The 57,671-nt window shown below is 47.6% G+C and carries 41 protein-coding genes (2 of these 41 only partly in view); 18 read left to right on the top strand and 23 right to left on the bottom strand.

The window, feature by feature from the left end; translation table 11 throughout:
* The 11 genes from GK108_RS21775 to GK108_RS21725 form a co-directional block, all read right to left on the bottom strand.
* Window positions 1–2,865, bottom strand: the 5' portion of a protein-coding gene (locus GK108_RS21775; protein ID WP_246225060.1) for a SusC/RagA family TonB-linked outer membrane protein. 648 nt of this gene lie to the left of the window's left edge; the window shows 2,865 of its 3,513 coding nt (coding positions 1–2,865); its start codon is at window positions 2,863–2,865; the stop codon falls past the left edge of the window.
* 16 nt (window positions 2,866–2,881) lie between these two features.
* Window positions 2,882–3,877 carry a FecR domain-containing protein gene (locus GK108_RS21770; protein WP_163953060.1) on the bottom strand — a complete coding sequence of 332 codons (996 nt, stop codon included), beginning with the start codon at window positions 3,875–3,877 and terminating at the stop codon, window positions 2,882–2,884.
* Between the two features lie 60 nt (window positions 3,878–3,937).
* Complete coding sequence (locus GK108_RS21765; RefSeq protein WP_163953058.1) at window positions 3,938–4,573, bottom strand: RNA polymerase sigma factor; 636 nt, start codon at window positions 4,571–4,573, stop codon at window positions 3,938–3,940.
* Between the two features lie 266 nt (window positions 4,574–4,839).
* Entirely contained in the window at window positions 4,840–6,171 is a 1,332-nt protein-coding gene (gene xylA, locus GK108_RS21760; protein WP_163953056.1) for a xylose isomerase, read from the bottom strand.
* A 302-nt stretch (window positions 6,172–6,473) separates the two neighbouring features.
* On the bottom strand, window positions 6,474–7,175 hold the full coding sequence (locus GK108_RS21755; RefSeq protein WP_163953054.1) for an NUDIX hydrolase: 702 nt from the start codon (window positions 7,173–7,175) through the stop codon (window positions 6,474–6,476).
* 307 nt (window positions 7,176–7,482) lie between these two features.
* Window positions 7,483–8,562 carry a phytase gene (locus GK108_RS21750; RefSeq protein WP_163953052.1) on the bottom strand — a complete coding sequence of 360 codons (1,080 nt, stop codon included), beginning with the start codon at window positions 8,560–8,562 and terminating at the stop codon, window positions 7,483–7,485.
* A 62-nt stretch (window positions 8,563–8,624) separates the two neighbouring features.
* Window positions 8,625–9,893, bottom strand: a complete 1,269-nt coding sequence (locus GK108_RS21745; RefSeq protein ID WP_163953050.1) for a right-handed parallel beta-helix repeat-containing protein — start codon at window positions 9,891–9,893, stop codon at window positions 8,625–8,627.
* 74 nt (window positions 9,894–9,967) lie between these two features.
* The gene (locus GK108_RS21740) at window positions 9,968–12,754 is read right to left on the bottom strand and encodes a TonB-dependent receptor (protein WP_163953048.1); all 2,787 of its coding nucleotides are present in this window, start codon (window positions 12,752–12,754) and stop codon (window positions 9,968–9,970) included.
* A 267-nt stretch (window positions 12,755–13,021) separates the two neighbouring features.
* Window positions 13,022–14,731 (bottom strand): tetratricopeptide repeat protein, encoded by a 1,710-nt coding sequence (locus tag GK108_RS21735; RefSeq protein WP_246225059.1) that lies wholly within the window; start codon window positions 14,729–14,731, stop codon window positions 13,022–13,024.
* A 157-nt stretch (window positions 14,732–14,888) separates the two neighbouring features.
* Complete coding sequence (locus tag GK108_RS21730; protein ID WP_163953046.1) at window positions 14,889–15,152, bottom strand: hypothetical protein; 264 nt, start codon at window positions 15,150–15,152, stop codon at window positions 14,889–14,891.
* 49 nt (window positions 15,153–15,201) lie between these two features.
* Window positions 15,202–15,444: a hypothetical protein gene (locus tag GK108_RS21725; protein WP_163953044.1), complete on the bottom strand. Its 243-nt coding sequence runs from the start codon at window positions 15,442–15,444 to the stop codon at window positions 15,202–15,204.
* A 692-nt stretch (window positions 15,445–16,136) separates the two neighbouring features.
* Between GK108_RS21725 and GK108_RS21720 the strand changes: the two genes are divergently transcribed.
* The 5 genes from GK108_RS21720 to GK108_RS21700 all read left to right on the top strand — a co-directional run bounded on the left by GK108_RS21720 (window position 16,137) and on the right by GK108_RS21700 (window position 24,776).
* A complete protein-coding gene (locus tag GK108_RS21720; protein WP_163953041.1) occupies window positions 16,137–16,763 on the top strand; it encodes an RNA polymerase sigma factor in 627 nt (208 codons plus the stop codon).
* Between the two features lie 39 nt (window positions 16,764–16,802).
* Window positions 16,803–17,816, top strand: a complete 1,014-nt coding sequence (locus GK108_RS21715) for a FecR family protein (RefSeq protein ID WP_163953039.1) — start codon at window positions 16,803–16,805, stop codon at window positions 17,814–17,816.
* Window positions 17,817–17,851: 35 nt separating this feature from the next.
* On the top strand, window positions 17,852–21,220 hold the full coding sequence (locus GK108_RS21710; protein WP_163953037.1) for a TonB-dependent receptor: 3,369 nt from the start codon (window positions 17,852–17,854) through the stop codon (window positions 21,218–21,220).
* An 11-nt stretch (window positions 21,221–21,231) separates the two neighbouring features.
* Window positions 21,232–22,749, top strand: coding sequence for a RagB/SusD family nutrient uptake outer membrane protein (locus tag GK108_RS21705; RefSeq protein WP_163953035.1), 1,518 nt, complete (start codon window positions 21,232–21,234; stop codon window positions 22,747–22,749).
* 191 nt (window positions 22,750–22,940) lie between these two features.
* Complete coding sequence (locus GK108_RS21700; RefSeq protein ID WP_163953034.1) at window positions 22,941–24,776, top strand: alkaline phosphatase; 1,836 nt, start codon at window positions 22,941–22,943, stop codon at window positions 24,774–24,776.
* 301 nt (window positions 24,777–25,077) lie between these two features.
* On the opposite strand, the gene GK108_RS21695 is transcribed toward GK108_RS21700, so the two are convergent.
* On the bottom strand, window positions 25,078–25,650 hold the full coding sequence (locus GK108_RS21695) for a collagen-like triple helix repeat-containing protein (RefSeq protein WP_163953032.1): 573 nt from the start codon (window positions 25,648–25,650) through the stop codon (window positions 25,078–25,080).
* A gap of 208 nt (window positions 25,651–25,858) precedes the next feature.
* Window positions 25,859–26,539 carry a GNAT family N-acetyltransferase gene (locus tag GK108_RS21690; protein ID WP_163953030.1) on the bottom strand — a complete coding sequence of 227 codons (681 nt, stop codon included), beginning with the start codon at window positions 26,537–26,539 and terminating at the stop codon, window positions 25,859–25,861.
* Window positions 26,540–26,882: 343 nt separating this feature from the next.
* On the opposite strand from GK108_RS21690, the gene GK108_RS21685 reads away from it, so the two are divergent.
* From GK108_RS21685 to GK108_RS21675, 3 genes are all read left to right on the top strand, one after another.
* Entirely contained in the window at window positions 26,883–27,308 is a 426-nt protein-coding gene (locus GK108_RS21685; RefSeq protein WP_163953028.1) for a helix-turn-helix domain-containing protein, read from the top strand.
* Window positions 27,309–27,929: 621 nt separating this feature from the next.
* The gene (locus GK108_RS21680; RefSeq protein ID WP_163953026.1) at window positions 27,930–28,505 is read left to right on the top strand and encodes a Crp/Fnr family transcriptional regulator; all 576 of its coding nucleotides are present in this window, start codon (window positions 27,930–27,932) and stop codon (window positions 28,503–28,505) included.
* A 68-nt stretch (window positions 28,506–28,573) separates the two neighbouring features.
* Window positions 28,574–29,026 carry a carboxymuconolactone decarboxylase family protein gene (locus tag GK108_RS21675; RefSeq protein ID WP_163953024.1) on the top strand — a complete coding sequence of 151 codons (453 nt, stop codon included), beginning with the start codon at window positions 28,574–28,576 and terminating at the stop codon, window positions 29,024–29,026.
* 436 nt (window positions 29,027–29,462) lie between these two features.
* Here the strand turns inward: GK108_RS21675 and GK108_RS21670 are convergent, their stop codons facing one another.
* The 4 genes from GK108_RS21670 to GK108_RS21655 all read right to left on the bottom strand — a co-directional run bounded on the left by GK108_RS21670 (window position 29,463) and on the right by GK108_RS21655 (window position 37,693).
* Complete coding sequence (locus GK108_RS21670) at window positions 29,463–30,779, bottom strand: M64 family metallopeptidase (protein WP_163953023.1); 1,317 nt, start codon at window positions 30,777–30,779, stop codon at window positions 29,463–29,465.
* A gap of 513 nt (window positions 30,780–31,292) precedes the next feature.
* A complete protein-coding gene (locus tag GK108_RS21665) occupies window positions 31,293–32,342 on the bottom strand; it encodes a glutaminyl-peptide cyclotransferase (protein WP_163953021.1) in 1,050 nt (349 codons plus the stop codon).
* A 52-nt stretch (window positions 32,343–32,394) separates the two neighbouring features.
* Window positions 32,395–34,101: a sialate O-acetylesterase gene (locus tag GK108_RS21660; protein ID WP_163953019.1), complete on the bottom strand. Its 1,707-nt coding sequence runs from the start codon at window positions 34,099–34,101 to the stop codon at window positions 32,395–32,397.
* Window positions 34,102–34,330: 229 nt separating this feature from the next.
* Window positions 34,331–37,693, bottom strand: a complete 3,363-nt coding sequence (locus tag GK108_RS21655) for a methylmalonyl-CoA mutase family protein (RefSeq protein WP_163953017.1) — start codon at window positions 37,691–37,693, stop codon at window positions 34,331–34,333.
* 298 nt (window positions 37,694–37,991) lie between these two features.
* Here GK108_RS21655 and GK108_RS21650 point away from each other — a divergent pair, with 298 nt between their 5' ends.
* The 3 genes from GK108_RS21650 (at window position 37,992) to GK108_RS21640 (ending at window position 41,349) form a co-directional block, all read left to right on the top strand.
* Window positions 37,992–39,011 (top strand): bestrophin family protein, encoded by a 1,020-nt coding sequence (locus tag GK108_RS21650; RefSeq protein WP_163953015.1) that lies wholly within the window; start codon window positions 37,992–37,994, stop codon window positions 39,009–39,011.
* A gap of 28 nt (window positions 39,012–39,039) precedes the next feature.
* Window positions 39,040–40,623 (top strand): Na+/H+ antiporter, encoded by a 1,584-nt coding sequence (locus GK108_RS21645; protein WP_163953013.1) that lies wholly within the window; start codon window positions 39,040–39,042, stop codon window positions 40,621–40,623.
* A 201-nt stretch (window positions 40,624–40,824) separates the two neighbouring features.
* The gene (locus GK108_RS21640; RefSeq protein ID WP_163953011.1) at window positions 40,825–41,349 is read left to right on the top strand and encodes a DNA/RNA non-specific endonuclease; all 525 of its coding nucleotides are present in this window, start codon (window positions 40,825–40,827) and stop codon (window positions 41,347–41,349) included.
* A gap of 6 nt (window positions 41,350–41,355) precedes the next feature.
* Here GK108_RS21640 and GK108_RS21635 read toward each other — a convergent pair whose 3' ends face one another.
* Window positions 41,356–42,582, bottom strand: a complete 1,227-nt coding sequence (locus GK108_RS21635) for an ABC transporter permease (protein ID WP_163953118.1) — start codon at window positions 42,580–42,582, stop codon at window positions 41,356–41,358.
* A gap of 312 nt (window positions 42,583–42,894) precedes the next feature.
* On the opposite strand from GK108_RS21635, the gene GK108_RS21630 reads away from it, so the two are divergent.
* The 6 genes from GK108_RS21630 (at window position 42,895) to GK108_RS21605 (ending at window position 50,061) form a co-directional block, all read left to right on the top strand.
* On the top strand, window positions 42,895–44,064 hold the full coding sequence (locus GK108_RS21630; protein ID WP_163953009.1) for an exo-beta-N-acetylmuramidase NamZ family protein: 1,170 nt from the start codon (window positions 42,895–42,897) through the stop codon (window positions 44,062–44,064).
* Window positions 44,065–44,145: 81 nt separating this feature from the next.
* The gene (gene guaA, locus GK108_RS21625; protein ID WP_163953007.1) at window positions 44,146–45,678 is read left to right on the top strand and encodes a glutamine-hydrolyzing GMP synthase; all 1,533 of its coding nucleotides are present in this window, start codon (window positions 44,146–44,148) and stop codon (window positions 45,676–45,678) included.
* Between the two features lie 431 nt (window positions 45,679–46,109).
* Window positions 46,110–47,513, top strand: coding sequence for a DUF1593 domain-containing protein (locus GK108_RS21620; protein WP_163953005.1), 1,404 nt, complete (start codon window positions 46,110–46,112; stop codon window positions 47,511–47,513).
* A 199-nt stretch (window positions 47,514–47,712) separates the two neighbouring features.
* The gene (locus tag GK108_RS21615; protein ID WP_163953003.1) at window positions 47,713–48,267 is read left to right on the top strand and encodes a Crp/Fnr family transcriptional regulator; all 555 of its coding nucleotides are present in this window, start codon (window positions 47,713–47,715) and stop codon (window positions 48,265–48,267) included.
* Window positions 48,268–48,343: 76 nt separating this feature from the next.
* A complete protein-coding gene (locus GK108_RS21610) occupies window positions 48,344–48,778 on the top strand; it encodes an ester cyclase (RefSeq protein ID WP_163953001.1) in 435 nt (144 codons plus the stop codon).
* Between the two features lie 281 nt (window positions 48,779–49,059).
* Window positions 49,060–50,061 carry a peptidase associated/transthyretin-like domain-containing protein gene (locus GK108_RS21605; RefSeq protein ID WP_163952999.1) on the top strand — a complete coding sequence of 334 codons (1,002 nt, stop codon included), beginning with the start codon at window positions 49,060–49,062 and terminating at the stop codon, window positions 50,059–50,061.
* Window positions 50,062–50,517: 456 nt separating this feature from the next.
* Here the strand turns inward: GK108_RS21605 and GK108_RS21600 are convergent, their stop codons facing one another.
* Window positions 50,518–51,678, bottom strand: coding sequence for a serine hydrolase domain-containing protein (locus GK108_RS21600; RefSeq protein ID WP_163952997.1), 1,161 nt, complete (start codon window positions 51,676–51,678; stop codon window positions 50,518–50,520).
* A gap of 514 nt (window positions 51,679–52,192) precedes the next feature.
* On the opposite strand from GK108_RS21600, the gene GK108_RS21595 reads away from it, so the two are divergent.
* Window positions 52,193–53,365 carry a PepSY-associated TM helix domain-containing protein gene (locus GK108_RS21595; RefSeq protein WP_163952995.1) on the top strand — a complete coding sequence of 391 codons (1,173 nt, stop codon included), beginning with the start codon at window positions 52,193–52,195 and terminating at the stop codon, window positions 53,363–53,365.
* On the opposite strand, the gene GK108_RS21590 is transcribed toward GK108_RS21595, so the two are convergent.
* From GK108_RS21590 to GK108_RS21575, 4 genes are all read right to left on the bottom strand, one after another.
* Window positions 53,366–53,848 carry an MOSC domain-containing protein gene (locus GK108_RS21590; protein WP_163952993.1) on the bottom strand — a complete coding sequence of 161 codons (483 nt, stop codon included), beginning with the start codon at window positions 53,846–53,848 and terminating at the stop codon, window positions 53,366–53,368.
* 40 nt (window positions 53,849–53,888) lie between these two features.
* Window positions 53,889–54,893 (bottom strand): NAD(P)H-dependent glycerol-3-phosphate dehydrogenase, encoded by a 1,005-nt coding sequence (locus GK108_RS21585; protein ID WP_163952991.1) that lies wholly within the window; start codon window positions 54,891–54,893, stop codon window positions 53,889–53,891.
* Window positions 54,894–55,042: 149 nt separating this feature from the next.
* Window positions 55,043–56,464 carry an efflux RND transporter periplasmic adaptor subunit gene (locus tag GK108_RS21580; RefSeq protein WP_163952989.1) on the bottom strand — a complete coding sequence of 474 codons (1,422 nt, stop codon included), beginning with the start codon at window positions 56,462–56,464 and terminating at the stop codon, window positions 55,043–55,045.
* A gap of 92 nt (window positions 56,465–56,556) precedes the next feature.
* Window positions 56,557–57,671: the 3' portion of a TolC family protein gene (locus tag GK108_RS21575; RefSeq protein ID WP_163952987.1), read on the bottom strand. It continues 391 nt past the right edge of the window; the window shows 1,115 of its 1,506 coding nt (coding positions 392–1,506); the start codon falls outside the window, past its right edge; it ends in the stop codon at window positions 56,557–56,559.

Genomic DNA, 57,671 nt, shown 5'->3' with positions numbered 1-57,671 from the left:
CCGGTTCTGACGGGGTGAACTATAGACCTGATCAACCGACGAGAAAATGCCGTCCACTACGTATCCATAAAACGACTGGATAGGCTGGCCCGCTTCGGTCTTCGTTATGTCATAACCACCAAAATCCTGATTCAAACCAGAATAGATGGTAGCGCTAGGCGTAGCCAGGCTTACGATACGGTTGCGGGTAATATCGATATTTCCCGATACGTTCCAGCGGAAATCGCCCTGGCTCTGGTTATAACCCGCCTGGAACTCATAACCCCAGTTTTTCATGCTGCCGATGTTAGCCAACGGTGCCGATGCATACCCAATTGAGTTCGGAATCGGTACGTTCAGCAGAAGACCGTCGGTTAGTCGATTGTAGACTTCAGCGGTGAACGTAAACTTATTGCTGAACAAGCCCACATCAACCCCTACGTTCGACATTTTGGTGGTTTCCCACTTCAGTTCGGTATTACCCAGCGCATCGAAATACGAGCCCAGCGTTCTGGTCGCGCCAAAAATATAGTTGGTGTTATCGGCCTGCACTAAGGTCTGCCAGGCGTAATTACCAATACCGTTAAAACCGGTTTCGCCATAGCTGGCCCGCAGTTTCAGCTCAGAAACGGCAGGAACCGACTTCATAAACGACTCTTCGCTGATACGCCAGCCCACCGAAGCCGATGGGAACGTACCCCACTTGTTGCCGGGCGCAAAGCGCGAGGAACCATCCCGACGCACCGACGCGCTCAGCAGATATCGTCCATTGTAGTCGTAATTAACCCGACCCACGTACGAAATCAGGCTGCTTTCCTGTAAGTCACTGGTTGTTCCGGGGTTCGATACGCCCTGTAATACATCAATATCGTTGTTAGGCCGGTAGCCTGTCGAACTCAGGTTGCTGCTCCGAAACGTTTGTTTTTCAGCCACTGCCGTTACGTTGATCAGATGTTTGCCAAAGCTCTTTTCGAAGGTCAGCTGGTTCGTCAGAATCGGCGAGTAGTACATCGTCCGGCTATCGTTCAATTGCTGCTGGGTGCGTCCCTTATAGCCATCGTTATAAATCGGAAAAATATCGTTGTTGCGGCTCGACACAATATCGGCCCCAAAGCTGAAACGGTACTTCAGAAAGTCGGTGAATTTAATTTCTGTGTATAGCGACCCCAGAATTTTTACCCGCTGCGAATAGCTTTGATCCATGAGCGCAATCCGAACCGGGTTGTCGGGATCTGAACCATCAGCTGCCGTTGGAGAGCTATACCCGCCTACTTTGGTTGGATCGGTAACGGGCCAGTATGGTAAATTCCGAATGGTCTGCATGACGGCCGTACGGCCACCGCCAAAGCCCTGTTCGCCACGGGTTTTGTCATACGAAATCATCAGCGTTTGCCCGAACGAGATGGCTTTGGTAATCTGGTGATCCGAGTTCAGACGAACGTTTCCGCGTTTGTAATTGGTACCGATCAGCACGCCTTCCTGATCAAAATAACCGGCAGACGCAAAAAACCGTGATTTCTGGTTTCCTCCCGATATCGAAATCTGGTGCTGCTGAATGGGTGCGGTCCGGAACATAACATCCTGCCAGTTGGTGTTCGTCTGCGCAAAGGTCTGCGTAGCTCCCGTATAGATTGGCGTATTCAGATTGTTCAACCGATCGGGCAGCGCAATACCGGCATTGCCATTCAGGGCTTTAGCATATTGAACGTACTGATCTGTATTGAGCAAGTCCAGCTTTTTCCAGACACTCTGCGTACCAACGTAGCTATCGACATTCACATGAAGTTGTCCGTCTTTCGATCCACGTTTGGTAGTGATAATGACAACACCATTCGACGCTCTGGACCCATAAATAGCCGCCGAGCTGGCATCTTTCAATACCTCCAGCGACTCAATATCTTTAGGATCGAGGTTGTTCAGATCGCCCGATGGAATACCATCGATTACGTAGAGCGGCCCCGATGCAAAGTTGATGGAGCCTATCCCCCGAATCCGCACGATAGGCGACTGCCCTGGGCTACCATTATTCACAACCCGAACGCCCGGAACCCGTCCCTGTAACGCCGACTCAGCACTTATAACGGGTATAGCGGTCAAATCTTTAGGCGTTACCGACGAAACAGCTCCTGTTACGGAAGCTCGTTTCTGGGTTCCATAACCAACCACGACTACTTCTTCCAGAGCCCGTTCGTCTGGTTGTAGCGTTACGTTCAACAGCGTTTGATTGCTGACCGGCACCTCCCGCGATACGTAGCCTACGAAGCTAAAAACCAGAACAGCATCAGCAGGCGCACTAAGTGTGTAATCGCCGTCGCCATTGGTGGTTGTTCCGCGCGACGTTCCTTTGATAACCACGCTAACGCCGGGAATTCCCTGCCCATTGGCATCGGACACTTTTCCGCGAATATCGGCCAGCGGGCGCTCTGCCGAAAGAAGTGTAAAGCCAATCCGCTCTAGTCGGGCAATGTTGATTGCTGGCGTACTTCCCGATGCTTCCGGTTCACCTTCGTTAAAACCCTTCGTTTTAATCTGGTTGATTTTCCGCGAATTTGACTTCCCCGACTCTTTACTCGGCACAATCACATAAAAGTTAGTCTGCACTTTCTCAAACGACAAGCCAGTGTCGGTCAGAATAGAAGACAGCGCATCTTCAACAGAGCCGGCCCGATGAGCAGGCAGCAACACCCGGGTATCGATCTGGTTAGTCCGGTAAATAAAGGAGACATGGTATTGTTTTTCTAACTCCGCCAAAGCAGCTTTCAGCGTCAGCACCGTCTGGGCTTTTGTTTGCTGAACAGAGTGCCCCACATTCGACGCCAACAGCTGAGCCTGGGTCGGTATGGTGCTGACCAGCAGCATGTTTACTAAAAATAGTAGTCGTTTCATAAGATAGGACTCGGGTTTATTCTATTTGGACGTGGTTATTATGTTGTGTAATTTTTAAATCAAAAAGGGTAGATAATCCTTTTAGAATAGTGGCGGCATTTCGACTGGGAATGGTACCGGAGAATTTCTGTGCCCGTAACGTGGTGTCTTTAATGTCTACCTGCAGGCCATACGTATCGTGCAGTAGCGTAGCAATTTCGGCCAGCGTAGTACCACTAAAAATAAGCTTGTTCGTCCGCCAGGAAGAATGAACCTGGGCATCAACTGGTTTTTTGTAGAATACTTTAGCCTGGCTGTCGGCAAAAAACATTTCTCCGGGCTTCATCTCCAGTCGATTTTTGGCATTATTGGCCATACACAACTGAATGCGACCTTCATTCAAAACAACTTTCGTAGCCGATGCCCGTGTGTAAACGTTGAAGCGAGTGCCTAACACCTCCACCTTCATTTGTCCGGGAAGTTTTACCTGAAAAGGCTGATGGTTTTGGGTATGCACAACTTCCAGAAAAGCCTCTCCTTTCACCCAAATTTGCCGGGGCTTGTCGGATGGCCAGGCTTTGGCATACTGAATCGACGAATTACCATTCATCGTCACAATTGACTGGTCCGGCAAAGTCACACGCCGTATCTGACCATAATCCGTTGTAAGCGTGATTAACTCCGGCGTAAGATTCCGCTGGTAAAGCCACCAGAAACCGGTTGCTAACAACACAAAAGCAACACTGGCAGCCACCAGCCATCGCCAGGTCGAACCGAGCCGACGCTCACTCTTTTCGGACCAGGCAAGCTTGGGTCCTGCTTTTTTATTGGCCTTAATTCGCTCGAAGAGCCGCTGGGCATGCTGACGCTCGTAAACATCCAACGGAAGGGCCTCAAGAGTCGGCAACTCTTTTGTCAGTAAAGCCTGTAGCTGCCGCTGGCCTTCTTCGGTCGCCAGAAACTCCAGGATGATCCGGGCTTCTTCCGGTGAGCATTCATTCCGCAAATACCTCTGAAGATGCTCTGTATTCATGTATAATCAGTAATAGGTCAAGACGCTCTTTAATAGATACACAGAGCGCGACCAGAAGTATTACTGATTCAAGAAAAAAAATAAAAATCCGATGGATATTTTCGTAAGCGATAGCTGATCCAATTCGGCATGCTTACCCAGATAGTCTTTGATGGACTTGGTAGCCTGCGAAAACTGGCATTTTACGGTGTTTATCGAAATCGATAGATGGAGAGCGATTTCTTCGTTCGTTAAGCCCGAAAAAACCCGTAATCGAAAAATGGCCTCGCGTTGGGGAGGAAGTTGTTTCAGGCCATTTTCCAGAATGATATTGTATTCCTGATATTGATACGTATTGGTCGGAGAATCCTCACCACCGACTTGCTCGGTTTCGAGAGACAGATATTCCCAGATGGCTGCATGATTGTCACGTATGAGATTCATTACGTGGTTTTTCATGGAAATCGACAAAAAATTTTTGATGGCATAGGCTTCATTGAGCGTGTGCCGATGATCCCATAGCTTCAGAAAAATGTCCTGTACGGCATCTTCAGCCAAATCAGGATTTTTCAGGAATTTATAACCTATTGCATATAAATGTTTGTAATACCGGAAGTAGATTTCCTCGAAAGCCTGCTCATCACCCATTTTCAGACGTACCGCCAACGATGCATCTGATTCCAGGTTTTGCTTTCCAGAAAGGTTCCGAATAGGCATAAAGACTAAAGAAGGGATTGCAAAAACGATATACTGACTGTTGAGTTACGCCACTACCACTCGTTGCTTCTATAAGCGGGGCTTCAATACGATCTATTAAGTATATAGTTTAGTATCTTTATAGGAAAGATACTAGTAAAGCCCAAATACTTCCTATTTTTAAGTCAATATTTTTTTCTGATCGACAAGACACGTCCCATGAATCCATGCAAAACTTGCCTTGTCGATCAGAACCAAACGTTAGTCAACCCTTCCGGAAAACCAGACTAGATATACTGATTGATGATGCTCTCCAGCCACTCCTGCTTACCACTACGTAGCGCAGGCTCTCCATTGGCCAGCGTGTAAGCACGCAGGTCTTCCAGCGACAATGTTCCATTTTCAAAAGCCTTGCCCTGACCTTCATCGAACGATGCGTAGCGCTCCTGCCGGAATTTGAGGTAATCCGACTCTTTCAAAATAGCATCAGCCACGATAAATGCCCGCGCAAACGCGTCCATTCCACTGATATGAGCCAGGAAGATATCCTCAAAATCGGTAGAGTTACGACGTACTTTCGCGTCGAAATTGATACCGCCGGGCTTAATACCACCTGCCTGTTGAATAACCAGAGCCGCTTCTACCAGCTCGTATAAATTGATCGGGAACTGATCAGTATCCCAGCCATTCTGATAATCGCCACGGTTGGCGTCGATGCTACCCAGCATACCGGCATCGGCTGCTACCTGCAATTCATGATCGAACGTATGGCCCGCCAACGTAGCGTGGTTTACCTCAATATTTAACTGAAAATCTTTATCCAGCCCATACTGGCGCAGGAAACCGATAACCGTAGCCGCATCGTAATCGTACTGGTGTTTGGTTGGCTCCATTGGCTTCGGCTCGATGAAGAACGTTCCTTTAAAACCCTGTTTGCGGGCATAATCGCGGGCAATGGTCAGGAATTGGGCCAGGTGCTCAACTTCGCGCTTCATGTTCGTGTTCAGCAACGACATATACCCTTCGCGGCCACCCCAGAATACGTAGTTCTCTCCACCCAGAGCGATCGTAGCATCGATGGCATTTTTCACCTGGGTACCGGCATAGGCCAAAACGGCAAAATCGGGGTTGGTAGAGGCCCCATTCATGTAACGGGGATTCGAGAATACGTTGGCCGTTCCCCACAGAAGTTTCACGCCACTCGCTTTCTGCTTCTGCTGCCCGTAGTCAACAATTTTCTGTAAACGGCTTTCGTATTCGCTGGCCGATCCACCTTCATCAACCAGATCGATATCGTGAAAGCAATAGTAAGGAGCACCAATTTTGGTGAAAAACTCAAAAGCAGCATCCATCTTCTGTTGAGCCCGTACGTTCGCATCGCTATCCTGATCCCAGGGGAAAACGCGCGTACCCGGACCAAATGGATCACCACCCGTACCGCAGAACGTATGCCAGTAGCTGATCGCAAAGCGCAACTGGTCGCGGAGCGTTTTACCGTTAACCACCAAATCAGGGTTATACCACTTGAATGCTAATGGATTCTTTGATTTAGGCCCTTCATAGCCAATTGTACCAATTCCGGAGAAATATTCCCGATCGCCCAGCGTAACCGTCGACATAACTGTTAATTAATTGATTATTAGTTAATTTCCTATTCTTATATCGTTAAAATAGCTCGATAAAGCCTGCTCATATGTGTCATTTTCCGGCCAGATCCATCCTCATTGTAACGTAGCATTTTACGGTTTTGCTACGTTATAAGCCATCTTGCCCAGACCGCTCTCCTTTCTTGTGAGATTGACACTTATTTCTGGATGTAAAGCTGAGGTTTATTTAGTTAAATGTCAATATGACACTCATCATTTTACAAAAAAAATTATATGAAAAGTATAGTTATCCTGTAAAAAATCGCTTTGTGCGCTTACAGGGCTATTTCTGAGTTAGGAATAAAGTTGAGGAAGGAGTTCGTGATCTCACGATATTTTTCATTGTTGACCTGGTAGTAATAAGCGCCCCTTTTGGAAAAGCCCCTCTGTTTTTCATCCAGCTTAATCAACAAATTGGTCGACAGAATCTTGCGACTAAAATTCCGCTTGTCAAATTCTGTGTTGTAAATGGCGTCATATAGCTTCTGCAACTGAGGAATTGTGAACTTCTCGGGTAATAATTCGAAACCGATAGGGTGCTGAGCCGCTTTGTAGCGGAGTCGTTTAATTGCTAAGTCAACCATGTCGCCGTGGTCAAATAGCAAAGGAGGAAGATCGTAAATAGAAAACCAGCGCGCCTGGAACGCTTCAGAGATTTTAGCCTCATAATCGGCTATTTTTATCAATGAAAAATAGGCTACCGATATCGTGCGTACAATTGGATCTCGGTGGGGATTTCCGAAGGCATACAACTGTTCCAGGTATACATTCGTCAAGCCTGTCAGGTCAAACAGAATCCGGGCAGCGGCCTGTTCTAATCCTTCATCGGGCTGAAGCCACCCGCCCATCAGCGACCACGTCGTTTCTTCGACACCACGTCTGACCAGTAGTATTTTCAGGCTATCACCATCGAAGCCAAATATGATTGAATCTAAAGCTAGTAAATAGGGATGCTGCTGTCTGTATTGGTCTAACATGTAGGATTAGGCAAGCCTGCGTCATTTTATATCGAAGATAAGACGGAATATCCCAATTGTTAATGATACGTTACGTTGAGGTACGCCCCAAAATTGAAATAACTAACACATTATCAACGATTAATAAATTTCAAGAAAACCAAAACTACAGCTACTTATTCATGCCATTAATTCATATTCATTACTCCTCAACCCGGCTGTGAGCAAACGTCTCCTGCTTGTTTTCTTCACATTCATAAATAGCCAAAAAGGGAACTAACCTGTATACGATTAGCTCCCTCTTTGCTATAAATACGATTCGTTTTCCTTACTTAAGGTCGTTGCCAGCAATATCTTCCCAACGGTAAAAATGGAATGTTTTCCCTTCCGACATAGCCACAAATAAGCCATGCGGGAATTGATTACCAAGGGGCGTGCTCGTTACGTCGGAACCGTCGCTGATTTGAGCCGCCACCCGTACTACCTTCAACAATTTATGATCGTTGGGATGGCCAGCCTCCCCTTCCCGACGGAAAATATGAAACTGATTTGCGCCCTGGTCTGATACCAGAATATAGCCCGTTCCGGGACCAGTTTTATAAATCGAAATGCCTTCGTGGTCTTCCGAAAAACCAGTCTTCGCGAAAAGAGCCAACTCCTGGTTTCCCTTGTCAGGATCGGCATAATATTTTCGGACGCCCACTCCTTCATCGGAATAATAGACGTAACCCAGCTCGTTGTCGACAGCAATCGACTCGATTTCTTTTTTACCGCTATAGGCGCCGAACTTACGCACCAGCGTAGCACGGACCTGGCCAGCCCCATCGTCGTTGAGCCGATACTGACCAATATAGGACCCGTCGGTCGGGCCCGATTTACGGCCAACCATTGCATAGAGAATACCCTTCGGACTTTTGTACAGGGCAATGCCCATCAGATCGCGAAACCCATCGGTCGTGTCGCCGGTAAACATCGCCAGCCCGCCGTTGTCAATCGGCTTCATATCCGGCAGGGCAAAAATACGTAGCTTGTGCGTGAACCGTTCCGTCGTTACGGCAATATCGGTCGGTTTGCCATTCAGCATCAAGCCATACGCTACATCGACGTTGTTGGGGCGCTTCAGGTTATGTATCTCCTTAACAATCTTCCCTTTCAGGTCAAAGACATAAAGTCCGCCATCCTGATCTTTATCCGTACCAATTACCAGGCTCTTTGACGGATCGGCGGGGTTAATCCAGATAGCCGGATCGTCGGTATCGTGCCGAACCGTGTCGGTAACAAAAATGGGTTGAATCACAGCATCCTGCTTAGAAACAGGTCCGCTATGCTGAGCCTTGTTCTGTTGGCAGCTTGCCAGCAAAACAAAGCCTGCGAGTACACCAAAAGCTGTTTTATTAGACAATACCATTGATTCGCCACTTGTAAAGACCTGAACGACTCTATTACGTTCGTTCAGGTCTGGTATGCTGATTAGTTAGAGCCAAAGGCACCAATGATTGTCGATGGCGTTGGTGATTTATATGTTTTTCCGTTCGCCAGTGTTAAACCATTCGCAAACTGAGGAGTGAAGTTGGTAGTCCCTTTACCAATAGCTGGCGAACCAGGCTGTACCCGGAAATCCCAGGCTGTGTTAAATACTGCATTTTTCGAATCAGTAGACAACGGATAGTTCACGAATTTAGGGTCATTATCGCCAATCGTTTTGCTGATGATATCATTGGTACCGGACGCAATTTCAGTGGATGGCTGGAAGCCGGTTACGCCATCCTGGGTAGCGCCATAATACAGGTTATTGCTTATTTTAGACCGGTTATCTTCCGGATTTTTCGGATCACGCTTTACGCCAAAGCGGTCGTTAGCCAGCAGATTATTATAGAGTTCGGCCCGTACGCCCGCTTCAATCCAGATCGAACCACCTTTAATGGTTGGCCGACGCCAGCCAGCATTCACAACGGTGTTGTTATAGGCAACCACATACGCCTGCGGAGTCCGATCGCCCGTGTTCGACAATTTCAGCGCATTCGTATTGGGGCTATAGACCATATTGAACGCTATGTCGGCCTGCACGCCCGATTTCAGGTTGATCGCATCGCCACCCGATACGCCCTGTGTATAAATCTTGTTATTGGCAATGAGCACTTTACCACCTTCAATATAAAAACCATCTTCGTTCTGGTTGTTCAGGCGGCTATTGACAATGATCAGCTTACCGTTCACATTGGAATAATTGATAGCCGGTACGTGGTTGCCAGCAGCCGCTTTATATAAACCAGCTTTCACCGATGGTGAACTCTCCGTTGTTACGGCTCCACCGTATTCAATAATGGCGTTGTCGAGCAGGAGTTCGGCCGACGTTGGCGCGGCAATAATACCGCCCCAAAGATTTCCCCATTGATTGGCGGTGGTTTTCCAGGCGTCAGGAACCGTGAATTTTACCGGATTGGCCGACGTACCCATTACGTAGAGATTCCCCCGCACAATCAGCTCGGGCTTTACCGTTGAATCGCTGAACACGACCGTTACGCCTTCTTCAATGACCAGCGACTGGCTAGCCGGAATCTGTAAATGGCCCGTGATTTTATACGTACTACCTTTGGCCCAGGTACCCGATACGTCGCCCGATACAGCTTCTTTTACAACTGGCGTCGGGTTAACCGACGGATTACCGGTTTCGTCGCTCTTTGAACAACCGACCAATACAGCAGCCGACAAGGCGGCAAGCAGGATTACTTGTTTCATTTTATGGATTGATTACAAATTCGTTTGGCACGCTAAAAATTTTCGCAGGAAACAGTAGCTAACTTGCTCATTCATTACAGTTTATACCGAATACCCAGAACGTAGGACCGTTGGTAGAAATCGCGCCGGATCAGCGTTTTACCGGACAAATCCTGATTCGGCACATCTGAATTTTTGCTACTGACGTTGTTGATAAAAATCTCGGTGGGCGTATTCAGCAGGTTATTTGCCTTCACGAATACAAGAAAGCCTCTGCCTGAACTGGGTTTCCCGATACGCTTTTCGGCCGATGCATCCATCTGAACAAAGCCTCGCTGATACAGATCGTTGTCCACGAACTGCGATACCGTATTGATACGTCCGCCCGTATAGCTGGCCGCTATCTGCGCATCCCAGCCACGCCCGGCATCTTTATAGAGCAGAGATAGATTGGCTACGTGCGCCGACTGACCGTAGAGCGGACGTGTCTGATTGACCGTTATGGTTTCCAGGTCGCCCTGTTCATTCCGAATACGTTTCGACTTGGGCGTTGTGATGCTGGAATTGGTGTAGGTATAGTTTGCTTTCAGACCCCACTGCCGGAAGTATTTAATAGCGTCGACCTCCAGTCCGAAATTGGTGGCATTCCCGAAATTTCCCGGACCATAATACAAATCCTGTCCCCGGATTGCATCTTTCTGTAGCGTGTATTCAATGGGGTCCTGAATACGCTTGTAGAACAGACCAACCATAAACTGCTCCAGCGGGCGCGGAAAAAACTCATAGCGCAAATCCACATTATCGGCAATAACCCGTTTTAGCGTAGGATTGCCCCGCTCCTGGTATTCTTCATTAACGATACGGTAGGGCACGATTTCGAAAAAGCCTGGGCGGTTCAGCGACCGGAAATAGGATAGTCGCCAGTTGGTCTGTTCATTGGGACGGTAGCGAAAGTGCAGACTCGGCAGTACGTCCGTATAAATCTGGCTACCCGTAGGATACTCTTCACCAATCGGAAACTTCATGGCGTACCCCTGATCGGTATGCTCAACACGAACACCGCCCGTTATTTCCAGCGGTTGATCCATCGTGCGGAACTGGATATACCCTGCGGCAATCTTTTCACTGGCATCGTAGTTCAAAGCTGAAGCAACGGAGCCTAATGGATTCTGAATGACCCATCCGATCTGGTTGTACTCCGTAAAGTCAGTACCATACTGCGCAAACGGATTACTCGGACGAAGGGTGTAGTTATTGTAGAAATTGCTACGTTGCTTATCGCGATATAACCCACCAGCCATCCATTCCACATCAACGCCCGCCAGCGTAGTTTTAAGGGTCAGGTTCAGATAACCCGCCAGATCGGTATCAGAATTATGCTCCCAACGACGTTGGCCGTCTTGAACGGTGGTACGTTGTTCTACAAAATTTTTACGAATACCCAGCAGTGGTATATAGGTCTGATCAGGAACCTCATTGGTCGCCAGCGAATAAACTGCCGACCAGTTGGCACTTAAGTTGGTGGCCAGCTCGTGCGTCCCCTGCAACGTACTGGTATAAATTTTCTGCTTTGTCAGGCGGGAGCGGGTTTCGTAGCCAAGCGTAGCATTGCCAAGCACCGGATCAAATCCACCGATACCCAGCGACGTTGATTTCGTCTCCCGAATCTGTTCGTTTTCCAGACCGATCAGGGCGTTGAACCATTGCAGTTTGTTACGTTCCGACACGCCGTCGCGGTTGAGCCGGTAATCCATTTTCACATGAACACCATATCGTGTTTGGCGCTCCGAATACTCGCGTTCACTTTGTTTGGTCAGCGTCATTCCCCGTAACGTATCCACTACGTCGCCGTTAAAGAACAGGCTGTTGCTTCCCCGAAACGTATTCTGCAAACTCCCCGCCAACATGACGCCCAGGCGCTGACTGAAGAATCGGTTCCCAATAGCCAGACTACCAATCAGATTGGGTGGTGGGCTATGTCGTGTATACGTAGCCGATGCCTGATTAAAATCGGACGGCTTAGCGCTATACTGATTACCAAACTGCTCGTAGGGCGATTTAGGATTGATGTTTTTTGTATCGAAGCTGACGAAAGGGCGATTCAGGAATAGCTCACTGTAGCCCGTTGCTACGTTAGCCAGTACAGTCAGATGAGCGGGCGCATCTTTCATCACCATATTGATCGCTCCCCCAACGGCATCCCCTTCCATGCCAGGTGTCAGAGCTTTGTATACTTCAAGGCGGTCCAGCAACTCAGCGGGAAAAATATCGAGCGGTACGTACCGGTAGCGATTATCGGGACTTGGTATTTTCACACCATTGACCAGCGTATAGTTATAACGCTTGTCCATGCCCCGCAGGATGGCGTACTGACCGTCGCCATTGCTATTCCGTTCGATGGATATACCCGATACGCGCTGGATGACATTGGCAACCGTCAGGTCGGGCGATAGCTCAATAGATCGCCCCGATACAATGTTAGTAACCTGCAGGGCATTCCGTTCGATATCCCGCGCCGTCCGATCGCTGGTGCCATCGCGCTGGCCTTTCACCGTCACCTCCGTCAGCAGGCGATCATTCTCTGTTTCCAGTGGCAAATCGAGCGTACTGACCTGGTTGTCGTTGCCGATCACTACGTCACGCGTCATGGTGCGGTAGGATACGTAGCTGATACGAATCGTGTAGGTTCCGGCCGGAATATTCTTAATCGTGTACGAGCCATCCAGCCCCGACACGGCATGTAGTTTTGTATTATCCAGCAGCAGCGTTGCGCCAATAACGGGCTGCCCAGTGGTCGCATCCAGTGCTCTCCCTTTAAGGATTCCGGCCATTGCCTGCGCTCCCGAAACGAGAAGAAATATGCCTAGTAATACCTGCTTCATGCTGTTCAAAAACCTACATCAATCCTGACTTTTCAATTATTCCTGCCCTCAAATGGGCGTCGTAATTGACAGGACAAAGGTCTACGAAGCGTTAGGACAGGACAAATTTCAGCCGTGAACAAAAAGGCAACAAGCCGTTACGCAACGTAAGCAACCAGGCAGCAATACACCAAATACCATTTGGCTATCAACGCATTACCAAAATCAAAAACCGCCATTATCTTATTGTTAACAATAGAGCAGCCAACAATACAGAACTCGATTGTGCTAGACTTCGTGGGTTTCGGGCGTGGTTTGCGTTTGCGCCGGGAAGCGCTGTATAAACGCCGATAGCGACTCCCCTTCAGCCAGCCCAATCTTTTTTCGCAACCGGTACCGGGCCACCCGCAAACTATCCGACGAGATGCCCAGCAACGTAGCAATATCGGTCGACGTAATATTCATTTTGAGCAACGCAATAAGTCGTAAATCCGTAGCCGTCAAATCGGGAAACTGCTGCGTTAATCGGTTGAAGAAATACGGGTGAACCTGATCAAAAATATTCCGAAAGTCGTCCCAGTATTTATCCTGATTGAAACTCAGCACAATTTTCTGAGCGAGTTGGCGCAGTTGCTTTTTCTGGTCACGCTTGTCGTCTTTCAGAATGGCGTTCAGATCTTCCTTTAGCTCCTCCAGCACCTGATTTTTCTGGATAATTTGCAGCGTATGGGCGGTCAATTCCTTGCTTTTGAGTTCCAGCTGGCTTTTCAGGTTTTCCTCCTCCAGTTGTTTGTTTTTCAGCTCGGCCTGAATCAGTTCGTGCTGCGTCCGAAAAATCTCCTGATTCTGCTGATTAATAGCCCGCTCGTTCTGGATTTTTAGCCGCTGCCGACTGATAATTACTGCGCCCAGGACGCCGATCAGCACCAGCACCACAACCGTTCCACCAATAATTAAGGCATCGATCTGCTTTTGCGCATTGAGCTGTGTGATCTCACTATCTTTCCGTTCAACCTCATATAATGTCTGAAGCAGCGCAATCTGGCGGTTGTTTTCACGGGCGTAAATGTCGTTGGTCAGGTTACGGCTTCGCTCTATATATTCATAGGCGCTGTCGGGCCGATTCATCAACCGATACGTTTTGGCGATATCGCGCAGAGCGGCACTGAGCTGATAGAGTTCGCCTTTCTGCTCGGCCATCTGCCTGGCTTGCTGCGAAAATTCCAGTCCGCGCTGGTAATTATTGGTTTTCCGAAACACATCGCCCAGATTATTGACAATCTCAATCTGGCCAATTTCGTCGTGCGTTTTCCTGGCCAGGTCCAATGCATACTCATAGTAATAACGAGCCGAATCGTAGCGAGCCTCATCCTCAAAAATACTCCCCAGATTCTCGTAAATTTTCGTCAGGCTTATTGTATCAGTAGCCGTTCGGCTATACGTTAAAGCCAGTTTCTGGTATCGGTAAGCCAGCTTGGTCGCTTGCCGTTTTTCGTAGATATGGCCAATGTTGGCGTAGGTTTGCGCTAATCCATGTGCCATCCGATGCTGGCGATAAAAAGCCAGTGCTTCATTGAATTGAGCCAGTGCTTTATCGGCCTGTTCGTTATAATAATAGACCGTCCCTAACTCATTCCGATTGCGAGCCAGCCGATTTCCATCCTTCGCCTGCACAAAGATTTTCTGGGCCTGCAGCAGAAAATCGATGCTTTGGGCATAGCTTCCCTGATGAAAAAACAGTAACCCTATCTGCTGTAGATAATCGCCCTCCTGCAACTTACTATTAGCTGCAATAGCCTCGTCGAGCTTGATCTTGATGAGCCGATAAGCCGAATCGGGGTATTGACGGGCAAGTTGCTCGGTAGCACTTAAACGCTGGCTCAGGCAGTGAGTTTGTCCACTTAACAGCAACGCCAATAGCCAAAAACAACTACGTATCAGCGAAGCGAAAAAACGTGGACGCCCGGGCTGCCTTTCCGACATCAAAAGAAGACACATCCTTTATTGATTAGGTCAATCAACAAAGGTACGGCCTAACCTAGTGCGGCTTATGTGAAGTTTTTGTTACCGAATCTCCAGCACTTCAGTGGCAATAAAAAACCTCGGCCCGCAGGTCGAGGTTTTTTATTGCCATAAGACAAAATCAATGTAATGATCAGGCATACTCGTATGCTTCCTCCTCTATTGGTTTATACTGGCTTAATTCCTGCTGCACCGCTATCGCAAAGGCAACCATATCCGATTTGCGATACCGATCAACGGATACGGCCCCCGACGGAGGAGTAAATGTTACACTAACCTGTTGGCAAGCCTCCCACAACTCAGGATTCACCTTTATTTTGTATTGACGAATAGGCGTATCAACGCCAAACCAAAGACCAATGATATTGCCAATGGTCATTTTCATTTTGTGTGCCATAACGTATCGTTTTACGAGATAAGTACCTGGATTATAGGCCTGTTGACTCCTATCCATCACTAAGACGAATAAGATTGGCGAATGGTTTGAATGTGTTCAAATATTCTTTCGCAATGGTCCGTATGGCTTCCAGGCTTAACCCTCCAACGAATTGACCAGCGTGATCGTATACGGTTGCTTTGTCGGTAAACAGATCATAAACGCCCTGTGGCATCAGTTCATGATCTTCATATCCCCAGAACAAAAAATCCAGCGCATCGACCAGGCTATCAAAGCCGAGACTGCAGGCCATTTGGTGTTGTTTAAAAACAGCGATAAAGCGCATAACGAGGATGTTGAGTATGCCCGCAAAGGTAGCAGGTCGTTACGTAAGGCATGTTAAGTGGAGATTATCAAACAGGCTGTTATCAGACCATGTAGTTCAATCTGCTTTTAGGTAAAAGTTAGTAAGAATAGCCAGGGCGATACCATAACAATTTCATAACTCAATTATCAGTGACAGCCATTCGGCAAAATAGTCTTAGTGGTGTAATTAGCTACTCCCTATGATTTCCCACTGGATTAACGAATTGATGAATTTGGTTGCAGGCAATAGCCGCTACGTTCGCTACTCTCGCAGTAAAAAGCTGGTTTTCCTTGGCATACTATTCCTGTTTGTGGTAATATCCATCCTGCTCGTTCAGTTTATTTGATCAACGACTATGAACGTAGCGACAATACCGCCTGCGGTTCGCCAGGCAATCGCAACTGAGGTGCTACGTGTCGTTTCAGATCCTATTAGGCTCAGCAACAAACCAATTATTATAACACAGATGCCAAATCATTACTAGATAATTCGCAACTTGCCAGTAAGAAAGCCTGTTTTTGACTGATTAGTATCCACCCTGATAAACATTATCAATCTATTAAGAATAGGCTACTGCCTATTCTGCCCAAGCGATGCTCGCTACTTTTGAGCAGAATTAAGACCATCCATGTCGACACGTGTATACAGGACCATTTAGCAAACAGCAGGAAGCGGACTTAATACAATGTCTACAACAAGGCAATGCCGATGCTTTTGAGCAATTGTTCAACGGATACAAACGCCCTGTTCTTTTTTTCATTCAGAAATTCCTTAAGTCCGACACAGAATCCGAAGAGATTCTGCATGATGTCTTTTTAAAGGTCTGGCAGCATCGCGAACAGCTCGATCCAGCCATCGGCCTGGGCGGTTACGTACATACGGTAGCCCGCAATCTGGTGTTAAATCAAATCAGACAAAAGGCGACGATCAATACCTTAAATCAGGAATGGGGACGGCGCATAGATGTCCACAGTCATACGGTTGAAGATCAGTACATTTCGGCTGAGTATGAAAAAATGGCGCATAACGCCATTGCGCAGTTACCCCCTCGCCGTCAGGAAGTGTACCAGCTCTGCTCGGTTGAAGGTAAAAGCTACGATGAGGTGAGCAAACAGCTCGGCATTTCGCGCGATGCGGTCAAAGATCACATGGTACACGCCCGTCGTTTTCTAACTCATTTTCTCCGACGCTACGCCGATCTGACGCTCCTCGGCCTCCCGGTTGGCGCTAGTCTGATAAAATTTTTCCTGACCGAACTACCCTAATTTCTCCGGCAATTGTAATGTAGGCAAACAGCCCTACACTTGGCCTCAAAACAAGATAAAGATCTTCTCCGGCGATACATAGCCGATCAATGCTCAGACACAGAACGGGAGCAGGCCGAAGCGTTCCTGGCTACGCCCGAAGGCATCGCGCTGATGCAGGAATTGATCGACGACACTACGTTGCCAGAAACAACTGAACTACCGGCCGAAACCGAATCTGAACGGGCGTTGCAGCATCGAGTCTGGAGTCGTTTACAACAGACTGTCGATTACGATCAAAGTCAGTCGGCCAGGGTGATTCCGTTTCGTCGGTACTGGAGCTATGCGGCCGCTGCTGCGTTGGCTGGTCTGGGACTGTTTTGGTTCTGGCAACTAGCCAATCAAACAGAAAAACACGTAGCATTTCAGCAGGTCGTAGCGCCTGCGGGTCAGAGAGCACACGTAAAATTGCCCGACGGAACGCAGGTATGGCTGAATGCGCAGAGTCGACTACGATACGCCAGTACGTTCGGCCAGACGGCGCAACGGGTTGTCGAGCTGGAAGGAGAAGGTTATTTCGACGTAGCGCACGATAAACAACACCCGTTCATTGTCCGTAGCGGCACCATTTCTACCCGAGTTTTAGGTACACAATTCAACGTCCGCGCCTACGCCGAGGACCCCGATATAGAAGTTGCCGTGCTGACCGGAAAAGTTCGCGTAACGGACGCTCAACGCGATTCGGTCAGTTTATTGCCCAATCAAAAGAGCCATTATAACCGCCAAACCCATACACTTCACCAACAAACCATTACCAATGCTAATGATTATAGGGCCTGGACAAGTGACCAGCTTGTTCTGGACAACCTAACGATTGCCGAAACCGCCCGTTTACTGAATCGCCGGTTTGCCGTACAGATTCAGGTTCCTCAGGAAAAACTGAGACACTGCCAGATTACAACTCGTTTTAAAAAGCCGTCACTGCCAGACGTACTGACCGTACTCTGTTCTTACCTCAACGCTACGTATCAGCAGCGAGGGTCAACCATCATTATTACCGGAAAAGGTTGCTAGTCTACTCGATTCACTCACTCATGTAGTTCCTCTCTATGAACAAACTGTATCTTTCGCCCCGCCAGGTCGGGCAGCGTCTGCTATTGGCAGGCTTTCTGATGGCCCAGTGGCCCCATGCAGCCCAGGCCGGGCCAACCAAACCCGACCAGGTTGTTACGGTACAACTCGTTAACGTAACACTTCGGCAGGCACTCCAACAACTTGAAAAACAAACCAGCAAACAGTTTGTGTATGGCCCATCGCTACCGCTCAATCAGATCGTTACGGTCAGAGCCAGCAAACAAAAATTAAGCGCCGTTCTAACGGATCTGCTACGTCCCTACGGCATTAGCTACGAACTGGTGAACAACCATATCGTACTTCGCCAGGCCTCTGTTACGCCAACCAGTCCATCCGTTCAAAGCCAGATCACGGTTACGGGTACCGTTGCTGATCAGCAAACGGGCGAGGTGCTACCCGGCGCGAGTATCGTTGTGAAAGGGCAGAATGTAGGTAGCGTAACCAACGCCGAGGGTAAATTCACGATTAGCGTTCCCGACGAAAATGCTACGCTAGTGGTTTCCTACATCGGTTACGAATCGGTCGAGGTAAAAGTAGGTGGCCGTTCGCAGCTGTCGATTACGCTGACTCAGTCGGCCAAACAACTCAACGAAATGGTAGTAGTTGGGTATGGTTCTCAGCAAAAACGCGACGTACTGGGTGCCATAGCGACCGTACCAACCAAAGAAATCGGGAGCCGGAACTACAACACAGCCGCCGACGTCTTGCAGGGAACCTTGCCGGGCGTTACGGTTGTGAACGAAGGTGGCGACCCAACAGCCAACCCAACCATCAAAATTCGGGGTATTGGCTCGCTCAACGACGAAAGTCCACTGCTGGTTGTCGATGGGGTTATTTATCCGGGAACGCTGAGTTCGATTAATCCGAACGACATCCAGTCGATTAGCGTACTGAAAGATGCGTCGGCGGCCATTTACGGTGCCCGTGCTTCGGCGGGTGTTATTCTGGTTACGACCAAGAAAGGATCGAGTGGTCAGATGCGAGTGAATGTCAATTATCAGCAGGGCGTTCAGCAGGTGGCGAAAACGCTAAAATCGCTCGATGCAGCCGGTTTTGCCGACGCCATGAACACAGCGACCGATAACGCTGGTTTACCCCGCATTGCGGCTTTCGATCCGACCAGAAACCCCATCGCCCGCACGACCAAAACCGACTGGATGAACGAAATTTTCCAGACCGGCAGTATCTACAACATCGACGCGTCGGTGAGTGGCGGTACCGAAAAATCAACGTTCTTCCTGTCGGGTGGCTACCGTAAGAACGAAGGGATCATGCTCAATACGTTCTCGGATCGCTACACGCTACGTCTAAACTCGTCGCACCAGCTCACCAAACGGGTAAAAATCGGAGAGAATCTTGCCTACAACGTTAATAACGGTCAGACCGGCAACACGACCAGTGCCTACACCGGAGCCATTCTGACGGCTATTTTCTACCCACCCAACGCGACGATTTACCGGGAAGATGGCTCAGGCCGCTTCGGTGGTGTTCCGGCTGATTTTGCGGGTTCGTACGGTGATCTGATCAACCCCGTCGCGTATCTGAAACGGCTCGACAACCGCAATCCGGTCAGCAATCTGTTCGTCAATCCGTATCTGGAATGGCAGATTATTGATGGTCTTACATTCCGTAGCAACTGGGGTATTACGCAGATCAAGAACAATAAGAAGCAATTCAACGTCCGCATTACCGAGCCGGGCAAGATCTTCGATTTCAACGAATTATACCAAAGCAGCTACGAATCGAACGATCAGCTGAACGAGCAAACGCTTAACTACAAACGCTCATTTGGTAGCAAGCACAATGTCGATGCGCTGCTGGGTTATACGTTCCAGAAAACCAAAATCGAAACATTCGGTATCCGGGGCACGGGCTTCAGCAACGAAGATCCATCGCAGCGGTACCTGGCCAATGCGAAAGAGATTTTCTACGATGCGAACAACACGTATTTCATTGAGCGCGGACTGGAATCGTTCGTCGGACGAGTTAACTACAGCTACAACGACAAATACCTGCTGTCGGCCATTGTCCGGCGCGACGGTACGTCGAAACTGCTGAGCACTAATCGCTGGGAATGGTATCCATCAATATCGGCGGGCTGGCAGATCGGCGACGAAGCTTTCCTGAAAAATGTCAACTGGCTTACCAATCTGAAACTACGCGCCAGCTGGGGACGCATTGGCAACCTGGCCGGACTGGGCGACTACGCCTATAGTATCCCACTGGTTCAGACCCTCTCGCTGATTGGCTCCGATCCGACCATCAATTTTGGCTATGCCGAGCGCGCCCTATCGAACTCGAACCTGCGCTGGGAAACGTCGACGCAAACTAACATCGGTCTTGATTTCGGTTTGCTACGTAACCAACTGATTGGTACCATCGACGTATTCTCGAAACAGAATCGCAACATGCTGTTCCAGGAGCAGCTTCCGGGCGTGGCCGGTGCACCGGGTGGACGTACCATCAATGCTGGCTCGACAGAAAACCGGGGTATTGAATTGGGGCTGACCTATCAGCGGAATTTTGGCAGCGTTAAATTCGACGTAACGGCGAACGTATCATTCCTGAAAAACCAGGTAACGGCACTTCCTCCGGGTCAGGATCTTCAACCAACGGGCTCCACGGTACGTAGTCTGCCCAATTCCAACTTCCATATCGTAGGTCAGCCTTTCGGTGCTTTCTATGGCTACCGTACCAATGGTCTGTTCCAGAGCGATGAAGAAGCCGCTGCCTACGTAAACTCGACCGGAACGCGCTATCAGGCCAATGCCAAAGCGGGCGATTTCCGATTCGTTGACACCAACGGGGATGGTAAAATTGACGACAGCGACCGGGTTGTACTGGGCAGCATTCTGCCAACCAAAACCTTTAGTCTGAACAGTAATGTCGGCTACAAAGGCTTTGATCTGAACGTATTCTTCCAGGGTTCAGCCGGTAATAAGGTTTTCAACTCCGTTAAGAATCTGGCACTGAATCCGGACGCGTATCCGGGTTATAACATGCTCGAAGAAGTGAAAAATGCCTGGAGTCCAACCAATCCTGGCGGTACCATTCCTCGTCTGCGGGCTGGTTCTGACCCGAACAACAACTTCGGACGTATCTCGGATTTCTATCTGGAAGACGGCAGCTATCTGCGCCTGAAAAGCCTGACGATCGGCTACACACTTCCGCGCACCTTCACCAAAGTGGTAGGCGCCCGGATTTACCTGACCGGCCAGAATTTATTTACCGTCACCAAGTATTCGGGTATGGACCCCGAAGTGGGTATCAACAGCTTTGGGCTTGACGTAGCGAAATATCCGCTGGCCCGCGTGTATATGATTGGTGCAAACATTTCTTTCTAAGACGAGCGATCATGAAAAAAATAAATAAACTTTTTCTGCTGGTAGTAGGTGGCTTAACCTTTGGCTGCAATAGCCAGCTGGATCTGGAGCCGCAGGGCGCGCCAACAACGGGTAATTTCTGGAAAACAGAAAGTGATGCGGTGGCCGGTGTAAACAGCGTTTATGAACTCTACAGCGACGACGATATGTACGGCCGGGGTTTTTTCTGGCTGAACAACGCCAGTGACGACATCGGTACCAAACCGCGCGCTAACGCCGAACGGATCAAAAATTTCCAGGTAGACGGTAACGAGTCGGATACGCGGCCAATCTGGGGAAAACATTATCAGGTCATGAAGCGGGCGAACGACGTGATTCGTAACGTCCCGAACATCACGATGACGGCTTCCCTTAAAAACCGGATTCTGGGCGAAGCCTATTTCAACCATGCTGTCATGCATCTGGAACTGGCCTATCGCTACGGCGATGATCGGGCCGGTATTCCGATTCAGGATCGCGCCAACCCCGAGAATATTTATGTTTCCCGCGCAAAGAACGTAGCCGAAAACTACGCCTACATTGCGGAAGACCTCAAAAAAGCCGCCGACCTGCTCCCCTATTTTTCGGAATACACGGCGGAGAACTACGGTCGTGCCCACAAAACAGCGGCCTGGGCGTATTTGGTACGTACCTACCTATACGCTAAGGACTGGGCTAATGCCGAAAAATACGCCGACATGGTAATCAGCAGTGGTAAACATAACCTGCTGGCGAATTATGAGGACGTATTTAAAACAGCGAACAACTGGTCGTCGGAGTATATCTGGTCCGTTACGTCGAGCGCGAAAGATACACGGGTCGGCTGCATTTTTCCAGGCGTATGTCTGGAAGATAAAGGCTGGGGATTATACAACGGCTGGGGCAACTTCTACCCTACGAAAGAGCTATATGATGCATTCCCAACGGGCGATAAACGGCGCGAAGTAACCATCCTCAAAACGGGCGACAAATTCATGTTCTTCGGGCAGGAACGCACGTTCAACGTGGGTGCTTTTACGGTTAGCTCCAGCAACCGTACTGGTTATCAGTTCCGTAAATACATGGAACCATACACCTATGCCAACCCGATTGGTTCTACCGTTAATCCGAACGGCGACAAACCATCGACCTCGCTGAACGTACCGCTGCTACGTTATGCCGACGTGTTGCTGATGAAAGCCGAAGCCAAACTGATGCAGAACAAAAACGCCGACGTAGAAATCAACCAGATTCGCACTCGTGCCGGACTGGCCGCTATCAGCGGTGCTACGATGACCGATTTGAAACGCGAACGTCGCTGCGAATTTGGTGGCGAATGGACCGATCGCCATTTCGATCTGGTTCGCTGGGGCGATGCGCAGCGTGTATATGCTCAACCGCTGCACCATGCCGATGGCCGGGTCATCTACGAAGCCCGTAATTTCAATCCACAGATCATGCACGTATGGCCGATTCCGCCCACTGAGATACAAAACAGCAAAGGTTCACTGACGCAAAACCAGGGTTGGTAATACAGCCCGCTCAATTAAGACCTCACCCTAAATCCCTCTCCTAAAACAGGAGAGGGACTTCTCCAGGTCTTCCCCAAAAAGCTAACCTGGCAGGCTTTTACCTAGTAATAGTTCCTCGCCCGTTTTGGGAGAGGGGTTGGGGTGAGGGGGTTAACACGCTCGGCTGTTGTCGTGGGCTTCTCCTTACAGCAATGAAAACATTATCGCTCCTAGTCCTTTCCGGCTGGTTTATGGTCAGCAACGCCAGTGCGCAGTCTGGCACTACGTATTCACCGGCTCAGGCACATTCGCACAACGACTACGAACAAACCATTCCGTTCTGGCAGGCTTACGATCAGCAATTTGGCTCCATCGAGGCTGATATTTACGCCCGAAATGGTAAACTCTACGTAGCACACGACTCCGCCGATATCACGTCAGAACACACACTGGAGGCTTTGTACATTAAGCCGATGGTTGATAAGGTCCGGGCAAACAAAGGCAAAATCTACGCCAATGCCACTTATGAATTACAATGGCTCATCGATCTGAAATCGCCCGCCCAGCTGGCGCTTCCGTTGCTGGTTCAGGCGCTGAGCGCTTACCCGGACGTATTTGGCGAGAAAAGTCCCGTGAACGTAGTAGTCAGCGGCAACGTACCATCGCCCGACCAATTCGCTACGTATCCGATCTGGATTCAATTCGATGGACGGCCCAACGTTACGTATACGCCGGAACAATTAGCGCATGTTGGCCTGATCAGTCAGGATTTTACCCGCTATACACGCTGGAATGGGAAGGGGTTGATTGTCAAAAAAGAGCGTACAAACATCCAGGAGGTTATCCGGCAGGTACATCAACAGGGGAAAAAAATCCGATTCTGGGCCACCCCCGACAACATCAACACCTGGAAAACGCTCATGAATCTGGGCGTCGATTATATCAATACCGATCAGATTGCGCCATTAGGCGAATTTTTAAGCCGTCGTCAGACAGCCGAATACCAGAATTCAATACCGCATTCGCTTTACCAACCAACGTATCGTAATAACGACAACCGAAGCCGAGTCAAAAATGTGATTCTGCTCATTGGCGATGGCATGGGACTCGCGCAGATTTACGCCGGACTCACGGCCAATCGGGGCGATTTGAATCTGGCTAAATTCCTGAATATTGGCTTTTCTAAAACCAGCGCGGCCGATACCTACATTACCGATTCGGCCGCTGGCGCTACGGCCATGGCAACCGGCCAAAAAACCAACAACCGCGCGATCGGCGTCGACTCAACGGGCAAAGCATTAGCGGCTATCCCAACGCTGATCAAACCGTGGAACATGGTTTCCGGTATTATTTCGGCGGGCAGCGTCACCGATGCTACGCCAGCCGCTTTCTATGCACATCAGCCCGATCGGATGTTTGAACGGGAAATTGCGGCCGATTTCCTACGGAATCCGGTACCAGTTCTGATTGGGGGCGGACATCGGTATTTCAAGGAAGAGAAGGTGCTCGATACGTTACGTCAGCGTGGTTATCAGATTGGCACTACGTTCAGTGAGCTAAACAAGATGAAAACACCGTTCGTGATGCTCGATGATCAGTCGGTAGTGGCCGTCAGCAAGGGACGTAAAGACTTTTTACAGAAAAGCCTGCATAAAACCATACAGGCGCTTCAGCCCAACAAAGCGGGGTTCTTCGTCATGGCCGAGGGTGCCCAGATCGATTACGGTGGACACATCAATGATATCCGTTACGTTGTTCAGGAAATGCTTGATTTCGATCAGGCCATTGGCGATGCCATCCGTTTTGCCGACTCGAATGGCGAAACGCTGGTGATCGTCACCGCCGATCACGAAACGGGCGGGCTAAGTTTGCTGGATGGCGATCTGAAACGCGGCTACGTCGACGGCAATTTCAGCACCAACGACCATTCCGGTATTATGGTCCCGGTGTTTGCTTACGGGCCACATTCGCTGGATTTTCGGGGTGTTTACGAGAATACCGCGATTCAGCACAAAATCATGGCTATCCTGAAAAAATATACCAGATAAGTTGTGAGAATGCATCAGATACAAATAAGGTCTCCAGCAGAACCGGAGACCTTTACCAAACTAACCTATGATAAAAAATATGTGTACTACGTCGGGAGCCGTACGTAGATTGATTGCGGGCGTGTTTCATCAGTCTATACCTAACAAGGTGACTGCTGATAGTCGTAAAAATGTAGTATTTACTGGAATCATCTATCCTGTAGTTACCTGCTCCTGCCACTTAGTTAAGATTTTTTAACACAGCACTTATTATTCTTCACGAAAAAGCCCGATTCGATCAACGTTTCGGGCTTGTTTGGGTCTAATCCGCTAGGTTATAATCCTTTCTAAGATTCTCATAATCCTGATACCTGGCTAAATCAAGCCTACCGCCTTTCGACCCTTTAATTACTACCATTCTCATCCAAAATGATGCACCAGGAGGAACTGAGGTATTGTTAGAGAATGACATGAAATAGGTATAATTCGCAACATTTACATCGAGCTTAATAAAATCCTTCTGATCAGCAGTATAGGCGTAGCCATTAAATGGCAATGGAGTATAGCCAGACCCTTTGTTCCGCATAATATATGTAAGCACTACGTCATAATCACCTAAAGGCTTAGCAAAGTCATAACTTGGCAATGCTTTTGACAAATCAACAACAGCGTCGTAGACTAATGGCTGAGCAGCATTCTGACCAGCGGGTCCCGTTGGACCTTGTGGTCCCGTTGCGCCAGTCTGACCAGTTGCTCCCGTTTGGCCCGTTGGCCCCTGTATGCCAGTCGCACCGGTATTGCCTTTTTCCCCCTGCGGCCCCGGATCACCTTTTTCCCCTTTACAACTCACCAGAACAATAAATAATACATACAAGAATGGTAGCACTTTTTTCATCGAAAAAAAAAGAATAGAAGTAAAACAAGCCGCGAAGTAATAACTATCAATCACCTTTCAAAACGTAGTGTGTGAACGGCAACAAAAAATAGCTCCTATTAACAGAACAGTTTTACTACTTATTTCCTGATTTTGCTCTGCTTCTATCAATAAAGGCGTAAGCATTGAATCAGAACGTATCAATGCTTACGCCTTTACTGTTGCGTCACTACTTTTTCTGCAAAACGTAGAAAAATACCTCCGTTCTGGTGTCAAATCCCAGCCTTTCATAAAGTTGCACAGCTCGGGTATTATCCGATCGAACGTGCAGATACGGGGTTTCCGAAACGTCCAGAATCCGCTGAAGCTGATCGGCCAGTAAGTGGCGGGCATAACCTCTGCCGACATAATCAGGATGGGTACAAACAGCACTTATCTCGGCGAACTCAAACGCATGTAGTCGCTGCCCAGCCATCGCCACCAGTTTATCGGCATCGAAAATTCCTTTATAGTGGCCAAGTTCGATCGTTTTTTCGGCAAAGGGCCCTGGCTTCGTTACGTTGGTCAGAGCCATCATTTGCGGTACGTGCTCGTCTGATAAAGGGCGAATAGCGGAATCATAATGCGCTATCCCCGACCGTTTCGAATAAACCATCTGCACACCATCTACTCGGTTCAAGACGTACCAGCAATCGGGAATGGTTAGTTTAGTAACTGAGACCAGCAAAACCGGCTTAGCAAACGGAATTGTTTGGTGGAGTATCTCCAGATTGGCAGGTGTATTTTCCTGAACAGACACAAAGGGAGAAACGGCCGGATCGAAATAGGTAGCGATCTCGTTTCCGTTGGCAAACGATTTATTATTGGAGTTCAGTGCACTCCAGACTGGATTATCCAGAACGTGTTTCATTGGATGGCAGGTGCTATTGACGGCAGGATTTACTATCAGAAAATCCCTGACTGGGTAACTCTAAAAAAACCGACCAAATTCATCATTTAAAAAAATAAATCTCACAAACTCACACGTATCGCTAAAAAGCAGAACTTGATTTGTGAGACGGCAATCGCTCCGGCCACCCGGTTGAGATTGAGCTAATCGATTACTGGTGTTACCATTAGAAAATAGCGATCATCGCTTAAAACGGACGTTTAAAGAGACACTTACATAATGCAAATTTCATTATAAGGAAGCAATGGGACAGAATTAGTTTGATACAAGCAATTTTTAGTTCTTTGCTGTAAACCTACTTACTTTGGGCAAGCTACGTACCATCAACTTGACGCCAGCCGACCGACAAGCTCTCGACTTGGCGTTTCGCACCGGCTCCTCGCATGCTATCCGGCAACGGTGCCAGATTGTGCTGCTTAAAAGCGAAGGGCGTTCCTCTAAAGAGGTAGCCAGTATCGTTAAACAGCACTACGTCTCAGTCAACGCCTGGCTCACCCGTTATGAACAGGCGGGACTCGACGGTCTACTAACCAAACCAGGTCGGGGGCGAAAACCCTTGCTTGACAAACAGACCGACGCAGCTTTAGTGAAAAAAGCAGTTCAGGCCGAACGCCAACGACTTAGCCAGGCTAAAGCCCAGATTGAGTCGCAAACGGGCCGACTAATGAGCCTGAAGACGTTGCAACGCTTTTTAAAAAACTTGAAGGCTCCTACCGACGTATCCGGCTGAGACCGAAAAGCAAATCAAATACTGAACCCTACATGCCTCGTTATGAGGCCCTTAGCTTACTGAAAGAGTAAAGTCAAGCTGGTTTAATTGATTTGTTTTACGGCGATGAATCCAGTGTCAGTGAAGAAGGTTACGTGCCACCACATGTGGTTCCATCACAGCCGCTTTTGTGGTCAATGAACTGGAAATGTTATCTTGTCAGCCCGCACTTAAACTTGGCGGAACAGCTTTGGAAAGAGCTAAAAGTACGTTGGTTACGGCCCGAAGATTATAAGACTAGCAGCTAGTTGTTTTATACTGCCTGGTTAGCGGCAATGGGTCAAGAATTGTTCATTCTATTCAGGCCATTTAAGTGAAACTCTTTTTGTCTTATTGCTTAAAGTCTATTGATTCATCTACAACAGTACGAAATACGCATTGCGTATTGAAAGTTCGGTAATCAGCGATTATCTGCAATCTCACAGCAACACTCCACTATTGATGAGTGAATAAGTTTGTAAAGTCTGCCAGATCGCTCAACCATCATCTTTGACAAAGTTCTAAACCGCCCGGCGGCCTGGTTTGTCAAAAATCAACCCTGAAATTTATTTACGGATTAACTCACGGATCAATAAAACAAAGATGTCTGAAATCTTCAAAAAACATATAAGCAAATTCGTACAAGTCTCTGATGATGAATTTGAAGAAATTAAAAAATTCTTTGACTCTAAAAAGGTGGTAAAAAAAGAAAACCTACTAGAGGAAGGGGAGATTTGTAGGCATCATTATTTTGTTTTAACTGGCTTGTTAAGAAAGTTTTTCATCAATGAGAAAGGTATTGAACAAACCACCGAATTTGCCATAGAAACCTGGTGGATTACCGATAACTTTGCCTACGAAAACCAAATTTCAACGGAATTTTATATTCAGGCTGTAGAAAAATCTACAGTACTTTATATCACCCAAGAGAAACAGGAAAAGCTATTAGAGGAATTTCCAGCAATGGAACGCTATTTCCGTTTCGTTTACCAGCGGGCTTATGCAGCGGCTCAAAAGCGTATCCAATTTCTTTTTTCGTTGTCAAAAGAAGAATTTTATTTGCAAGCTATTAGAAATCATCCCGAATTTGTGCAACGAGTCCCCCAGTACTTAATCGCTTCCTATCTGGGTTTCACTCCCGAATATCTAAGCGAAATCCGAAAGAGGCTTCTTTCTTAAACCAGTTTAAGTTTTTCTATTTTCCTATTCTCCATTTTTGCATTGAACAATTTTAAAAGAATAACACAATGCAAAAACGATTAAACATTAAGGAAGTTGCTCCAAATGCACTAAAAGCGATGATTGGCTTAGAAACCTATCTTTCAAAGGCCTCTATATCTAAGACAACCAAAGAACTTATAAAGATCCGTGCTTCACAAATTAACGGTTGTGCATATTGTATCAATATTCACACTCAAGACGCAATCAAAAGTGGCGAAACAAATCAACGTATTTTTCTATTGAATGCATGGAGAGAAGCTGAGGCTATTTTTACGGAAGAAGAAAAAATAGTATTGGCAATAACAGAAGAAATGACATTAATCCACCAAAAAGGATTGTCAGATGAAACCTATTCAAACGCCCTGCAATTTTTTAGCGAAACCCAAATAGCAGATATTATAACGGCCGTAATCACCATTAATCTTTGGAACAGGGTTGTGCTAAGCACACACTTACAGATTGGACAAAGTTTAGCATAAAACAACCGTAATTATTGATCCGTGAATTAATCCGTAAAGAAATTTCAGGGTTGATCTTTGACAAACCAGGCCGCCGGGCGGTTTAGAACTTTGTCAAAGATGATGGTTGAGTGATCTGGCAGACTTTACAAACTTATTCACCCACCAATAAAAATCACGGGTTTAACAACTAGGGTGACTGCATCAAATGCTAAGTTGGCTCTATTGAGCCAACATATATGCATCGTCTCGAGCGGCTTTTTTACGTTTTCGCTTCAAACTCATTTTGGCTGGGTCTCGACTGATTAGACCCAGCGCCAGTTTGCGGATCGTTGTTAGATTTGGGGGGGCGCGGTCTTCACGCACTGAACACCTATCTTCATCAAAGCCGGGCCGGCGGAGCGGTCATATCCAAATGCCAATGCTGCTCGTTTTCAATGCCCCCATGACCGTTAATTTAGTTGGCGAGCCACAAGCGTCTCGGCTCTACGTAATTAATATGCCCATCTCCTTCAAACCTCACTTGATAGGCGGAGGCATCTGCTATTGAAATGCGCACCTTATGGGCGATAATGACCTGGCTCGTACTGGTCGGTACGCTGCCACAACTCCATAGGGTTGGATCGTGCCAATCGCCTGCCCGTTGGCTTATATTGACTAGGCAGCCCCGCTGAATTGTCCAGTTAACTGTTTGTCTATGCAAGTTGGCATGGTCTGTAGAACGAATAAAGGCTGTTGTATCCAGAATACGAGCTGACAACTGATAGGTTTGTCCAGCCTGCAAAGCAGCGGGGTCCAGAGTGACCATTTCATTTTGCTGATCAATAAGCTGCCCATTCAGCAACCAGTCTATATGGAGCGTGTTAGGATCAGGACGTACTGTTTTAATGCTAAATTTAGTCGGAATGGTTAACGTCAGAGGGGCATCGTTATGGGGAAGTACCTCGTCGACAGGATGCACCAGATCCAGGATACGATTGGTAAACCCTTCCCGGCAGACGGCGCAGAACGGTAGGCCTAAGGCTTCCATTTTGCAGTTATATGAGGTGGGTTTGTACCATCCCGCTACAGGATGCTGAAAAATACCAATGGGGGGGGCATTAAGCCAGTCCTTCCACCGAATAGAAGCCGGATTCGGATTCTGGGTCATATTAAGCCGTTCGGATGCGTACTGGGGCCCTGCCCAGTACTCGTCCGCCAGCGACACAAATGAATGCCCTATTTCGTGAATGGCTATCTCGCCCGAAGAAGGATGAGTTGTAGCGACCGAAATACCTCCTCCCGAACCGCCATAATAAGGCGAATTAACCAGCACAACCACCATATCATAATCCGGCAAATTGGTCGCTAGCACGTTTGTCACCCGGGTATAGTTGTTGACGGTTACTAATCGATGTATACCATAGGTATCGAATTGAGAGCCAAAGTAGTTATCAATTGTTTCAATGGGCTGCCCGAATGGCTCATCGCTGGCCGTCCCCGCGTGCGAGGCACCACTCTGGTTGGAGGGAACACGAATCAGGAAAACATTCAGATACGCTTTGTACTGGGTAAAAGGAGCTGAACTCTGAAGAGAATTGACAAACAGTTGGGCATCTGACCGGAATTTAGTCATTTCGCTTGCCTGGTATCCATCGGGTAGCAGGCAAATATTAATTCGGTTGCTGATGGGTCCCGTTTTTACCAACGTATCTACTGGGAAGACAAAATCCGATTGAGCCAACAGGTAAGCAGGAAGTTGAACAATGAGCCATACCAGCGCTATTGTTTTCATTAGTTAAAGCGAGTGAGTAGATTCAATAACGATTATTGCTACCAATACTGAAGAGGTCAAGGTATTAAGTTTACTTTGACCGGACAAAAAGCTAAGTAACATTTAGCTGGAAAACAAGTCAAATCGCACAAAACGCTCAATTTCTGAAGCCAAGGAGTGGGTCATATTTGAGTACTTCTACATAATGGTACCTTGTTCGTCACCGGCTAAGAAGAACGTTTTTCTAAAGGAGTTAATTAGCTTCGTGATTCGTTGATATTCCAGAATTTGCGCCCAAAGGTTGGCTACGCTCACGTCAACCTCGCTAAGAGTTGCGTATTTGCGGGCTCGGGTGAAAATTTTTCTACGCCTAACCCGAACGAAAAGTGCACGATTCTTGAATTATACCTCAAATGACGAATTTGGTCTTCTTTTAGAGTTACCCTGATTCGTATTAGCTCCTTACTAGTAAACGAACAGCGTTAGGTCCAATTGACCAAAACGGAAATGCGTAATTGAATGAAACCCTGAAAACTACAGGGCGATTTGGGATACGTTTAGTTTATACAACGTGGGCCAGCGTTTCCCTGTAATATAGAATGCCTTTTCCTGAGGCTGATAAGCAATTCCATTCAGCACATCGTCCTCTTTACTAGTACCAGGTGGAAGAATAGGGTCCATATGCATAACTCCAACCACAATTCCCGATGCCGGATCGATCTGAACAATGCGGTTTGTTCGCCAGACATTCGCGAAAACATACCCGTTCGCATACTCCAGTTCGTTCAGCCTATTAACAGGACCATTGTTATCGTAGACGGCCACTTCGCTTTTCAGCTTAAAACCGGGCGTATAGAAATATAATTTATTGGTACCATCACTCATAATGAGTGTTGTATCGCGATGAGTCAGTCCCCAGCCCTGCGTGTGATAGGGAAACATTTTTTCCAGCTTGAAGTCCATCGAATACCGAAAGCAGACGCCCGATAACCAGGTCAGCTGATAAATTTTGTCATTGACGATCGTAATACCTTCGCCAAAATACTGCTCGGCCAGCGGCACCGATTTACGGATTGATCCTGTTTCCAGCTCAACCTGCATTACGTTCGATTCCTTATGCAGTCCGGTGCTCTCGTATAATGTTTTACCGTGAAATTCCAGTCCCTGCGTAAAACTGCTGGTTTGATGCGGATAAGATTTGACGACAGAATACTGCAAGGTGAGTGGCGGTGTGGTAGGCCATAGCTCAATATTCAGCGTATCAGCCAGCGGTTTCTGATCGGCAGCAATACCACGAACAATAAGCTGATGCGGGCCTATCGTCTGACCACTGGTGCCTATCCGTACCTCATGCGTATCCTGGTTAACCAGCCGCTCTTCTTTATTGTCAAACATAATGCTGACATGAGCCAGTGATTGATTGATACCAATGATTATTGTATCACCCAGGTGGTAGGTTGTCGTAGCCAGCGATGCCAGACCCGCACCATCGGAACCAGTATCATTTTTTTTCGCTTGCTGGCAGCCCCAAACAATACAGCAAGACACTACTACAAGGCATACCCAACTACTCAAACCGGCCATTGACAGACTAAGCTATAACTAAAAATCGGCGACAAGTTACTAGATAACCCGATCAATTGCCCAGCCGCAATCGGCCTCCGCTCTGATAAATCAGTTTTGAGCCACTATTCTGCTGTAATAAGCCAACCTGTGCCTGATAGCCTGTCGGCACAGTAACGCTATGTTTTAACTCAGCCGTATCGATCAAAGACGGTAACCAACCGCACGACCAGACGGAGGGATCGTTCCAGAAACCATCCCGAGTCGAAATCAGGCGATTGGGCGGCAAGGGTGATGGCAACCCACTGCCCGACCCATTAATCGTGATAGGTTCGCTAAGTTCACCCGTATTGGCTGGTGATGTCGACCGAACCCGAAACCGGTACCGTCCATTTGCCCAACCAGGCAACGTAACCGATAATGGATTCGACGTACCCGTAGCAAGAGTTGCCAGATAACATCCGGCTTGCGTCATTATATCGACCTGATACTGATTATTCCCCCGCGTTGGCACACGTGAAAAATAGGGAACCTGAACACTTTGCCCGGGGCTGGTTGTAAATGGGAAAACGTAGCCCGTTGTTAAGAGAATGGTTCGGGTTGGCAGCGACGGTTGGGTTGATGTAAAATAACTGACTGGCAAAGCCTGACTCCAGACATTGATCAGCGCCGGGCAATCATCAGCATCGAAGTGTAAATGATAATAGTCCTGCTTCCGATAATTCGGGTAAATCATACCGTCGGTAGCGGGGCCTGGCCAGTTGTTCTGATAGCCCGCCAACGTATTCTGGGCGGCAATAATATTGGGGTCAGTTTCGTGATTGACATATTCACTGCCAAGCGATGCCGGAATATAACTAACTCGCGACACTACCCAGCTCAAATTACCGAAACCGAGTTGTTGCCGCGATTTATCAATAACCGTATTAATGTTATTGACATAATCGGCATAGGACTGGTAATAATTATCGCCTTCTCCCTGATGCCATAAAACCCCACGAACGCCAGTACGTTTCAGATAGTGAAGAATCGTCGCTCCCAGAACACGATAGGGCATGTTCTGCGAGAGGCTACCCCAACTTTCTATACCGTTGGCCGAGTTGACCCAGTGTTTGGAATTGGTACCCGAATACGAAGCGCCGTAGAACATAACGGGTACGCCAAGCTGATTGATCAATCGATCGCCCAGAGCCCCCCATACATACAGATAGGCTCCTGGAAACATCCCCGTATTATTGATGCCAGTCGACAGATCGGCATGACTCACCGTAAACGGCAATGCGCTTTCCGTAAATTGCCCGGCCTGTCCGGTCCAGTAGTTGATGATCGAAACCCGGTCATCGGTAGCCTGACCAGAATAGCAATTGGCTCCCCACGAATTGGATTGCCCGGCGGTTATAAAGACCTCGCCCACTCCGATACGGTCCATCGACGTAGAGGTAATTTCTGTAGTTCCCGAAAATGCCTTCACCTCCAGATTATACCAGCCTCCGGTCACGCCGGTGAAGGCTCCCTGAAACACGCCCGTTTGGGGAGCATTATCGAGTACAATCCAGCCCGTTGCCGCTCCTCCCTGGCGTACGGTTAGCTGAGCCCGAATCTGGGTAGCATTACCAGGACAATACCCCGTAACCGATACGGTCCCCTGATTCGCATTGTTACGCTGGAAAACCAGCCGACTGGTAGGAAATGTTATTTGTAGTTGGGCTAGAAGATTGCCAAATGGGCATACAACTAACAGACAAGAGAGAAATTTTCTCTTCACATGCAGCGGTATCATGATTCAATTGAGGTGTGGATACTAAACGGTCATAAACGTATCGTTATAAAACAAAAAATACGCCAATTGAACCTCTTAACAATACCTATCCTACCACCTCATCGGTCTAATATCCGCTAATAAATACCTCTAAAGGCAATCAATTAAATGTAAATCAAAACATTAAACCATATAGTAACTATCCATATAACTAGCAGACTACCAGCATACTATGATAAAATGATCAAATCTACATGTTTCGTCTATATTGGCCACCTACCGCATATAGCGCACGTGACAGCTGCCCCAACGAGCACACTTTCACCGCTTCCATCAGACTCTCAAAAACATTGCCATTTGCCAGCGCGGTAGCCTGTAAATTAGCCAGGGCTACGGTAGCATTTACTGCATTACGGTCCTGAAATAATCGACACGAGTCGACAGCGTAGCGCTTTTCGTCGTCGGTTGATCGAATCACTTCGTTGGGAAGAACAGTTGGCGAACCTGCCGGATCCAGGAACGTATTGACGCCCACAATAGGCAGTTGGCCGTTATGTTTAACGGTTTCGTAATACATCGATTCTTCCTGTATTTTACTACGTTGATACATTCGCTCCATAGCGCCCAGCACACCGCCCCGTTCATTGATCGACAAAAATTCCTGATAGACAGCCTCCTCAACCAGATCGGTCAGTTCCTCTACGATGAAAGCCCCCTGCAACGGATTCTCGTTCTTAGCCAGGCCAAACTCCCGGTTGATAATCAACTGAATAGCCATGGCGCGACGAACCGACTCTTCGGTGGGTGTCGTTATGGCTTCGTCATACGCATTGGTATGCAGCGAATTACAGTTATCGTAAATAGCCAGGAGCGCCTGCAACGTAGTACGGATGTCGTTGAAAGCGATTTCCTGCGCGTGTAAACTCCGGCCCGATGTCTGAATATGATACTTGAGCTTCTGAGATCGTTCGTTCGCTTTGTAGGTATGTTTCATGGCTTTGGCCCAGATACGTCGGGCAACACGCCCCAATACGGTGTATTCCGGGTCCATACCGTTTGAGAAGAAAAACGACAGATTAGGCGCGAAGTCGTTTATGTCCATTCCCCGACTGAGGTAATACTCTACAAACGTAAAGCCATTGGATAGTGTAAAAGCCAACTGCGATATCGGGTTCGCCCCTGCCTCAGCAATATGATAACCCGATATCGACACCGAATAGAAATTCTGGACCCGATTATCGATAAAATACTGCTGTACATCGCCCATCATTTTCAAGGCAAATTCCGTCGAAAATATGCAGGTATTCTGCGCCTGATCTTCTTTCAGAATATCGGCCTGCACGGTTCCGCGCACGCGCCGAAGCGTATCGGCTTTTATTCGGCTGTATACATCTGGTGGCAATACGGTATCGCCCGACGTACCCAACAGCAGCAGTCCCAACCCGTTGTTTCCTTCGGGGAGCGGACCATTATAGGTCGGAATCTGTGACGCGGAGGAGCCATTCAGCCCAGCCATTGCCTGCAGGCCATCTGCACTTCGCAACCATTTTTCGCACTGCTGATCAATGGCTGCATTCAGGAAGAAGGCCAGTATGATAGGCGCGGGTCCGTTGATTGTCATGGAAACAGACGTAGCAGGATCGCACAGATCAAAGCCAGAATACAGTTTCTTAGCGTCATCGAGCGTGCAGACACTTACCCCAGAATTGCCGATCTTACCAAATATATCGGGACGCATAGCGGGATCTTCGCCGTAGAGCGTAACCGAATCAAAGGCCGTCGATAGGCGCTTGGCTGGTAATCCTTTCGAGACGTAGTGAAACCGACGGTTGGTACGTTCGGGGCCGCCTTCCCCGGCAAACATCCGGGTTGGGTCTTCTCCTTCGCGTTTGAGCGGAAATACGCCAGCGGTGTAGGGGAATTCGCCCGGTACGTTCTCGGTCAGCAACCAACGTAGTATGTCGCCCCAATCGTGGTATTTAGGCAAACTAACCTTGGGTATTTTTAGTCCTGATAAGCTCTCAGAATAAAGCGCCTGCTGGATTATTTTGTCCCGGACTTTAAACTCGTACACATCAGCGGTATACCGTTTCTGCAGAGCAGGCCATTCCTGATGCAGTCGGCGGCTTTCCGGGTGAAGACGGTTTTCCAGCGTTACGTATAGCTGCTGTAATTCTTTGGTAATATGGCTGTCAGCCAGAGCTTTTATCGTTCCATCGATCTGATATAATTGTCTGACCAGAGCCGTTTGATCCGCCACAAATTGATCGTACCGACGGCTTTCTTCCACTATTTCGGCCAAATAACGAACACGCTCGGCGGGAATGAGAGGCTTAGCTACCGGTATTGTCATAGCCGGCTTCCCTGGCGATGTCGGCCCTTCCGCCAGATTAACCAGCCTCATCAGCTGATCAAACAATACGTTCATACCCGGATCGTTGAACTGCGCAGCAATGGTTCCCACAATAGGCAACTCCTCATCCGCTACGTCCCACAGGTTATGATTCCGTCGGTATTGCTTCCGAACGTCACGTAATGCATCGAGCGATCCTCGTTTGTCGAACTTATTGATGGCAATCATATCAGCAAAATCGAGCATATCGATCTTCTCCAGCTGAGTGGCAGCGCCATAGTCGGCGGTCATGACGTAGAGCGTCTTGTCGGCGTGTTCCGTTATTTCCGTATCTGACTGGCCAATACCCGATGTTTCGACCACAATCAAATCGAACTGAGCCGCCTTACAGATATCGATAGCTTCCTGAACGTAACGGCTCAGCGCCAGATTCGACTGCCGCGTTGCCAGCGATCGCATGTAGACCCGGGCCAGTGCACCGGCGGGGGGAGTGATGGCATTCATCCGGATCCGATCGCCCAGCAGAGCGCCACCAGTTTTTCGTTTCGACGGATCAACTGAAATAATGGCCAGCGTTTTTTCAGGAAATGTGCGCAGAAAACGTAGTACCAGCTCATCTACCAGCGACGATTTCCCGGCTCCCCCCGTACCCGTAACGCCCAGCACGGGCGTTATCCTAGTTTGTGTATCAGCGAATGAAACGGGAAACTGCTCGGGCTGATTTTCGGCCATTGTGATCAGTCGGGCAATCTGTGACTCATTACGTAGCGCTACGTTGGTGGTTGTTACGTTCGGCGGCAGTTCAAAATCACATTGCCGGAGCAGATCATCGATCATACCCTGAAGACCCATTTTCCGGCCATCGTCGGGCGAATAGATCCGGGCGATCCCGTACTCGTGCAACGCTTCGATCTCAGCGGGCAGAATGGTTCCGCCACCTCCACCAAATATTTTGATATGCCCCGCTCCCCGTTCCTTCAGTAGATCATGCATGTAGGTAAAAAACTCCAGATGACCGCCCTGATAACTCGTTATGGCGATGCCCTGCACATCTTCCTGAATCGCGCAATCGACAATCTCGGCCACCGATCGGTTATGCCCCAAATGAATGACCTCTGCTCCCGCTGCCTGCATCAGCCGACGCATCAGGTTAATGGCGGCATCGTGTCCGTCAAACAGCGACGCTGCCGTAACGATCCGTATTTTATTTGTAAAGGATGAAACCGTTTTCGGGCTGGCTTGGGGTTGTTGAGTAATCATAGCAGGCAACTACGTTATTCGTTTGTTCATGTAATATCACAAAAACGTGCAAAGTTTCAAATAGAATGTATAACCCCAACCTTACTATCTGCTCTGACAATTTTCGTTTCCGATTATCCCGTTGCGGCTTCCTGGCCTTCCTGGATAAGATTAACGGTAGCCGTGTTCTACGTTTGATCGATTCCAGTGAAAATCCAGGTAAAATCAGCGTATTTTTTACCCAAAGACTCTAAGTAACTAAAAAAAAGTAGTAAGCACTTATCTACTTTTGTATTACTACTCTCTTCCCCAAACCCGAATGCTTGTAAGAAAAAACGTTTCAATTCAAGGAATTTTAGCTTTTGCCGGGCACCATTTCTGGTGGCTGATTACGTATATGCTGCTGGTTTCAGTGCTGTACAAAGTAGTGGGATGGCACTGGATTTCCATTCCCTGGCTACCCGTATCATTGATCGGGACGGCGGTTGCGTTCTATATAGGTTTCAAGAATAACCAATCGTACGACAGAGTTTGGGAAGCTCGAAAAATCTGGGGTGGTATCGTCAATAGCTCCAGAAGTTGGGGCACACTGGTTAATGCCTACATACGTAACAATCAGCTCCCTGCCGATGAACTCAAACGAATCAGAACCCAGCTCATATACCGCCACATTGCCTGGCTTTATACGCTACGAGAGCAATTGCTGGTTCCGGCCCAGTGGGAGCATGCCAGCTTAAAAGGACTTTATGGCAAACTGGGTATGCAGCGAAGAGAACAGTCGGGTATCGGTCAGTTTAAAGATTTTCTGAGTCAGCAGCAAACGGAACGGTACTACGCCGATGCGGCCGACTGGGCACTGGCCATCAACAAAGCTACCCAGATTATCAGCCTGCAATCGCAGAGCCTGGCCGATCTTCAGGAAAACGATACGTTGCATATGCTCCGGCAGATTGAAATGCAAAAAGTCCTGGCCGACTTCTACGATCATCAGGGCAAAGCGGAACGTATTAAGCGATTTCCCCTACCCCGTCAGTACGCCAGTCTGAGCTTTGTATTCAATTGTTTTTTTATCTTTTTGCTTCCCTTAGGCATTGTTGCTGAATTTGCGAAACTGGGCGACGCTGGCGTCTGGCTCATGATTCCGTTTGGTACGTTGGTTGGCTGGATTTATGTGGTGATGGAATTAATTGGCGACTATTCCGAAAACCCCTTTGAAGGGCTGGGCACCGACGTACCAATGCTTTCCATTTGCCGAACCATCGAAATCGATCTGCTCCAAATGCTGGGTGAAACCGATCTACCCAAACCGATACAGCCGGTAAATGATATATTAATGTAAGAAAACCGTAGATACGACTACCTATACGATGCACACCATCTTGCCTTTTTTATTAGCCATGATAGCCGTCATTGTGCTCTTGACGATGTGGGCGGCTAAACTGCGCATTGCTTACCCTATTTTGTTAGTAGTGGCCGGACTGCTGATCAGCTTTATTCCCGGACTACCACAGGTAAAAATCGACCCTGATCTAATCTTTTTTATTTTTCTGCCGCCCTTATTATTCGAGGCTTCCTGGTCTGTCTCGTTTAAAGAGATGAAAAAATGGTGGCGAATGATTGGCAGTTTTGCCTTTCTGGTCGTGTTTTTCACGGCCCTGTCGGTAGCTATAGTTGCGCATCAGTTCATACCAGGATTCACACTCGCCCTGGGTTTTTTATTGGGCGGCATCGTTTCTCCCCCCGACGCGGTGAGTACCGGCGCGATCACGAAATTCGTAAAAATTCCCCGATCAACGTCAGCCATTCTGGAGGGAGAAAGTTTGCTGAACGATGCCTCGTCGCTGATTATTTTTCGGTTTGCCCTGGTAGCGGTGGGCACAGGACAATTTGTGTGGCAGGAGGCAGCGACCAATTTTTTGTGGATGGTGACCGGAGGAGTCGGTATTGGTCTGCTGCTAGCCCGGTTCTTCGTGCAGGCCCACAAACGCCTGCCTACCGATGCCTCATCCGATATTGCTCTAACCCTGATAGAACCCTATTTTATGTATTGGGTGGCCGAGGAATTGCATTGCTCGGGCGTATTGGCCGTGGTTAGTGGCGGGTTGTTTATGTCAGCTAATCGGCTCAATTTTTTAACCAGTGCCAGCCGCATTCAAGGGTTTAGTGTCTGGGAAAGCTTTGTGTTTATTTTAAACGGCATTGTTTTTCTGATCATTGGTTTAGAGTTACCCGAAATCACCGAAGGCTTACATGACCAGGGAGTCCCTTTGCGCACAGCCATAAATTATGGGATAGTGGTAACGGGTGTATTGATTGGAGCCCGGATCATTAGTGCCTACGCGGCCATGCTGGCGACACTTATCTTCCGGCCAAACGTACTGCCACGGGCCGGCTCTATTAAACGACGACTGTTGATGCCGGTGCTACTAGGCTGGACAGGAATGCGGGGCGTGGTATCACTGGCCGCGGCCTTGGCCATACCCATTACGCTGGACTCTGGCGTAGCGTTTCCCCAAAGAAACCTCATTCTATTTATCACGTTTATTGCCATACTTCTCACCCTTCTGGTACAAGGGCTCACGCTCCCTTACATTATCAAACGATGGCGGTTGTTTGATGGGCTAGTAGACGAAGAATCGGAAGAGTTGACCAGGCGAAAAATGAAACAGGGCCTGAAACAGCACGTCTATCAATTCATGAAAGGCAAATATGAAAACGAGCTGAACGGACATGTGGGTATGGAGAAATTCCTGAAGCAATGGGAAGAGCGATCAAAAGCAACTGACGATAGCTGGATGAATGACAAGACCAAACTAATCTTTGTCGAACTGCTCGAAAGCCAGCGTCAGTATCTTTCTGAGCTCAACAAAGATCCGAAAATTGACGAAGACATTATTCGTCAGCAATTGTACCAAATTGACCTGGAAGAAGAACGGCTAAAAATCATCTAACTACTCAGCGCAATTATCCTTTAACCGAAAAGTCAATAAGCTGCATGTTGGCTGAATAAATGTTACAAATTAGACCGTAGGAAGCGACTAATTCACTGGATTATAAACGATTTCATCTGCTAATTACATTAACTCTCTGGTTATCTGAAAGTAGTAGTTCTCATCTCGTACTGTGTATTGCTCAACCAAAGCGACTATCCAATGAACAATTATTCTTCTGTCCTGACCCTACCTTCTTCAGCCTCACCAGCTCAGTATCAGCAATTAGTCATTCCTCACCTCATTTCAATCTGGCTGGACGATTATGACTTATCAACGCCGGCGAATGATATTGTGGAAACTGAAGCATGCGGTTTCTCATACTTATTCGATGTTACCCACAGTCGTTTACTAGCAGCCTGGGGGTTTAGTAATGGCAAAAACACCGACCCTCGCCCTAAATCACGAATGGCGGGTTCTCCGCTTGGCGCTGGCCCGCAATACCATCGGGGACACGCCATTCCGCACACGCTCGGGGGCGCAACGGACATAAACCTAGTTCCGCAATTAGGGTCTGTGAACGTAGGGCCATTCCGGGAGCTTGAGCGAGCCGCTGTCGATACCCCCGGATCGTTATATTTTACGTATTGGGTTTATAAAGGAGCAGGCAGCCAAAAGCCCGTAGGTGTTGAACAGGGGTTTGTTAAACCAGGCCGACCGCTGGATGTTCGCAAGCACCAAAACTGATCGATCTTATTTCTTAAAGGCCAGTGCTTTGACCGGTTGAATTCGATTGATAATGAACGTTGGCATCCAGAGCACAACCGCTATTAACAGAATGGTGGCGACATTAAGCGCTAGTATCGTCGACCAGTCCCATACAATAGGGACGTAGTTCATGAAGTAATTTTTCGGATCGAGCGGAATTACCTTAAAACGATCCTGAATAAAACAGATACCCAGGCCAACTACGTTGCCGATCAGCAAGCCCCACCCTACCATGTTCAGTCCAACGAATAAAAACATCCGTCGGATAAGCTGGTTGGGACTCCCCAGTGCTTTGAGTAAACCAATCATGGGGGTTCGCTCCATCATCAGTACCAATAGAACCGATACCATGTTGAAGGATGCTACAAACGTAATGAGCGATAGTAGGATGACCATGTTACGATCCAGCAGCACCATCCAGTCGAACAGGGGACGATACTGATCCGTTACGCGAGTCAGCCGCATATCCGGCGACATTACGTCGAAAACGTTGTTGGCAATGGCATTCAACCGGTTAAAATCTTTTACAAAAATCTCGTAGCTCCCCACCGAATCGGCACTCCATTTATTCAGACGCTGAATGAGCCGAATGTCGCCCAGCGCAATGGTTTTATCAACCTCTTCGAGTCCCGTCTCGTAAATACCAACAATCGTCATCTTGCGGGCGCGGGGCGGATTTCCCAGAAAATAAAGCGGTACGTCCTCGCCTACTTTTACCCGCAACTGATTCGCCATATACTGGCTGATCAGCAGTTGAGTGGAGCCATTGCCCGTATCAGCCCCAACAACGGGTACCGTTCCAGCTACGAGCGAACCATTGAACAGATTCCAATCGTAGTCGCGGCCTACTCCTTTCAGTATAACACCGGTTAGCTCTTCGCTGGTTTTGAGAATGCCTGCTTTTAACGCAACAGCCTGTATGTGTTGCACACCCGGAATGTTGGTACTGTCGCGATAGAGTGGCGTATTGAGCGCGAGCGGAGTTTCCAGATAGGAATTGTTATTCGTGAATTTGCCTACCTGCAAATGAGCGCCGAACAGAAATATTTTCTGCTGAATGGTATTTTTAAAACCAAACAGAACCGCAAAAGCCACGATCAGGATGCCCAGACCAAGCGCAATGCTAACGATGCCAACGCGGGTAACCGTAGCCGAAAAACTCCCTTCGGGTGCGTGACGAACTTTTTGAGCGAGAAAAACGGGTACGTTCAATATAATAGTCAGTTTGGGGTTTACGTGGTCAGTCGGATGAAGGTACCGCCATAAACCAAACACTGGAAATCCTTCTGGTTTATTACCGTATGACACATAAACGAAAAACACTGTTCACCGTAAACTGTTGTCATACTACGTAACCACAAATCTAACGGACAAGTAGCTGATCTAATACAAAAAATAATCAGACGCTGATTTTGGCAGCCTCGTGTGCGTTATTTTGTCCAATAACAGCCACTGAACGTTCGTTTTACCGATTCAATAAACATGGTGAGTTTTGTATGAACCGGCTCCCAACATTTACGTAGCATGATTTCTCTACACAAACTGCTTTTCTCTACCCTTTGCCTGCTGGCCATGGTTTGTCAGGCCCAGACGACAACAATCCAGACAGGTGCCGATCAGTTATCACTATACCTTCCCGCTTTGCAGGGCAAACGAGTGGGGATGGTTGTTAATCATACCTCACAAATTGGGAAAACGCATCTGGTCGATAGTTTGATTGCACGGGGCGTAACTGTCAAAACCATTTTTGCCCCCGAACATGGTTTTCGGGGCGAAGCGACCGATGGCGAAAAAATCAGCAACAGCCGCGACCCACGTACCGGCGTATTCATTACGTCGCTGTATGGCCAAAACCGAAAACCAACTCCCGCCCAAATGGACTCGCTGGATGTGGTAATCTTCGATATTCAGGATGTGGGAACCCGGTTTTACACGTATATCAGCACCATGCACTACGTTATGGAAGCCTGTGCAGAACGGAACAAACCCCTCATCATTCTGGACCGCCCTAATCCAAACGGCCACTATATCGACGGTCCGGTTCTCGATCCGAAATTCAAATCGTTCGTTGGTATGCATCCTATTCCGGTCGTACACGGTCTAACCGTTGGCGAACTGGCCCGGATGATTAACGGTGAAGGTTGGTTGGCTGGCAGTAAAACCTGTCCATTAACCGTAATTCCAGTTAAGAATTATACCCACCAGACTCCCTACATATTGCCCATAAAGCCTTCTCCAAACCTACCGAATCAACAGGCTGTTTTGTTGTATCCATCCCTGTGCTTTTTCGAAGGAACGATTGTTAGCGTTGGGCGCGGTACCGACAAGCAATTCCAGGTGATTGGCTCGCCGTATACCAAATATGGCCCCTACACCTTTACACCCGCCGATAAGCCAGGCGCTATCAATCCCCCACTGGAAGGCCAGCTCTGCTACGGACTCGACCTATCAGCCGTAGCTGTTTCGAAGAAAGAAATGATGCTTCATTACGTTATTGATTTTTTCAATCGGGCCAGCGATAAGAGTAAATTCTTTCTGGCAAACAACGGTTTCGACCGGCTAGCCGGTACCGATCAATTACGCAAGCAACTGATTGCAGGCGTATCGGAAGAAAAAATCCGGGAAAGCTGGCAATCGGCCTTGAATGCGTACCGGCTAACACGGGCCAAATATCTGCTCTATCCCGAAAAGTAGCCTGACCAAATCCCCTTGAAAAAATAATCTCTTTACCTGCCGTCTCGAAAAATGCTCTAACTTTGCATTTTGGAGACCAAAATGGCCACAGAACAGATTCTGATTCTGGATTTCGGTTCACAGTACACCCAATTGATAGCCCGCCGGGTGCGCGAGTTGAACGTTTATTGCGAAATCCATCCGTACAATCACATTCCCACGATCACCGCTGACGTTAAGGGTATTATTCTTTCGGGCAGTCCATCGTCCGTTCGGGACACGGATGCTCCCGAAGTTCATTTAGCTACTTTTCGGCACAAATTGCCTATCCTGGGCGTTTGCTACGGTGCTCAGTTGCTGGCACATACCAGCGGGGGCGAAGTGCAGGCTTCGGCTATCCGCGAATACGGTCGGGCAAAACTCGGCACCGTTAACACCGACAGCCCACTGATGCGTGGTATTGACCAGCATTCGCAGGTTTGGATGTCGCACGCCGATACAATTACCAGCGTTCCGGAGAATTTCAAGATTATTGCGTCTACCGATACCGTTCGGGTGGCGGCTTTCCAGGTTGATGGCGAATCTACGTATGGGATTCAGTTTCACCCTGAAGTAACGCACTCATTACAGGGAAAGGCACTGTTACACAACTTCGTTGTTGACATTTGTGGATGCAAGCAAGATTGGACATCCGAATCGTTTGTGGATGCAACGGTTGCTCAGCTAAAGCATAAGCTTGGCGACGACAAGGTTGTACTCGGTCTATCGGGCGGAGTCGATTCGTCGGTAGCTGCGGTATTGATTCATAAAGCGATCGGTAAAAACCTGTACTGCATTTTTGTCGATAACGGTGTATTGCGGAAAGATGAATTTTCAGGCGTTCTGGAATCATACAAAACGCTCGGTCTGAATGTTAAAGGCGTTGATGCCAAAGATCAGTTCTATACCGCTCTGGCGGGTCTGACCGATCCGGAAGCGAAGCGGAAAGCGATCGGCAAAACCTTTATCGATGTCTTCGACCACGAAGCCCATCTGATCGAAGGCGTATCATGGCTGGGTCAGGGAACGATCTATCCCGACGTAATCGAATCCGTATCGGTAAAAGGCCCTTCGGCTACCATCAAATCGCACCATAACGTAGGCGGCTTGCCCGACTTCATGAAACTGAAAGTGGTAGAGCCACTTAATACGTTGTTTAAAGACGAAGTTCGGGCCGTTGGGCGTACTCTTGGCATTCCGGAAGCTATTCTGGGCCGTCACCCATTTCCGGGTCCAGGTCTGGCGATACGTATTCTGGGCGATATTACTCCCGAGAAAGTTGACATTCTTCAGCAAGTCGATGCGCTGTTTATCGATGGGCTGAAGCGTGAGGGATTATACGATAAAGTGTGGCAGGCAGGCGCTATTCTACTACCAGTTCAGTCGGTTGGTGTGATGGGCGACGAACGTACATACGAACGCGTTGTAGCACTACGTGCCGTAACCAGCGTCGATGGCATGACTGCCGACTGGGCGCATTTACCTTACGAATTCCTGGCTAATATTTCGAACGAGATTATCAACCGGGTAAAAGGCGTTAACCGCGTTGTATATGATATCTCATCGAAGCCACCCGCTACGATTGAATGGGAATAATTCAGTTCCTGCTCTGTTTACAAAGAAAGCCCAGGCCAACTGTCTGGGCTTTCTTTGTATGAATCCGGGTAGATAGAATAAACGGCTACAATAGCGAACCATCACATTCTTCATTTAGCACAAACCATATCGCAAACTCGTGTGCATCGTTAAAAGCGAAACGTTGATTTGTGCTGTAGGTGGTGGTCCACTACTGCGCCCCCTGAGCTGTAATCATACAAAAAGACAAATGCCTGGTGACTGCTTGATAAAATCGGCGTTTATCCGAACCAACTAACAAGCCTAATAGGCTTTTACGAAGCAACTCAGTTAGTCAATTATTGAGGATAGATACACGACTCTGGTGCTCGGTCAGATTTTACCATCATTTCATCTTCATTCGACCATTAGAGTATGAGCCCGGTCTACTTTAATGAAAAAATTGATGTCAATTGAAAAGCAACATCCTTTCTTCACTACTACTCGTCCTGCTTTGCCACTTTGCCATTGGCCAGAATCCAAGAGTGTTCGTTCTGACAGATATTGAAAATGAACCAGATGACGCCATGTCTTTCGTGCGTTTTCTTACCTACTCCAATCACTTCGAGGTAGAAGGTATTGTTGCAACCACATCCTGCTGGCAGCGGAATAAAACTGCCGAATGGCGATTGCACGACATAGCTCAAGCTTATGGTAAAGTGAGAGATAATTTGGAGATCCATGAGAAAGGATTTCCCACGGAGGCATACATTCATTCCGTCATAAAAAAAGGGCTTCCTGTTTTTGGCAAAGAAGGTTTAGGTGATGGTAAGGATTCTGAGGGCTCGGACTGGCTTTTGAAAAGTATGCTTAAAGATGACCCTCGCCCACTTTATATACCGGCTTGGGGCGGCACCAATGTCTTGGCCCAGGCGCTTTGGAAGTTAGGCAAGACCCAAACCGAAAGCACTATTTCAAAGGTTATTGCAAAGCTTAGAGTTTATGCTATTTCAGACCAGGATGATACCGGTCCCTGGATTCGAAACACCTTTCCCACCCTGTTTTACATTGTCAGCCCTGGCTTCGAAGAAAATGGGGGCGGACAATACCATTATGCTACCTGGCCAGGCATTTCGGGCGATATTTTTCATGGTCGCTTTCTGGGAGCAGATACCACGATGATTCGTAATCATTATCTGGATGAGCATGTTCGTCATCATCATGGCGCATTAGGGGAGAAATACCCCAAGGTTGAGTTTCTTATGGAGGGTGATACCCCTTCCTTTTTGGGCTTGGTCAACAATGGCTTGAATGATCCAGAACATCCCAATTACGGTGGCTGGGGCGGCCGCTATGAGTTATATATCCCCCCTTTCAAAAAATATATGTATGAGCCCGAAACTCGTCCTATTTGGACGGATACGCAGGATGAGGTTTATAGTGCGATCACACAAAGCCTACACACCAGCAATCACGCCACTATTTGGCGATGGAGAACAGCTTTTCAGAATGACTTCTTTGCTCGAATGGACTGGTGTGTAGCCCCAACCTATTCGAAGGCTAACCACCCTCCGCAGGTAGTCCTTAATCATGCCAATGAACTAACGGTCAAATCAGGTACGCAGGTAGTTCTTTCGGGCAAGGGCTCCGACCCGGATAAGGATGCCTTAAGTTATACGTGGTTGTTCTACAAAGAAGTTGGCTCTCTTAATGCCAGCTCGTTTGTCTTGACAAACTCCACAGCCGAGGAAATTAAATTTACCGCCCCCAGCGTTAGCCAGGCCAAAACCATGCACTTTATATTAGAAGTTACCGACAATGGCACACCGGCCTTAACTCGTTATAAACGGCTAATTGTGAACGTATTACCTAAGTAACCTCCGTATTCACTTATCCTGTTCTTCATGTAAAACCAAAACAAGGGTGAGTGAAAAGGCTGGCGGTTTCCCCTCACAAATGAGACGTAGTAACGATCTGTGAGGAGTGATTCTCAAATGGGGGGGGTTACTGAGATGATATTTTTAGTTGATGCTTCATCCCCGGCTACCATCCAAAAGATTAGATTACATAATCAGTATGCGAGATGCACTTAAGGAAATTACGCAACTTGATGACAATACATGGCAAGTATTTAACAATGTCATAACCGAAACCAGTCTTCAGAAGGGTGATTTACTTGTATACCCTGGCCAAGTATGTCGCCATATCTATTTTCTAGAGACAGGACTCCTGCGGAGTTTCCTTCACCAAGAGGGAGAAGAACGAAATGTGGCGTTCACATCAGAAAACGCCTTTGTGACCGACTTGAAAAGTTTACGATCCGGCCAACCAACCGAGTTGACGATACAAGCCCTTGAACAATCCACCGTGTTACAGCTAGCTAAAACCGATTTGATGAGACTTTATCATGAGTCTCATCAAATTGAAACCTTTGGCCGACAGTTGCTCGAAGCGTTATTAGAAGCCCGGGAAGAGTACGCAACCTGGTTTACACTGCATTCCGCTAAGGAACGATACGAATTATTCTCTCAAAAATATCCTTCGTTGCTACAACGACTTGCCTTAGGCCATATCGCTTCCTTTTTGGGTATCCGCCGGGAGACTCTAAGCCGAATCAGGCATTTGAAATAGCTTTATTTTTTGACTTTTGTCACACAGCCCTCCTGTATAGCCCCATTACTTTTGTGTTGGATAAACTCTAAAGGCAATGGACATAAATCAAATTAATCAAGTGGCCATACGCTTCATTGAAGAGGTGTGGAATCAGCAACGGTTTGATAAGTTAGACGACTATCTTCATACTGCTTATGTCGATCACTCCCTACCAACAGTCTTATCTCCTGATCGGCTTGGATTGGTAAGGTGGATACAAGCTACTAGTCAATCGTTTGTTCATCGAACGTCTGTCGAAGACCAAGTGAGTGAAGGCAATAAGACAATCCTCAAGGTTAAGATGTCAATGACCCATATTGGCTCCTGGCGGGGAATAGATCCTACTGGGGCACAAGTCATGACCGAAGGCTACCGATTCTATCGCTTCCAAGACGGTAAGATCATTGAACATTGGGCTGAGATTAATGGTAGCCAGTTAGAAAGTCAGCTCAAACAGTTAGGGTTAACAGGCTGTAAAATGCCAGATTGATGAACTGGCTCAAGGGTTGGTCATTAAAACTCGTTTCGCAACAGGGCGTTATTTTCCCAAACGTATAATACAGTATACACTGACATTGACTGCCCAGCTTCCAAAGAGCTGGGCTTTTTGTAGTTAGCTCCTGATGGCGCAGATAGTTTATAGACATATAAAAATTCGGCTTAATGAAACGAGTACTCAACCAGAACTTTCCTCAATTCAACTAAGTACGTCTGGTCTTAACTATTAGCAGGTGATAGGTTTGGATTGTCAAGCCATAAACTCGTTCAATAATGAATACTAAATTTTTTTTGGTCGGAATCCTTCTGATCAACTTTGGTTGTAAAGATCCAGTAGGGAATGAAGGAGACCCAATCGCAAGTTGGGGTCAACAGCCAGACTTACCTGTGGTAAACGGCAGGGCTTCCTTTTATTTAGATGCTCAAGATAATTATGTCAATGTGATGGGTGACACTAACCCACGATTGCCAAACTTCCCGGTATTGTCTCCTAAGGCCGGTGTTGTGCGGGGTTTTGTAGCCGATCTGACTGGTAAACCACTGGAGGGGGCTCTCATTGGGATTCGATCCACTGCAACCGGTGGATACTATTCAGGAGCTTCTGACGAGACAGATGCCAATGGCTATTACGAAATAACAGTTCCCTGGGGAGCCGCTGACTTTTATACAGCTGGTTACACCATCGATTATGGCAAGGGCCGGGCAACAATGACCTTACATCCCGTCGATGGTAAACTGGGGAGTTTTCCCTCCAAAGATGGTCTGGTGAAGCACTTTGTGCTCTTGTCCTATGGGGTACTCAACAAAGAAATGGCCAGCCAGAAACCTAACGATCCAACCAGCTACGCCGGTGGCTCGTTTTATATCACCTACAATGTAACAGATCCTACTTCGGTATTTAACCCAGCAAGCTATATCCCAGAAAATGCTGAGATTCAGGTGACGTTAACAGCTAATGGTCCAGGGCTTTATGGTGAAACGAAGAGCTTTGTGATTACCAAAAAAGCGAGCCTGTTGAATTACAATTTCCTGGTAATGAATGTGCCGGTTGGTCGTTATACAATCCAGGCACAGTTAAAAAACGGCCCCTTACTAAACCTGGAAGCAGTAGGCAAGTATGCCGGTATATCGCCCTATTTTGGCCTGACACCTACTATTGCTCAAGGACAAGCCAACCTATTGTTTACACCTGACACTTATTCGGATAACTCCTCTACATTACCGAATCGCAGCAATTGGGGGTCACTTCAGATTAAAGTAGAGTTACCCCACTAGCTAGTGAAGTCGAAGGAAGAGCGGTCTTCTTATCTATAAACGAACCGGCATCGCTCACCTTCGCTGGGTAAATTGCTTTAGGCAAACGCCCAGCATTTGCTGAGTGTATAAATGCAGAAACAGAGCGGGCTGCTAATCAGCTAAAGAAAGCCGTTATCCGGTATAAAGCCAATAGTCTGATTTCACTCCAGAATTCAGAAAGGACTTAGCTTCTCTAAGAAATAGTCAGCAAGCTACAACTGCTAGCGGAAACAATACCATCAAGTCTTAACGAGATACTTTGAGCGCCCTCAGCGAAGAAAAGCGTCGGTTTTAGAACGGCACATGGTCATAGTGCCGTTCTCATACGTAATGGACAATCTATACTTGTAAAACTGATTGAGGTATAACGTTAATATTTTAACGGATTATGACCACTATCTGATAATGTTATCTAATTGATTACAGACGGCTGGCTTACAATGACCCTGTCCGCTTAAACTTAGTAATGGCGGGTTTATCTGTTAATCCTTTAATATAGTAACCAGCAACAGCTAAGGCAAGGTTCGGCAATAATTCACCATCGTTTGACAAGACAATGACAGTATATCCTTCCTTGGGGAATCGTAGAATCTCACCCAAAGCAGGACCGCCAGGGTGGCCAACATACTGAATTTTATTGGTCGTTGCCGACACAATCCAGCCTACTCGGTTGAAATCACTTAGCTTATTCTTAATACTATCCTGACCAAGAAGCATCGTATCGAGAAAAGTAGGCGGAAATAGAATACCTTTATCCAGGCCAATTGCCCAGCTAGCCATATCATTTACAGAAGCGAAATATCCCCCGGCTGCATACATGTAGGAGGGATAAATACCTTTATACCCAATTTTTTGGTTAGTAGGCCCGTAATAGGTGGTTGCTTTCCGAGATACTAATTTCGTCTCAAGTAACCGCCCATTAAGTTTTTCCATATCATAGCCTCCATCGCTCATACCCAACGGTTCGGTAATTACTTCTTTTAGAATCTGTTCGTAAGGCTTTTGGTAGACTTTTTCCAGAATAAAGCGAACCAATGCATAATCAAAGCTGACATAATGCTGGTTCGTTCCATAGGGATATGCCAGCGACGAGTCTTTTAGGAGATCAACAAATTGATTTATCGATAAGTAGGGATCGGCTTGAAAACTTTTAATTCCACTGGAATGAGTAAGCAGATGCTTGAGTTGCATACCTTGCCAGGAAGCAGGGCTATTATCCACAAATCGACTAATTGAATCATCTAGAGTTAACTTCTTATCATAAATAGCTTTCATAACTAGTGTACTTGCCAGCAGTTTACTACAGGAGGCTATCTGAAAACTTGTGTGAGAAGTAACTGGTAGCTGCCACTCCAGATTAGCCAAACCGTACCCTTGCTGAAAAATTGTTTTGCCCCCCTTCACAACAGCAACAGCCAATCCCGTGATGGCTAGTTCTTGAACTTTCGCTTTGATGTAGGAATCAACCTGCTTATGTACTCCAGTGATTGGAGGATCAGTATTCTGTTTTTTAGGCGCGCCTATGGCTGTAGCAGAAAAAACTAAATGAGAAAATAGAAAAAATAAAAGGCAAAAGCGAGCTGGGAATGAATTCATAAGAAGTTCCAAATCAGTTGTTAAACAACTGTAAATGAAATGAGTTAGCCAGCCAAGAGCAATGGGATGTAAGCTGAATTGAGTGAAACAATCGTTGAATTAACGTTAAGTATGTTCTATTTCAGTAGCATCTAATGAGGTTCCAAACTCAAATACCCATTACAAGTTCTATAGATAGCCACTCACTGCTACTATCACTCTGAGCAGGCTTCTTTCTATCTCGTAGTAAAGAAAAAATAGAATCAGCCCTAAGGAAATGTTTGATAACATAAGGCCACATAGGCCAAGCAATAATGGCCACAGGCTACGTTCGTTTTGAATTAGTACGAGCGCATTGATAGTTATTTACCAGACAGGGCACCGAATAAAAGCTTCCATTAAACCAGAAATTTAAACCTCTTTGTGCCTTTTCTCGCAGAAGTATCCTAAGTTTGCAAAAAGAATTAGTCTAAATAACAACAGCATCAATTAAGAAGCTGTTGTCTGGGCTAGTCAACGACTGAATAAGCCGACGATGACCGCAAAAAAACTGATTGGGAAAGTTCACCTTTGGCTCGGATTATCATCTGGGCTCATTGTCTTTGTTATCAGCATCACAGGCTGTATACTAGCGTTTGAGCAAGAGATTAAAAATGCCACTGAACCCTATCGGTTTATTCAGCCCCCTGCTAATGGCAAACTTTTGCCACCTTCTGTACTCAAAGCAAAAGCAGAAACGGCACTTCCGGGCAAAACGGCGAATGGTGTTCTCTATGAAGAATACGGACGTAGCGCTACGGTAGGCTTCTATAATCTTGATCCAGAATTTTACTACGTCGTCTACATCAATCCGTATACAGCCGAAATCCTAAAGGTTTGGGACGAAGACGACGACTTTTTCCATTTCATCCTGCACGGCCATTACTATCTGTGGCTACCCGAAAAAATTGGCCAGCCTGTTGTAGCGTCTGCTACGCTTGTTTTCCTGACATTATTAATCAGCGGCCTGGTACTTTGGTGGCCTAAGAACAAAGGCGCGGCCAAACAGCGATTCAGCATTAAGTGGAGCGCGGCCTGGCGTCGTAAAAATTACGACCTCCATAACGTAATGGGCTTCTATGTATTGGTAGTTGGGCTAATTTTTGCAATAACCGGATTGGTCTGGGGATTCCAGTGGTTCTCCAAAGCGTTGTATCGGGCAACGGGCGGTGCTGGCTCGGCGGAGTACTACATTCCGCCATCCGATTCAACAGCCACGCCACTTGTTCCATCGACGGCAGCAGCTGTTGATAAAATCTGGTTGAAACTTCGACAAGAAAACCCAACCCAACAGGGCATTAACCTGTCCTTCCCCAAGCTGGCCAGCGAGTCTATTTATTCGTACGTTAATTACCGGCCTGGTACGTATTATACCGTCGACTACCACTATTTCGATCAACGTACGCTAAAGGAATTATCTGCCGATAGTCCATACACGGGCAACTATGCTGATGCGAATCTGGCCAAGAAGCTCCGTCGGATGAATTACGATATTCATATTGGCGCTATCTGGGGACTGCCAGGTAAAATTCTGGCCTTCTGTGCCAGCCTGATCTGTGCCAGTTTGCCAATTACAGGGTTTCTGATCTGGTGGGGACGACGCACCAAAAAACGCCCCGCTAAACGATTGTCGGCTAAACGTAACGTTGCGGTTCGGACAATGGCGTAATTAACTCGTCAGTACCGTTACGGTATCGCCCACGTTTATTGTGCCTCCCTGAAGCACCTTAGCCGTCATACCACCATGACCGCGCATGGCATTGTAACCACCTGGCCCTAAGGCCGTTTCCATTTGCGAACACGGATGACACTGTCCGGTGATCTGCAATATCACGTCGCCAATCTGTAGTTTCAGATCTTTCAGCGCCAACAGATTTAGGCCCGAAATGACAATATTCCGCCGAACTAACGACGGATCGACCTCATCACGACCCGTTAAGGAAGCAACCGCAGGAAGATGCTCGGCCTGAATCAACGTAACGTGCCTGTTACCACTCTGCCCACTATAATGATCGCCAACGAGCCCTTTCTTTTCATCGGCTTCCACCGACGTAACAACCTCAACGGCCTTTTTCCGCTGAGGCCGAATGCCAATCCAGTCTACTTTTCCCGGTTGCGGGAATACGTTAAAAAGCTCTTTAATAGTATCCATAGCCATAGTTGAAAACAGATCGGCGACGTAGCGCCCTCTATTATGTCAATAACTCTTTCAGGGAGTTCATGGCTATCGTTGGCGCACTTTTTTCGTAAAGAATTGCATAAACGGCATCCACAATCGGCATCCGAACGTTAACTTCCTGATTGATTTCATAGATACTTTTAACAGCGTAGTATCCTTCTGCAATCATATTCATCTCAGCCTGAGCCGATTGAATTGTGTATCCTCGCCCAATAAGCGTTCCGAACGTTCGGTTTCTGCTAAATGGCGAATAGGCCGTAACTAACAGGTCGCCCAGATAGGCGGATCCACTTAAATCGCGATGTTTGGCATAAATGGCATCCACGAAACGACGAATTTCCTGCATGGCGTTGGACACCAGTACGGCTTGAAAATTATCGCCATACCCAAGGCCACGGGTAATGCCACATGCCAGTGCAATGATATTTTTCATCACAGCACTATACTCGATACCATAGATATCATCGACGGGCGTTGTTTGTACAAAACGACAACGTAACAAATTCGCTACGTTGTCGGCACAGGTCGGATCAAGTGAAGCAATGGTCAGATACGAATACTTTTCGAGGGCGACCTCTTCGGCGTGGCAGGGGCCAGCAATTACCGACATCCGCTCGACTGGCACATTGTATTGTTCGCTCACCCAATCAGTAACGAGCTGATTAGCCCCCGGAATCATACCCTTGATAGCCGAAATTACTCGTTTACCGGCAAAATGCTCCGGCTTGATTCCCGTTAGGGCGTCGCCCACAAAAGCAGCCGGAACGGCTAAAACTACGTACTGACTATCCCGAAAAGCTTCCCTGATTTTTGTACAGACTTTCACCTTACGCGTGTTGATCTGAACATCGCTCAGATAGCTCGGATTATGACCAAATTTCTTAATGTGCTCCGCATCTTCCGTTTTGCGAAGCCACCACTTAATACTGACATTGTTTTCAGAAAGAATTTTCACGAGCGCAGTGGCCCAACTCCCTCCTCCCACCATTGTCAGCCGAATGGGTTGCGATACTTTCATAGGGTAAAGAAAGGAAGAAAGCCGATGCATGACAACTTTTCCGTATTGGCCCCCCCGAGAAAAATAAAACCTCCCGATACGTATCGGGAGGCTATTTTATGGCTACTATGGCTCAAGCAATAAAAAGGTAAATGCACAAATTCAACTTCTTACTCGCTTTCTTTTTCGTCTTTCTTTTTATCCTTGTTCGGATCACGCTTAGCCACGATCTCGCCATCTTTCAGCTTCTTCGACACCGCAATAAACGGACCTGATATGATTTCCTCACCCTGTTTTAAACCCGATAGAATCTCAATATTTTCAAAATCGCTGATACCCGTTTTGACTTCCCGCTGAACAGCTTTGCCGCCTATGTTCACAAAAACAATTTCCTTCGGCTTTTCCTTCTTCTCCGGTTGCTCTGGCTCCTGCTGTTTTGATTTGTCATTTCCGCTACCCGACTGCTCCTTCTCTCCGGTTGCATCAATACCAGCCCCTCGCGTTGTAACGGCGGCAATCGGCACAGCCAGTACGCCCAATTTCCGGTCGGTAACAATCTCAACCGAAGCTGTCATTCCCGGCTTGAACGGGTAACCCTTTTTATCTTTCAGGGCTAATAAATCCGCGTACGACTCATTCAAAATTTTGACCTTTACTTCAAACTCCGTAACGGCATCCGCCGAAACCGTAGCAGCTGCTGATGCCCCCGAAGAGCTGGTCAATCCATTAGCCGTGTTGGCTATTTCATACACCACCCCTTTGAATTTACGACCAGCCATTGTGTATGAGTCCACTTCGATATCGGCCGTATCGCCCAGATTTACCCGAACAATGTCATTTTCGTTAACATTGACCCGTACCTCCATATTCTGAAGATTGGCGATACGCATAATTTCGGTACCGGCCATCTGCGACGTACCAACTACGCGCTCTCCCAGTTCGATATTCAGTTTGGAAACCGTACCGTTCACGGGCGAATAAATCGTGGTTTTACGTAAGTTTTCGCTGGCGTCGCGCAGGCTGGCTTCGGCGCTCTGAATATTGAACTGTGCGGCCCGCACGTTGGCATTAGCCGCTTCAACTTCCTGTTTCGCTACGTTAAAATTGGCTTCGCTGGTTTCCAGATCAGCCGAAGAAACAACTTTATCAGCAAATAGCTTTTTGTTACGATCGTAGTCGGCTTTAGCCCGAATCAGTCGGGCGTTCGATTGGGCAACCGATGCTTTTGATTGTTCGAGCTGGGCCCGGCTTTGATTAACCGTTGCCTTTGCCCGCGCCAGCAGGGATTCATAGTTATCAGGACGAATACGGCATAAAAGCTGGCCAGCCTTAACCGGATCACCTTCGTTCACGTAGAGTCCAATAATCTCGCCCGATACATCGGGGCTGATTTTCACTTCAACTTGTGGTTGAACGCGCCCTGATGCACTGACGCGTTCTATAATATTAGCTCGTTTGACGGTGGTAAAATCAACTTCTGTGGGTTTCGGTTTGCCAATGAGCCCTGTTTGTTTGGCAGCTACTAATCCGCCCACCAACACAATAACCAGCCCACCTAATATCCACCAAATCCTGTTTGACTTTTTTTTCATAGAGTGAAATGTATAATGAATAATGTAGAATGTAAAACGGTAGATTGTCTTTTTAAGAAAATTTACCGCTATTATTCATTACACATTACCCACTAGAAACTTATCGGTTTATTTTGATAGTAATCTAAAATTTTAGTCCGGAAAACGTAATCGTATTTCGTCTGAATCAGGCTCGCCCGGGCGCGGTCGAGGTTTGTTTTAGCAATAGTATAGTCCGTTGCGTTAATTGCCCCTGCGTTCAAACGGCTTTCGGCTATTTGAAAAGCGCGTTCCAGCGACTCTACCTGAACCTTCGTGGCCCGATATCGATTAGCACTGGCTTTCATATTCGTATAGGCCGTTTCGATCTGCTGTCTTAGGGTCAGGCGAGTATTCAGCGCCGTTAGTTCGGCATTCTGCTGCTGAATTTTGGCCGTCGTGATACGGTTACGCGATACGTTCCCCTGGAAGATCGGGACTCGCAAAAACAGAGACGCCGACTGGCTGAAGTTGTTCTGCAGCTGCGATCCATAGGAAATCCCTGAACGATCATAGCCGGGTGCCATTGTTGTTACCGGCAATTGAGCGCCCGTGACCGGATCGGTAAAAAAGCCAATCGTTTGTGGCGTAGAGGAACCATTGAGGGTTTGCATACTGGCCGCACTCGAAAACAGGGTGCTCAGGTTACCATTCAGCGATAATGTTGGATAGAGTCCACCTTTCGCCACCTGTACACCCAACGTAGCGCTTTTCACCCGCAAATCAGCACCTTTCACTTCGGGCAGATTGGTTTCCGACACATCATAGAGCTGCTGTACAGTGGCCGTATAGGGATCAAGACCTGGGTCTGGTACATTAACGGCCTCTACTTCAATATCCTGATTAATCGGCACATTCATTGATTGAAGCAAAGCCACCTTCGCTAAATCAAGCGTATTCTGAGCCGTAACAATATCGACTTCATTACTAGCCAACGTAGCGCGAAGCTCGAACAGGTTGGCCTCTGGTGCTGAACCTGCACTTACCAAACGTTGCATTCGATCGAGCTGAGCCCGCGTAACATCCGCCTGCCGTTGCGTTACAGCAAGTTGTTCAGCGCCGGTCAGTACGTTCAGATAGTTGGACGCAACGGTTAACGATACGTTGTTTTTTGTAGCATTCAGTTCCTGCTGGCTAGCCTGCACAGCCAGGTTATTCTGTTTGATGGTATTCTGCAACACGCCACCAT

The organism is Spirosoma terrae (assembly GCF_010435915.1).
Classification (GTDB): domain Bacteria; phylum Bacteroidota; class Bacteroidia; order Cytophagales; family Spirosomataceae; genus Spirosoma; species Spirosoma terrae.
The sequence above is the reverse complement of the archived record's forward strand: the minus strand, read 5'-3'. Positions and strand labels throughout refer to the sequence as shown.

Excerpts from the sequence above, each read along its gene's own strand:
- GK108_RS21770 (WP_163953060.1), bottom strand. The coding sequence starts at position 3,877 with ATGAATACAGAGCATCTTCAGAGGTATTTGCGGAATGAATGCTCACCG.
- GK108_RS21765 (WP_163953058.1), bottom strand. The coding sequence starts at position 4,573 with ATGCCTATTCGGAACCTTTCTGGAAAGCAAAACCTGGAATCAGATGCA.
- xylA (WP_163953056.1), bottom strand. The coding sequence starts at position 6,171 with ATGTCGACGGTTACGCTGGGCGATCGGGAATATTTCTCCGGAATTGGT.
- GK108_RS21755 (WP_163953054.1), bottom strand. The coding sequence starts at position 7,175 with ATGTTAGACCAATACAGACAGCAGCATCCCTATTTACTAGCTTTAGAT.
- GK108_RS21750 (WP_163953052.1), bottom strand. The coding sequence starts at position 8,562 with ATGGTATTGTCTAATAAAACAGCTTTTGGTGTACTCGCAGGCTTTGTT.
- GK108_RS21745 (WP_163953050.1), bottom strand. The coding sequence starts at position 9,893 with ATGAAACAAGTAATCCTGCTTGCCGCCTTGTCGGCTGCTGTATTGGTC.
- GK108_RS21740 (WP_163953048.1), bottom strand. The coding sequence starts at position 12,754 with ATGAAGCAGGTATTACTAGGCATATTTCTTCTCGTTTCGGGAGCGCAG.
- GK108_RS21735 (WP_246225059.1), bottom strand. The coding sequence starts at position 14,731 with ATGTGTCTTCTTTTGATGTCGGAAAGGCAGCCCGGGCGTCCACGTTTT.
- GK108_RS21730 (WP_163953046.1), bottom strand. The coding sequence starts at position 15,152 with ATGGCACACAAAATGAAAATGACCATTGGCAATATCATTGGTCTTTGG.
- GK108_RS21725 (WP_163953044.1), bottom strand. The coding sequence starts at position 15,444 with ATGGCCTGCAGTCTCGGCTTTGATAGCCTGGTCGATGCGCTGGATTTT.
- GK108_RS21710 (WP_163953037.1), top strand. The coding sequence starts at position 17,852 with ATGAACAAACTGTATCTTTCGCCCCGCCAGGTCGGGCAGCGTCTGCTA.
- GK108_RS21705 (WP_163953035.1), top strand. The coding sequence starts at position 21,232 with ATGAAAAAAATAAATAAACTTTTTCTGCTGGTAGTAGGTGGCTTAACC.
- GK108_RS21700 (WP_163953034.1), top strand. The coding sequence starts at position 22,941 with ATGAAAACATTATCGCTCCTAGTCCTTTCCGGCTGGTTTATGGTCAGC.
- GK108_RS21695 (WP_163953032.1), bottom strand. The coding sequence starts at position 25,650 with ATGAAAAAAGTGCTACCATTCTTGTATGTATTATTTATTGTTCTGGTG.
- GK108_RS21690 (WP_163953030.1), bottom strand. The coding sequence starts at position 26,539 with ATGAAACACGTTCTGGATAATCCAGTCTGGAGTGCACTGAACTCCAAT.
- GK108_RS21680 (WP_163953026.1), top strand. The coding sequence starts at position 27,930 with ATGTCTGAAATCTTCAAAAAACATATAAGCAAATTCGTACAAGTCTCT.
- GK108_RS21675 (WP_163953024.1), top strand. The coding sequence starts at position 28,574 with ATGCAAAAACGATTAAACATTAAGGAAGTTGCTCCAAATGCACTAAAA.
- GK108_RS21670 (WP_163953023.1), bottom strand. The coding sequence starts at position 30,779 with ATGAAAACAATAGCGCTGGTATGGCTCATTGTTCAACTTCCTGCTTAC.
- GK108_RS21665 (WP_163953021.1), bottom strand. The coding sequence starts at position 32,342 with ATGGCCGGTTTGAGTAGTTGGGTATGCCTTGTAGTAGTGTCTTGCTGT.
- GK108_RS21660 (WP_163953019.1), bottom strand. The coding sequence starts at position 34,101 with ATGATACCGCTGCATGTGAAGAGAAAATTTCTCTCTTGTCTGTTAGTT.
- GK108_RS21655 (WP_163953017.1), bottom strand. The coding sequence starts at position 37,693 with ATGATTACTCAACAACCCCAAGCCAGCCCGAAAACGGTTTCATCCTTT.
- GK108_RS21650 (WP_163953015.1), top strand. The coding sequence starts at position 37,992 with ATGCTTGTAAGAAAAAACGTTTCAATTCAAGGAATTTTAGCTTTTGCC.
- GK108_RS21645 (WP_163953013.1), top strand. The coding sequence starts at position 39,040 with ATGCACACCATCTTGCCTTTTTTATTAGCCATGATAGCCGTCATTGTG.
- GK108_RS21640 (WP_163953011.1), top strand. The coding sequence starts at position 40,825 with ATGAACAATTATTCTTCTGTCCTGACCCTACCTTCTTCAGCCTCACCA.
- GK108_RS21630 (WP_163953009.1), top strand. The coding sequence starts at position 42,895 with ATGATTTCTCTACACAAACTGCTTTTCTCTACCCTTTGCCTGCTGGCC.
- guaA (WP_163953007.1), top strand. The coding sequence starts at position 44,146 with ATGGCCACAGAACAGATTCTGATTCTGGATTTCGGTTCACAGTACACC.
- GK108_RS21615 (WP_163953003.1), top strand. The coding sequence starts at position 47,713 with ATGCGAGATGCACTTAAGGAAATTACGCAACTTGATGACAATACATGG.
- GK108_RS21610 (WP_163953001.1), top strand. The coding sequence starts at position 48,344 with ATGGACATAAATCAAATTAATCAAGTGGCCATACGCTTCATTGAAGAG.
- GK108_RS21605 (WP_163952999.1), top strand. The coding sequence starts at position 49,060 with ATGAATACTAAATTTTTTTTGGTCGGAATCCTTCTGATCAACTTTGGT.
- GK108_RS21600 (WP_163952997.1), bottom strand. The coding sequence starts at position 51,678 with ATGAATTCATTCCCAGCTCGCTTTTGCCTTTTATTTTTTCTATTTTCT.
- GK108_RS21595 (WP_163952995.1), top strand. The coding sequence starts at position 52,193 with ATGACCGCAAAAAAACTGATTGGGAAAGTTCACCTTTGGCTCGGATTA.
- GK108_RS21590 (WP_163952993.1), bottom strand. The coding sequence starts at position 53,848 with ATGGATACTATTAAAGAGCTTTTTAACGTATTCCCGCAACCGGGAAAA.
- GK108_RS21585 (WP_163952991.1), bottom strand. The coding sequence starts at position 54,893 with ATGAAAGTATCGCAACCCATTCGGCTGACAATGGTGGGAGGAGGGAGT.
- GK108_RS21580 (WP_163952989.1), bottom strand. The coding sequence starts at position 56,464 with ATGAAAAAAAAGTCAAACAGGATTTGGTGGATATTAGGTGGGCTGGTT.